This is a genomic window from Psychrobacter sp. 5A.1, assembly GCF_030407455.1.
Taxonomy (GTDB): domain Bacteria; phylum Pseudomonadota; class Gammaproteobacteria; order Pseudomonadales; family Moraxellaceae; genus Psychrobacter.
In genome coordinates this window covers 1-57671 of the sequence record NZ_JASDDJ010000014.1, presented here as the reverse complement: position 1 = coordinate 57671, position 57671 = coordinate 1, and the positions used below count along the sequence as shown (strand labels likewise).

Annotated in this window: 46 protein-coding genes (1 of these 46 running past the window's edge); 32 read left to right on the top strand and 14 right to left on the bottom strand. The window is 42.1% G+C overall.

The window, feature by feature from the left end; translation table 11 throughout:
* The 4 genes from clpB to QL982_RS05000 all read left to right on the top strand — a co-directional run.
* Positions 1-2203 carry the 3' portion of an ATP-dependent chaperone ClpB gene (gene clpB, locus QL982_RS05015; protein WP_290163274.1) on the top strand. 395 nt of this gene lie to the left of the window's left edge, so 2203 of the gene's 2598 nt are visible here — the last part of the coding sequence; its start codon lies off the left edge, out of view; its stop codon occupies positions 2201-2203.
* Positions 2204-2384: 181 nt separating this feature from the next.
* The gene (locus tag QL982_RS05010) at positions 2385-3638 is read left to right on the top strand and encodes a PQQ-dependent sugar dehydrogenase (RefSeq protein WP_290163276.1); all 1254 of its coding nucleotides are present in this window, start codon (positions 2385-2387) and stop codon (positions 3636-3638) included.
* Positions 3639-3921: 283 nt separating this feature from the next.
* Complete coding sequence (locus QL982_RS05005) at positions 3922-5565, top strand: BCCT family transporter (RefSeq protein ID WP_290163277.1); 1644 nt, start codon at positions 3922-3924, stop codon at positions 5563-5565.
* Between the two features lie 244 nt (positions 5566-5809).
* Positions 5810-7462, top strand: a complete 1653-nt coding sequence (locus tag QL982_RS05000; RefSeq protein WP_290163278.1) for a BCCT family transporter — start codon at positions 5810-5812, stop codon at positions 7460-7462.
* Between the two features lie 289 nt (positions 7463-7751).
* Here the strand turns inward: QL982_RS05000 and QL982_RS04995 are convergent, their stop codons facing one another.
* The 8 genes from QL982_RS04995 to dnaQ form a co-directional block, all read right to left on the bottom strand.
* Complete coding sequence (locus QL982_RS04995; RefSeq protein WP_290163279.1) at positions 7752-8123, bottom strand: DUF3144 domain-containing protein; 372 nt, start codon at positions 8121-8123, stop codon at positions 7752-7754.
* A 76-nt stretch (positions 8124-8199) separates the two neighbouring features.
* Positions 8200-9366 carry a methionine adenosyltransferase gene (gene metK, locus QL982_RS04990; RefSeq protein ID WP_290163281.1) on the bottom strand — a complete coding sequence of 389 codons (1167 nt, stop codon included), beginning with the start codon at positions 9364-9366 and terminating at the stop codon, positions 8200-8202.
* 211 nt (positions 9367-9577) lie between these two features.
* A complete protein-coding gene (locus QL982_RS04985; protein WP_290163283.1) occupies positions 9578-9901 on the bottom strand; it encodes a protein tyrosine phosphatase in 324 nt (107 codons plus the stop codon).
* 24 nt (positions 9902-9925) lie between these two features.
* Positions 9926-10621 carry an endonuclease III gene (nth, locus tag QL982_RS04980; RefSeq protein ID WP_290163285.1) on the bottom strand — a complete coding sequence of 232 codons (696 nt, stop codon included), beginning with the start codon at positions 10619-10621 and terminating at the stop codon, positions 9926-9928.
* Positions 10622-10712: 91 nt separating this feature from the next.
* Entirely contained in the window at positions 10713-11558 is an 846-nt protein-coding gene (locus QL982_RS04975; RefSeq protein WP_290163325.1) for an RnfABCDGE type electron transport complex subunit B, read from the bottom strand.
* Positions 11559-11790: 232 nt separating this feature from the next.
* Entirely contained in the window at positions 11791-12741 is a 951-nt protein-coding gene (gene nudC / locus QL982_RS04970) for an NAD(+) diphosphatase (protein ID WP_290163287.1), read from the bottom strand.
* Positions 12742-12882: 141 nt separating this feature from the next.
* On the bottom strand, positions 12883-14565 hold the full coding sequence (locus tag QL982_RS04965; RefSeq protein ID WP_290163289.1) for a hypothetical protein: 1683 nt from the start codon (positions 14563-14565) through the stop codon (positions 12883-12885).
* A gap of 148 nt (positions 14566-14713) precedes the next feature.
* Positions 14714-16339 carry a DNA polymerase III subunit epsilon gene (dnaQ, locus tag QL982_RS04960; RefSeq protein ID WP_290190190.1) on the bottom strand — a complete coding sequence of 542 codons (1626 nt, stop codon included), beginning with the start codon at positions 16337-16339 and terminating at the stop codon, positions 14714-14716.
* A 569-nt stretch (positions 16340-16908) separates the two neighbouring features.
* Between dnaQ and QL982_RS04955 the strand changes: the two genes are divergently transcribed.
* Both QL982_RS04955 and QL982_RS04950 read left to right on the top strand, forming a co-directional pair.
* Complete coding sequence (locus QL982_RS04955) at positions 16909-17457, top strand: hypothetical protein (protein WP_290163293.1); 549 nt, start codon at positions 16909-16911, stop codon at positions 17455-17457.
* Positions 17458-17548: 91 nt separating this feature from the next.
* The gene (locus QL982_RS04950) at positions 17549-17854 is read left to right on the top strand and encodes a hypothetical protein (RefSeq protein WP_290163295.1); all 306 of its coding nucleotides are present in this window, start codon (positions 17549-17551) and stop codon (positions 17852-17854) included.
* 266 nt (positions 17855-18120) lie between these two features.
* Here the strand turns inward: QL982_RS04950 and QL982_RS04945 are convergent, their stop codons facing one another.
* Positions 18121-18531 carry a YkvA family protein gene (locus QL982_RS04945; protein ID WP_290163297.1) on the bottom strand — a complete coding sequence of 137 codons (411 nt, stop codon included), beginning with the start codon at positions 18529-18531 and terminating at the stop codon, positions 18121-18123.
* 259 nt (positions 18532-18790) lie between these two features.
* On the opposite strand from QL982_RS04945, the gene QL982_RS04940 reads away from it, so the two are divergent.
* Positions 18791-20071 carry an LD-carboxypeptidase gene (locus QL982_RS04940; RefSeq protein ID WP_290163300.1) on the top strand — a complete coding sequence of 427 codons (1281 nt, stop codon included), beginning with the start codon at positions 18791-18793 and terminating at the stop codon, positions 20069-20071.
* Between the two features lie 43 nt (positions 20072-20114).
* Here the strand turns inward: QL982_RS04940 and QL982_RS04935 are convergent, their stop codons facing one another.
* Positions 20115-21137: a helix-turn-helix domain-containing protein gene (locus QL982_RS04935; RefSeq protein WP_290163302.1), complete on the bottom strand. Its 1023-nt coding sequence runs from the start codon at positions 21135-21137 to the stop codon at positions 20115-20117.
* A 182-nt stretch (positions 21138-21319) separates the two neighbouring features.
* On the opposite strand from QL982_RS04935, the gene QL982_RS04930 reads away from it, so the two are divergent.
* The 6 genes from QL982_RS04930 (at position 21320) to arfB (ending at position 27498) form a co-directional block, all read left to right on the top strand.
* Positions 21320-23125 (top strand): acyl-CoA dehydrogenase, encoded by a 1806-nt coding sequence (locus QL982_RS04930; protein ID WP_290163304.1) that lies wholly within the window; start codon positions 21320-21322, stop codon positions 23123-23125.
* A gap of 22 nt (positions 23126-23147) precedes the next feature.
* Positions 23148-24155, top strand: a complete 1008-nt coding sequence (locus tag QL982_RS04925; RefSeq protein ID WP_290163307.1) for an NADP-dependent oxidoreductase — start codon at positions 23148-23150, stop codon at positions 24153-24155.
* A gap of 3 nt (positions 24156-24158) precedes the next feature.
* Entirely contained in the window at positions 24159-24941 is a 783-nt protein-coding gene (locus tag QL982_RS04920) for an SDR family NAD(P)-dependent oxidoreductase (protein WP_290163309.1), read from the top strand.
* Positions 24942-25102: 161 nt separating this feature from the next.
* Positions 25103-25867: an SDR family oxidoreductase gene (locus tag QL982_RS04915; RefSeq protein WP_290163311.1), complete on the top strand. Its 765-nt coding sequence runs from the start codon at positions 25103-25105 to the stop codon at positions 25865-25867.
* 207 nt (positions 25868-26074) lie between these two features.
* Positions 26075-26917: a CoA ester lyase gene (locus QL982_RS04910; RefSeq protein WP_290163313.1), complete on the top strand. Its 843-nt coding sequence runs from the start codon at positions 26075-26077 to the stop codon at positions 26915-26917.
* Between the two features lie 167 nt (positions 26918-27084).
* Positions 27085-27498 carry an alternative ribosome rescue aminoacyl-tRNA hydrolase ArfB gene (gene arfB / locus QL982_RS04905; RefSeq protein ID WP_290163315.1) on the top strand — a complete coding sequence of 138 codons (414 nt, stop codon included), beginning with the start codon at positions 27085-27087 and terminating at the stop codon, positions 27496-27498.
* Between the two features lie 78 nt (positions 27499-27576).
* Here arfB and QL982_RS04900 read toward each other — a convergent pair whose 3' ends face one another.
* The 4 genes from QL982_RS04900 to QL982_RS04885 form a co-directional block, all read right to left on the bottom strand.
* On the bottom strand, positions 27577-28854 hold the full coding sequence (locus tag QL982_RS04900; RefSeq protein ID WP_290163317.1) for a YbfB/YjiJ family MFS transporter: 1278 nt from the start codon (positions 28852-28854) through the stop codon (positions 27577-27579).
* Positions 28855-29190: 336 nt separating this feature from the next.
* Positions 29191-30390, bottom strand: a complete 1200-nt coding sequence (locus tag QL982_RS04895; protein ID WP_290163319.1) for a sugar transporter — start codon at positions 30388-30390, stop codon at positions 29191-29193.
* 223 nt (positions 30391-30613) lie between these two features.
* Positions 30614-33277: a DUF2357 domain-containing protein gene (locus QL982_RS04890; protein WP_290163320.1), complete on the bottom strand. Its 2664-nt coding sequence runs from the start codon at positions 33275-33277 to the stop codon at positions 30614-30616.
* A 31-nt stretch (positions 33278-33308) separates the two neighbouring features.
* Positions 33309-35246 carry a DUF3578 domain-containing protein gene (locus QL982_RS04885; protein ID WP_290190189.1) on the bottom strand — a complete coding sequence of 646 codons (1938 nt, stop codon included), beginning with the start codon at positions 35244-35246 and terminating at the stop codon, positions 33309-33311.
* 354 nt (positions 35247-35600) lie between these two features.
* Here QL982_RS04885 and QL982_RS04880 point away from each other — a divergent pair, with 354 nt between their 5' ends.
* The 19 genes from QL982_RS04880 to QL982_RS04790 form a co-directional block, all read left to right on the top strand.
* Entirely contained in the window at positions 35601-36203 is a 603-nt protein-coding gene (locus QL982_RS04880; protein WP_290164736.1) for a hypothetical protein, read from the top strand.
* Between the two features lie 548 nt (positions 36204-36751).
* Positions 36752-37666: a hypothetical protein gene (locus QL982_RS04875; protein ID WP_290164735.1), complete on the top strand. Its 915-nt coding sequence runs from the start codon at positions 36752-36754 to the stop codon at positions 37664-37666.
* 179 nt (positions 37667-37845) lie between these two features.
* On the top strand, positions 37846-38430 hold the full coding sequence (locus QL982_RS04870) for a YqiA/YcfP family alpha/beta fold hydrolase (protein ID WP_290164734.1): 585 nt from the start codon (positions 37846-37848) through the stop codon (positions 38428-38430).
* 488 nt (positions 38431-38918) lie between these two features.
* On the top strand, positions 38919-39554 hold the full coding sequence (locus tag QL982_RS04865) for a hypothetical protein (RefSeq protein WP_290164733.1): 636 nt from the start codon (positions 38919-38921) through the stop codon (positions 39552-39554).
* A 205-nt stretch (positions 39555-39759) separates the two neighbouring features.
* Positions 39760-40464 carry a hypothetical protein gene (locus tag QL982_RS04860; protein WP_290164732.1) on the top strand — a complete coding sequence of 235 codons (705 nt, stop codon included), beginning with the start codon at positions 39760-39762 and terminating at the stop codon, positions 40462-40464.
* A gap of 931 nt (positions 40465-41395) precedes the next feature.
* Complete coding sequence (locus QL982_RS04855; protein WP_290164730.1) at positions 41396-42502, top strand: polysaccharide biosynthesis/export family protein; 1107 nt, start codon at positions 41396-41398, stop codon at positions 42500-42502.
* Between the two features lie 24 nt (positions 42503-42526).
* On the top strand, positions 42527-42958 hold the full coding sequence (locus tag QL982_RS04850; RefSeq protein ID WP_290164729.1) for a low molecular weight protein-tyrosine-phosphatase: 432 nt from the start codon (positions 42527-42529) through the stop codon (positions 42956-42958).
* Between the two features lie 74 nt (positions 42959-43032).
* Complete coding sequence (locus QL982_RS04845) at positions 43033-45336, top strand: polysaccharide biosynthesis tyrosine autokinase (RefSeq protein ID WP_290164728.1); 2304 nt, start codon at positions 43033-43035, stop codon at positions 45334-45336.
* An 86-nt stretch (positions 45337-45422) separates the two neighbouring features.
* Complete coding sequence (locus QL982_RS04840; RefSeq protein ID WP_290164727.1) at positions 45423-47411, top strand: nucleoside-diphosphate sugar epimerase/dehydratase; 1989 nt, start codon at positions 45423-45425, stop codon at positions 47409-47411.
* Positions 47412-47420: 9 nt separating this feature from the next.
* Entirely contained in the window at positions 47421-48551 is a 1131-nt protein-coding gene (gene wecB / locus QL982_RS04835; protein WP_290164726.1) for a UDP-N-acetylglucosamine 2-epimerase (non-hydrolyzing), read from the top strand.
* Positions 48552-48564: 13 nt separating this feature from the next.
* On the top strand, positions 48565-49821 hold the full coding sequence (gene wecC / locus QL982_RS04830; RefSeq protein WP_290164725.1) for a UDP-N-acetyl-D-mannosamine dehydrogenase: 1257 nt from the start codon (positions 48565-48567) through the stop codon (positions 49819-49821).
* Positions 49822-49962: 141 nt separating this feature from the next.
* Positions 49963-51144, top strand: coding sequence for a UDP-N-acetylglucosamine 4,6-dehydratase (locus tag QL982_RS04825; RefSeq protein ID WP_290190188.1), 1182 nt, complete (start codon positions 49963-49965; stop codon positions 51142-51144).
* 7 nt (positions 51145-51151) lie between these two features.
* Positions 51152-52297, top strand: coding sequence for a LegC family aminotransferase (locus tag QL982_RS04820; protein WP_290165515.1), 1146 nt, complete (start codon positions 51152-51154; stop codon positions 52295-52297).
* Between the two features lies 1 nt (position 52298).
* Entirely contained in the window at positions 52299-53447 is a 1149-nt protein-coding gene (neuC, locus tag QL982_RS04815) for a UDP-N-acetylglucosamine 2-epimerase (protein WP_290165517.1), read from the top strand.
* A 3-nt stretch (positions 53448-53450) separates the two neighbouring features.
* Positions 53451-54524, top strand: a complete 1074-nt coding sequence (gene neuB / locus QL982_RS04810) for an N-acetylneuraminate synthase (RefSeq protein ID WP_290165519.1) — start codon at positions 53451-53453, stop codon at positions 54522-54524.
* Positions 54517-55164, top strand: coding sequence for an acetyltransferase (locus QL982_RS04805; protein WP_290165521.1), 648 nt, complete (start codon positions 54517-54519; stop codon positions 55162-55164). The genes neuB and QL982_RS04805 overlap by 8 nt, the downstream gene beginning before the upstream one ends.
* Before the next feature lie 2 nt (positions 55165-55166).
* Positions 55167-56219: a nucleotidyltransferase family protein gene (locus QL982_RS04800; protein ID WP_290165523.1), complete on the top strand. Its 1053-nt coding sequence runs from the start codon at positions 55167-55169 to the stop codon at positions 56217-56219.
* Positions 56216-56917: a pseudaminic acid cytidylyltransferase gene (pseF, locus tag QL982_RS04795; RefSeq protein ID WP_290165525.1), complete on the top strand. Its 702-nt coding sequence runs from the start codon at positions 56216-56218 to the stop codon at positions 56915-56917. The genes QL982_RS04800 and pseF overlap by 4 nt, the downstream gene beginning before the upstream one ends.
* 111 nt (positions 56918-57028) lie before the next feature.
* On the top strand, positions 57029-57671 hold a 643-nt coding region (locus tag QL982_RS04790; protein WP_290190187.1), incomplete at its 3' end, for a hypothetical protein.

Sequence of the window (57671 nt, the reverse complement as noted above, 5' to 3'; positions counted from 1 at the left end):
GTTAAAAGCGGTGATTGAGCAGCTGCGCGGTGATGATACGGTGAATAACCAAAATGCAGAAGATCAGCGTGATGCACTCAATAAATATACGATCAATCTGACTGAGCAAGCAGAGCTTGGCAAGCTGGATCCAGTGATTGGTCGTGACGAAGAGATTCGCCGTACCATCCAGGTGCTGTCACGTCGTACCAAAAATAACCCTGTGCTTATTGGTGAGCCGGGCGTTGGTAAAACCGCTATTATTGAAGGCTTGGCACAAAAAATCATCAATGGTGAAGTACCAGAGGGTATGCGTCACAAAGAAGTGCTGTCATTGGATTTGGGCTCGCTTATTGCTGGTGCAAAGTTCCGCGGTGAGTTTGAGGAGCGCCTCAAAAGCGTATTGAGCGACTTGGCTAAGCAAGAAGGCAATGTCATTCTGTTTATCGATGAGCTGCATACCTTAGTCGGTGCGGGTAAAGCCGATGGCGCAATGGATGCCAGCAACATGCTAAAGCCTGCACTGGCTCGCGGTGAGCTGCATTGTGTTGGGGCAACAACGCTTGATGAGTACCGCAAGTATATTGAAAAAGATGCCGCCCTTGAGCGTCGCTTCCAAAAAGTACTGGTTGATGAGCCGACCGTTGAAGATACCATTGCGATACTACGTGGTCTAAAAGAGCGTTACGAGCTGCATCATGCGGTCAGTATTCAAGACAGCGCGATTATTGCCGCCGCGCGCATGAGTCATCGCTATATTACCGATCGCAAACTGCCTGATAAAGCGATTGATCTGATTGATGAAGCGGCCAGTCGTCTGCGAATGGAAATGGACAGTAAGCCTGAAGCGTTAGGCAAGCTCGATAGTCGCTTAATTCAGCTAAAAATGGAGCGTGAAGCACTCAAAGGTGAAGAGGATGCTGGCGCTAAAGCTGAAACTAAATTACTCGATACACAAATAGAAGAAATAGAGAGAGAGCTTGCTGATTTAAATGAGATTTGGCAGGCAGAAAAAGCATTGGTTGAAGGCAGTAAAAAACATAAAGAGGACTTGGATAAAGCACGTATCCAGCTAGAAAAAGTGACTCGAGAAGGTGATGTGGCTGAGATGTCACGATTAAAATATGGCATTATTCCTGAGCTCGAAAAGCAAATTGCTAATCTCGATTTAGCCGAGCAAAAAGAGCAGAACGGTGAGCCTATTGAGATTAAGCTACTACGTAACAAAGTCACCGACAACGAAATCGCGGAAGTGGTTGCGGCTGCGACGGGTATTCCAGTCAGTAAAATGATGCAAGGCGAGCGTGATAAAATGCTGGCAATGGAAGAAAATCTCCATGAGCGTGTCATCGGTCAGAACGAAGCGGTCGAAGCGGTAGCAAATGCAGTACGCCGTAGCCGAGCGGGCTTGTCTGATCCAAATCGTCCTTCTGGTTCGTTCTTATTCCTTGGACCTACAGGGGTCGGTAAAACTGAGCTGACCAAATCATTAGCGAATTTCTTGTTTGATAGTGAAGATTCGATCGTACGTATCGACATGAGTGAGTACATGGAAAAACACAGTGTCAGTCGATTGGTTGGTGCGCCTCCAGGTTATGTTGGCTACGAAGAAGGCGGTGCGTTGACTGAGGCTGTTCGCCGTAAGCCTTATAGCGTGATTTTGTTTGATGAAGTCGAAAAAGCGCATCCTGATGTATTCAATATCTTGCTACAAGTTTTGGACGATGGGCGTTTGACGGACTCGCAAGGTCGTGTCGTTGATTTCAAGAATACGGTGATTATTATGACCAGTAACTTAGGTTCGCATAAAATTCAAGAAATGGTCGGCGAAAGTTACGAGGATATCAAAGCTGAGGTGATGGATTCTGTTGGCCAACATTTCCGTCCAGAGTTTGTCAACCGTATCGATGAGATTGTGGTTTTTCATCCGCTTGGTATGTCGCAAATGGCAGGAATTGCCGCCATCCAATTGGATCGTTTGCGTCAACGCTTGCATGATCGTGAGATGGATATCGAGCTATCAGCTGACGCGATGAACAAGTTGGTCGCGGTCGGTTATGATCCTGTGTATGGTGCGCGCCCACTCAAACGTGCCATTCAGCAAGAGATTGAAAACCCATTGTCATTGAAGCTATTAGCGGGTGATTTTGTAGCGGGAGATATCATCAAAGTCGATGTCGGTGCTGATGATAAGCTGAGCTTTAATAAACTTAGAATGAGCTAATATCTAAGCCAACAGGACTGTTTCTTCATAAAACCAACCCCTTACTTGCCTATATTTTACATGGGTAAGTAAGGGGTTTTTACGTTGTGGGCTATTATTATTTACCGTTTGCATGCTTTTACTATGCTATAAATAATCTAAGGAATCATAAGACGAATGTAAAATAACTGGAGATAACAACATGGCGATAATCAATAAAAAATATCTAAGTACGCCGTTAACTTTACCGATTATAGTCGCGACATTGCTGATTAGCACGTCGGCGTGTTCCAATCAATCGGCAGTTAATACCAATGAAGATTTGGCAGAATACAAAGAAGCCAAAACCTCAGATGCTAATTCGTCCATGAGCGCAGATAAACCTGACTTCACTACCAAAGCGATTGCAAAATTTGATGAACCTTGGGCGATGACCGTGTTACCTAAAGTGGATAATGCACCACAAAGAATCTTGGTGACACAAAAAACTGGTGAACTGTTTATCGTAGATACAGCGAAGGGTAATAAGACGAAAATTGAAGGCGTACCAAAAGTCGCTTATGGCGGGCAAGGGGGACTTGGTGATGTGATTATTGCACCAGATTTTGTGACATCTAACAACATATATCTGAGCTACGTTGAAGCAGGTAAAGGTGCTGATAGCAATAAATTCGGAGCTAAAGTCATCAAAGCGACGCTCTCAGGACTAGAAACGACGGTGCCAAGTTTGCAAGCCATTACGCCAATCTGGGAGCAATCTCCAAAAGTAAAAGGGCAAGGTCATTACAGTCATCGTTTGCTGTTTTCACCTGATGGGCAGTATTTATTCATCAGTTCAGGCGAGCGCCAAGAAAAAACCCCAGCCCAAGATATGAAGGTCAATTTGGGTAAGATAATACGGCTAAATCCTGATGGCAGCGCCCCAACAGACAATCCATTTAGCGATACTGGCAATGATATAGCTAAGCAGTTTTGGACAGTAGGCCATCGTAATGTGCTTGGTATGGCATTTGATGATAATGGGCGACTTTGGGCGCATGAGATGGGGCCAAGAGGCGGTGATGAGTTTAATTTGATTGAAAAAGGCAATAACTATGGCTGGCCGATCGTGTCTAACGGCCGTAATTATTCAGGTATTGATATCCCTGATCATAATACTCGGCCTGAGTTCGAAGCACCCAAAATCACATGGACACCAGTTATATCACCATCTTCTATGAGCATTTACACCGCTGGTAATCACAATGACTTTCCTAGCTGGCAAGGTAATGCTTTGATCAGTGGTTTGTCTTCCAAGGCGCTTATTATAGTGAGTTTTGATAAGGATAATCGCGCTGCTGAACATGACCGCTACGATATGGGCGAGCGCATTCGGAGTGTACTGGCAGTAGATGGGCAAGTATGGGTACTCGAAGATGGTAATGATGGCCGATTACTCAGACTAATGCCTAAATAGCATCATGCTAGCGCTTTAGAAAGGTATAGTCAAAGAACGACTAAATGACTACGGCGTTATCCTCCCTAGATGTACGACTTGTACAATCTGCAGTCGGCTGCCTTGTACCATTTTAGACCTTTTTGACTATAGTTTTGGTGGCTTTGTTTGTTTAGTTATTTTAAAAAAAACTAAAAAATCTTTTAGAGTAAATTAACAGTTTTATCAAGCTTTATTTTGTAATAGATTGATAGTTAAGCTCTATTTTGTTAAGGTGATGTTCCTTAGATTTTGAGAATTGTACATGGAAGAAATAAAAGTAGGCAGATTAGGACCTTTTCCACGGGTGAATAAGCCTGTGTTTATTACATCGTCACTGTTGATTGTCGGATTCATCATTTTTGGTGCATTTTTCACCGAAACAGCAGGGGCACTTTTTAGTTTTTTACAAAATTTCATTACTGATAAGTTTGGTTGGCTATTTATTATCTTAGTAAATAGCGCGCTTGCACTTTGTATTTACTTGGCAATGAGTCGCTATGGCGACATTCGGCTTGGTAACCAAACAGAGCGACCGCAGTACAATCTATTTTCTTGGATTGGCATGTTGTTTTCTGCAGGTATCGGTATTGGCCTAGTTTATTGGGGTACAGCGGAGCCGTTATATCATTTTATGGCACCACCAATGGGCGATGCCGAAACGGTTGCTGCGGCAAAACAAGCGATGAATATCTCATTCATGCATTGGGGTCTACACGCTTGGGGAATTTATACGATCGTGGCGCTGTCTTTAGCGTACTTTCATTTCCGTCGTGGCCTACCTTTATCGATTCGATCCACTTTGTATCCATTGCTCGGCAAAAGAATCTACGGAAAATGGGGTCATACGGTCGATATCTTGGCAGTATTTGGCACGATGTTTGGTGTCGTCACTTCACTTGGGCTTGGGGTACTGCAGATCAACTCTGGACTCGAAAAATTGTTTGGTACGCCCAACAGTCTTGCCGTACAGTTTGGTTTGATCGCTTTCATCACGGCATTGGCCGCGGCCTCAGTCTTGATGGGCTTAGACAAAGGTATCAAGCGCCTTAGTGATATCAATATTGGATTCACAGTCGTCTTATTGGCGTTTATGGTCATCTTAGGGCCAACCTTATTTATCTTTGATAGCTTTATCGAAAACATCGGTAACTACTTGACCGTGATTGTGTCTTTGGGTACATGGGGCGAGTCTTATAGCGGGACTGATTGGCAGAGTGGTTGGACGATATTTTATTGGGCATGGTGGGTGAGCTGGGCACCATTCGTTGGTATCTTTATTGCTCGTATCTCTCGCGGTCGTACCATTCGTGAGTTCACGCTTGGCGTACTATTGATCCCAATGCTGATTTTGTTTTTCTGGTTCACTACCTTCGGCGGCGTTGCTGTTCACATGGAACTTGCTTCTGTTGTGTCAGGTATCAGCCCAGGATTGGTGGAAGCAGTACAAGCGGATACGGGTAGTGCCATCTTTAAGCTGGTTGAGTATTATCCATTTGCGAAACCAATCACGCTAATGATTGTCGTCATGATCATGCTATGGTTTGTGACGTCATCAGATTCTGCCAGTTTTGTCATTGATATGTTGACGGCTGGTGGCGATACCAATCCACCAAAAATCCAGCGTTTGTTTTGGGCAACGACAGAAGGTGTTATCGCGGCTATATTGCTGGCGGCTGGTGGACTATCTGCCTTACAAGCGGCGGCTATTGTAGCTGGACTACCGTTTGCCTTAGTGATTTTTGTCATGATGTATGCGTTGTTACGCGGTTTGAGCCGTGATCGACTGATTCTATATAGAGCACAGCAAGGCTTTATTACGGATGAATCAGCAGACCATAATTCAGCGAATGAATTCGTTGATGAGCATTTGCTAAAAGGGCCACCTAAGATCGTTAAAGGTGACTAAAAAATAAGTAAAACCCAAGCTCGCTACTTGAGCTTTTAGTATAAGAAGCCTCAATTTATTCGTAAATTGGGGCTTTTTTATGGTACCGAATCATTCAGGTTTATTTTGACTTGATGTGGTTTGGTTAAAATAACTACCAAGGTGTTACTACCATTTCTATACATTAGACAGTGTTTACAAGGTGTTATATTTGATAATTCGTTCATACCTTGGTATGGTTACGCACTTTTTTGGGGATATACCTATGGATCATGTAAAAGTTGGCCGATTAGGCCCTTTTCCGCGGGTAAGTAAACCTGTATTTTTGACGTCAGCGATTTTGATACTGGCATTCATTATTTTTGGGGCATTGTTTAACGAACAAGCAGAAGTGGTATTCAACCATGCAAAAGCCTTTGTTTCTTTACGCTTTGGTTGGTTCTTTATCGTCGTGGTCAATTTAACATTGGTCATGAGTATTTATATGATATTTAGCCGCTATGGCGATATCAGGCTCGGTCATCAGAATGAGCGGCCAGAGTACAATCTAGTCTCTTGGATTGGTATGCTGTTTTCAGCAGGTATCGGTATTGGACTGCTCTATTGGGGCACCGCTGAGCCGTTATATCACTTCATGGCACCACCATTAGGTGAGGCTGAGACAGTCGCCGCTGCTAAGCAAGCGATGAACATCTCGTTCCTGCATTATGGCCTACATGTATGGGCGCTATATGGCATGGTTGCGCTATCGCTCGCATATTTTCATTATCGAGTAGGGTTGCCATTGGCCATACGCTCGACACTGTATCCAATCTTGGGCAAAAAGATTTATGGGGGCTGGGGTCATACGGTGGATACGCTCGCCGTATTTGGTACGATGTTTGGGGTAGTGACCACGTTAGGTCTTGGCGTCTTACAGATTAACTCAGGCCTTGAGACGTTATTTGGTGTGCCCAATAATATTACGGTGCAGATTATTTTGATCGGCCTTATCACTATGCTAGCAGGGTTATCTCTGTTTATGGGATTGGATAAAGGTATTAAGCGTCTGAGTGATACCAATATATTGTTCACTGTGATATTGCTAAGTTTTGTGATTATCTTTGGGCCTACGCAGTTTATTTTTAATAGCTTTATAGAAAACATCGGCAACTATTTGCATGAGATTGTGCCATTAGGTCTGTGGACAGAGTCGTATAGAGGCGAAGAAAATTGGCAAGCTTCTTGGACGATATTTTATTGGGCATGGTGGATCAGTTGGTCACCATTCGTTGGGGTATTCGTTGCCCGTATCTCTCGAGGTCGTACCATCCGTGAGTTTATATTAGGGGTGTTATTGATTCCTATCACGATTTTATTCTTGTGGTTTACCGCTTTCGGTGGTTCTGCGGTAAATATGGAGCTGGCAGCAGCGGCAGATCCTAATATTATCAGTCCTGGTCTTATCGAAGCGGTCAAAGCAGATACCGGTAGTGCTATTTTTAAGCTCATGGAATCTTATCCACTGACAGATGCGGTTAATTTGCTTATCGTGGTGATGATCGTTCTGTGGTTTGTTACCTCATCAGATTCAGCCAGTTTTGTCATTGATATGTTGACGTCAGGTGGTGATACCAATCCACCAAAGATTCAGCGATTATTTTGGGCGGGCGCTGAAGGCGTTATCGCGGCTGTATTATTGGCAGCAGGTGGCTTGAGTGCATTGCAAGCGGCATCTATTGTTTCAGGTTTCCCTTTTGCCATTGTGATTGTCGTGATGATGTATTCTCTATTGCGTGGTCTCAGTCGAGATCGTTTGATACTGTATCGTAATCAGCAATGGTTCACCACCGAAGAGTCAGCAGAGCACAATTCTGCCAATGAATTCCGTGATGAAGAGTTACTTAAAGGCCCACCAGCACTGAAAAAAGATGTCTAAATTACACGCCCTAGACTGATTTGCTATCACAGCAAGATTTGTCTTGATGGTTATAAAAATACCCAGCTTATGAAAAGCTGGGTATTTTTTTGGCGGCTCAAACATATTTTTTGGCATAAAGCTGGCGGCCTTGTCTCCGTTTTAGACTTCTTTGACTATATATCAACTCAATCATCACCCACAAAAAACCCCAAGCATAATTGAGCTCGGGGTTTTTATTTGCTGCCATTAAATACTGATTTTACGGTAGCATGTCTGAGTTAAAGACATTTAGACTGACAAAGTCCGATTATTTGGCTGGTTTGTCGTCTTGGTTTAGCTGTACGTATTTATCGAAATTTTGTGCATAATCGGTCAAGTTATCGCTCAGCATTTGACGATATTGCTTCACATAGAACTCGACGATATCGTCTTTTTCTTTGGCAAAATCATCGCCTTTGACGAATCCGATAGAGGCAACTGAGGCACTATAGCGTGCGGCGGCATACAATAAAGAAGCGCCGACTTGTCCTGAATGCGCTTCAGGGCCCAACTGACTGTTGGCGATACCGATGATAGCGTCAGCACGTTGATAAAATGCCTGCATTTCAGGGGTGATTTCAATGTTAGCGTCAACATTGTTGTCTTGAGTGTTGCTGTCTTGAATATTGTCTTGAGACATAAGCTACTCCTAATAATAAGTGTCGGTAGTTTTTAGTATATAAAAATGGTGTGTAAACGTTTTAAAGTAGTGACTCTTATAAACCAGCGTCTGCTTTTAAGATGTCAGCTTTGTCTGTTTTTTCCCAAGTAAAGGCAGTCTCTGAACCTGGACGACCAAAATGTCCAAAGGTAGCCGTCTGCTGATACATTGGCTGTAATAAGTTCAACATACGGGTAATACCGTAAGGACGTAGGTCAAAATGCGTACGAATCAGACGAATGATTTCATCGTTACTGATTTTGCTGGTACCAAAGGTATTGACAGAGATAGAGGTCGGTTCAGCGACACCTATTGCATAGCTGACTTGTACTTCACAGCGATCAGCGAGACCTGCTGCGACGATGTTTTTTGCCACATAACGTACCGCATAGGCAGCACTACGATCTACTTTTGAAGGATCTTTACCACTGAATGCGCCGCCACCATGACGTGCCATGCCGCCGTAAGTATCAACGATAATTTTTCGACCAGTCAAGCCTGCATCACCAACAGGACCGCCAATCACAAACTTACCAGTTGGGTTGATGTGATAGCGTGTGCCAGCGTGCAATAAGTCAGCTGGTAGCACTTGCTTGATGATAGATTCCATCACGGCTTCTTGTAAATCAGACTGCGAGATGCTTGGATCATGCTGGGTTGATAAGACAACCGCATCAATGGCGACAGGGCGATTGCCATCATATTTTAAGGTTACTTGCGCTTTGGCATCTGGACGTAACCATGGTAGCTCTCCTGCGCGGCGCAGCTCAGACTGACGCTCCATCAAACGATGGGCATACTCGATAGGCGCTGGCATGAGTACTTCGGTTTCATTGCTGGCATAGCCGAACATCAGACCTTGGTCGCCTGCACCTTGCTCTTCAGGGTCGCTACGATCGACACCTTGAGCAATTTCGGGAGACTGCTTGCCTAGCATGTTGATGACGGCACAGGTCTCGCCATCAAAGCCTAAGTCTGAATGGTGATAGCCAATACCGTTTACGGTGTCACGTACAATACGCTCAACATCGATGTTTGCTGTCGTGGTCACTTCACCTGCGAGTATCACCGCACCCGTTTTAACTAAGGTTTCGCATGCCACACGTGCATGTAAGTCTTCACGCAAGATAGCATCAAGGATAGCGTCTGAGATTTGGTCAGCCATTTTATCTGGATGGCCTTCGCTCACAGATTCTGAGGTAAATAAGTTGTATTCACGCATAAAAGGGTCGCTTAATTGCAGGGACTGTAGTCTACGAACTCAGTCATTATTAAATATATCTAAATGAAAAGACGAAAAGGAATCAAAAAATTATCGTATTTTACCGTGTATCGAGGCAAAATTCTAGCAATGGATGGTGTTATGAGGTAACCAGATATTGATTAAGCACAGTAAAGGCATGTATCTGGCTTACTCAATGCATAAATGAGTTTTATAAAGATAAATGGGCGTCTATCGCATCCTGTAACCATGATACTAACGCTTTATCCATATAGTGATAATCATCAGGAATGTCTAAAACAATAATGTTCTTGCTATTAAGTTGATGCCGAAACTGCTCGTTGATATAACGCTTATGCTTGTTTTCCATCACAAAGATAATATCTGCCCAATGTATATCTTTTATATTAATGCGCTTGCGAGCAGACTGACTGATACCCGCAGAGCGGACAGCCAAATCAGGGTGGTTTGAGTAGATGTTTTCAGCAGTCGGACTACGCCATTTATTTTTCGTGCAAACAAAAAGTAGATTCATAAAACCTCTGACGATAAAGCATGATTATAGTTCTAAAAATTCTGCTTTATCTTTAAACATACATTCTTCATAGACAGGGCAAGCGCCGCATTTGGGTGTGCGTGCTTGACAGGTATAGCGTCCATGCAAAATAAGATAATGATGCGCGTCTACGATGAAGTCGTCTGGAATACGTTCGACCAGCTTTTTTTCGACGATGAGGACGGTTTTTCCAGTGGCCAGCCCAGTACGATTCCCTACGCGGAAAATATGCGTATCAACGGCCATGGTAGGCTGACCAAAAGCAGTATTCAACACCACATTGGCTGTTTTTCGGCCAACGCCTGCCAATGACTCTAAGTCTTTGCGATTGTCAGGAACGGTACTATCAAACTTTTCAATCAAATCTCGGCAAGTTTTGATGACATTTTTTGCTTTGGCATTATATAAGCCAATGTTTTTGATATAAGCTTTTAGACCGTCTTCACCTAATGCCAGTATTGCTTCAGGTGTATTGGCCACCGGATATAATTGCTGGGTGGCAATATTGACGCTCACATCCGTTGCTTGCGCGGATAGAATCACCGCGATAAGCAGCTCAAAATTGCTGTCATAATTGAGCTCAGTGACGGGCTCGTCAATGGTCGCTGCCAACTTTTCAAAGAATGGACGCACATCACGATTGGGCATTCGTCTTGATGGCGGTGTATCGGCTGTTTTGTGTTTGACGGTTTTACTCATGGCATTTTGACTATTATTTTGGTGAGTGGTAGTGCCAAATTATATACTAGCGATAGCACGTATGTTATCCATTAAGGTATCAATCACACAATCACAGCGCCACTTGCAATGACTCAAGCTCAGCTTGTAAGGATTCAAGATCGGCTTGCTTTTGATCATTCGCACGAACGCTTAATTGCTTTTCTAGCTTTTTAATCTTGCTACGTAGCTTGGCTGCTGCAATGGTATTCTTTGCTTGTGCTTCACTGATATCTAAAGACTGACTGGCTGCATTGTTTAGCTTTGCTTCGACCATACTGACCACAGGTCTACTGTTACTACTATCAGCGAGCTGTTCGGTGACGCGTCTTAGATGAGTATGGTAGCGCTGTCTCAAGTCCTCTTGCTCGGCTATTCGCTCAGGCTCAGAGATGTCACGTTCAACAGTGACTAAGTCAATGCAATCAACAGGGCAGGGCGCGATACACAGCTCGCATCCAGTGCACAAATCTGTAAAAATCGTATGCATATGCTTACCAGTACCGACGATAGCATCCACTGGGCAGGCAGGAATACATTTGGTGCAGCCGATACAGTCATCTTCACGGATGACCGCACGAACCTCTGTCGGACGTTCAGAGGTGGCATCTATTGGCCATTGTGAAGGCATAGCCGTCAGCGTAGTGTCCTGCGTGTTGATATCCAGAGTCTGAGCAATCGCGTCAGTAACTGGCTGACCACCAGGCACACATTTATTGTACGGCTCGCCATCTAATACAATAGCAGCGGCATATGGTAGGCAACCATCTGGATGCTCGCAAAGTCCACATTGTGTTTGTGGTAGACAGGCATCAATATGCGAGATTTGTGCTTGTATATCCGCAGGTAGTGTTTCTAAGCTCAATGTATCGAACAATATAGGTAAGTTGACTAAGCGGATAGTGGTGCTACTTTGCATTGAATTAATGACCTTGCTATCAGTGATAAGTGCAGACATTATACCAAACCCAAAAATCACAATCAGCTATATCAAACTCGTCTGGTCTACAATGCAAAATGCATGTACCTGCACTCGTTTTCTTTGCTAATGTGAGTTTTGTGGAGAGTATTAGAATAAATACAGTCAAAGCACTTGTAAATGGTTGCGGTGTAAAAGGCTTCGACTATAGTCAGCGTTAAAGAGTAAAAAGTTAAAGTGGCATACCTTGTTCGCGCATAACTTGCGCAATGAGCTCATGAGCGATACTACCCTTCGGTGGAATCTTGGGTAGATTTGAGAGATCAAAGAAATCAGCATGTGCCAGCTCATCTTCTTGAATGATAATATCGCCACTGGCATAAGATGCGTGAAAACCAAGCATTAGATTAGAGGGAAATGGCCATGGCTGACTGCTCACATAGCGGATATCTGATACGCTGATATGGACCTCTTCTGCGACTTCACGTACGACGGCATGCTCAAGGCTTTCTCCAACCTCCACAAAACCTGCAATCAAACCATACATAGGCGACATAGTTGGCTGACCATGACGATGATGATGCGCGAGCAAAATTTGCATTTCACCTGTCATTGGGTTTGGTCGAGTAATGGCAGTAATGACACAGGGTTGCACACGAGGATACTGGCGCAATCGACACACTGGACAAACCATAGCACGTTCACCTTGGTTGGCATGTACGGTCGGGCTAGCACAGCGACTACAAAACTGTGTATCTGCTTGCCAACTTAATAGCTGTATCGCTTGGCTAATCTGATCTGATAAGGCGACTGGCAGATGAGTCATCAGCTGTCGATAAGGAACAAAAGCGTTACTACCACTCTCGGTGATGACAGGCAGTGTCACGTTATGAGTGACTGCATGATCATAAGTCATGGCGCTCGTAGCTTGCGCAGTGAACGTGTTGAAAGCCTCAGTATCTGTATGAACCAAACCATCAGGGGTGTTGTCAGTGTTGCCATTATCATTGGGTAGCCAATGACTTGGTGCCAGACTCTCGTGTAGCGTTACATGACCAACTTGATAGGCTTGTTCATTTAAGTCATTACTATCGGGCGATAGTTGAACTTGCAAAGGCCACCAACCATCTGGCATTTGACGGCATAAAACGGTGTCATCACTCAATACAAAAGTGTGGGTCATATATAGAATTCCAAACAGTCCGAGACAAGTACGTATCAATGTAGATACAGACTGGTTTACAGTGGGAGAGATAAATGAGGGTTTGTGGCAGCAAAGATGCTACCACAAAGATATCGATTTGATGTTTGAGATATTTAACATCTACGCCGCAAGTAAATGGCTCAAGCTTTGCTGACCAACATCAAGTGCTTGCTTGCTGACAGGACGATTGTTCTCAAAACCATCCAAATGATGATCGACGGCCATAATGACATCGGCAATGCAGGCGAGCGTATTGTCTTCAATGCGTTGTTTGCCTTCGATACGTTGCTCGATATAGTTAGACAATTGGCTCAGCATACTGGCAGGTGTTGGCAGTTGTAAAAAGCGCACTGCGCCTGCTACTTGGCGCATCATTCCAGGTATATTCTGAATATTGAGCATATCGCGCTCAGGCTCAGCCAGATAATCAGTGATGGCTTGCTCGACACTAGCAATAGCGGTACGACTTTCTTGTATTAAAGTATCGTTGGCCGTATTAAGCTGGTGTAATGAGATATGTGGATTGCTCAGCGGTAAATAGATCGCTCCTGGCGTATGCATCTCTGCCATTGCGATCGTGGCGTTTTCAGCATGCATCAATGCCAGTAGTAAATGATCAAATTCTTCAGGTGACGGTGCTTGCCAGCGGCTGACCGCCTCCGCTGCTGTACTAAGGCTGTTGGCAGCATTTGATAGACCCAGCAAGCGTAGTGCTGAAGCCAATGCTGTCAGTTCTTCGATAATCTGCGCTGTCTGTGTATCGGCAGGATTGATTGAATCACCGCGTGCGTAGCTGTCCACGTTTTCTTTAATGGCATTGATTTGGGTTTGAATGATGATGTTCAGCCTATCTGTAAGCGCACGATTAGGGCCAAATAAGAACCGCTTCATTTGCTCAAGTTGAGCGCCATCTAATCGATTGTTGGCATACTGCTCACGCAGTTTTTGCGCTTCCTCATTGTCACGCTGGCCTGCAAAACTCACCAAATCCGCAAAACGTTTATCCATCACTGGTAAGTAGCTTTGAAATTGTTGCTCTAAATAGATAAGCGTGTGCTTTTGATTGAGGTTCAGCGGCAAGATGGTCGCAATATCAGTGACCGCTGCCGTGGCCGCTTGCCAAAAGAGGCTGTTAGTATTTGCAGCTATCAATGCGCAGGCTGCACTCATGGCATCAAGTTTTTGTTGGTCACCTGCATCGATACTGCCATCTTGGTTGAGTAGTGCAATACCAAGTCCACTACGGTAAGCATACGTTAATAATTCAGTATCTAGATTAAGCTCATTAAGCGGTTGAAAGTTCTGCTCAGGATTGGCAATAATGACACTACTGCTACCAAAAGCTGCAAAATAGTCTGCTGTAATAGGGCTGTTTTGTCCGTGAGCATTAAGCTTGTTAATCACAGGTATGAGTAAAATAGGCTCTATAGACTCTGTCAACAGTACAAATTCGATATAGCGATCCAAAGTCATGATGGCTTCTGACAGATCCATGATCAAACCAGTATCGTTGTTATCACCATTATCATAAAGGTGCTGTAAACCATTGGCGATGGCTGTGTTCAACGCTTCTGCACCGACCAAAGAAATCAGTTTAAAAATACAAGACAGCTGCTTTAATACTTCAATAGAATCTAATAATAAAGGTGCCTGATCACTATCATCATTGAACTCGCTTAAATGAATTTCAGTATCTTTAAGGGTGGCTATAATCTCATCATGCAATAGATGAAGTGATGGTAGGTTAAAATCAGTAACACTAAGCGTTGGGGCGGTTAACTTCATTTGCGCAGATTGGTCCATAAGTATTTTTCCATAATGTACTGATGAGGATAGCAATAGTGTAAATGTGATTCAAAAAACATTTGTTAGTGATGTTTTAACGTTTTCTTTGATAATAATCAAGATTATATTATACAAATGTCGATGTAGCAGACTTTTTAAACAATGACTACATATTGGTTTTGAGCGCAGGGTAGTCTTCTGCAAGAGAGGCATACCAGCTTTGATTGGTCGTCTCATCCGCAGTCGATGCCAGCAATAAATCCGCTAAATTGGCAAAACTTGCATGAGCGGTTTGCCCACCATCTGCTTGTGTGTCGTCTTCGATGGCGAGCGTAACCTGCCCACCAGTCATGGCCAAATAAACTTCGGCTAAAATCTCTGAATCAAGTAAAGCCCCGTGAAAAGTACGGTCTTGCTTGCCGACATTTAAGCGACGCACCAAAGCATCTAGTGTGTTTTTTTGCCCAGGATATTGCTGCTTTGCCATCACTAGCGAGTCAGTCACTTGCACCCGATCCGCAAAGTCGTTCAGGCCAACTTTGGCAAATTCCATATTCAAGAAATTCATATCGAATGAAGCATTGTGAGCGATAATCTCAGCGCCATCCATAAAATCATATAAGAATTGAGCGACTTGATCAAAGGTGGGTTTGTCGGTCAAAAACGCCTCAGAGATACCATGAATACGAATGACCTCGTCATCCATACCGCGCTGAGGGTTGATATAAACGTGTAGTTTTTCGCCCGTAAACTTACGCCCGATCATCTCCACAATACCAACTTCGATGATGCGATCGCCTTTTAGCGGATCAAGCCCCGTGGTCTCAGTATCCATAATGAGCTGACGATCTGCCTCATGGCGATGTATCGGCTTTGGCAGCAGCGGCTTGAAATATGGATTGGCACGGCTGGTATCACCATCGAACTTAGGCGCATCAGACGCTATATTTGGCATATCACCATTTACGACGGTATCATTTATGGGTGCTTGAACGTCTGGCATGTCATTGGTACTCGTCGGATTATGGGTATGGTCTTGATGGTTATTGGCCTCTACTAGGATGCCGCCATTCATTATATGCTCGTCAGGATTATGTTGACTATTCTCTATGAGCGGCTCAGTTTCTGAGAACTCTTCATCAAACTCTTCATCGAGCATATCAAGCCCCAATGGATCAAAACTTAGCCAGTCATCGCTCGACGGTTTTTGCAAAGAATCAGTGTCAATATCAGTCGTCATGGTGACTTTTTTTTTAGCTATGTCTGATTCATTCATTACCGAATGGCCACTGTTCGATGTAACGCCTAAGTTTGCCAGATCATCTGCTTTTTCATTGCCGGCATGTCCAGCGTGACCTTTGACCCAATGCCAGCTAACATCGCGCTGTTGGCACAGATTATCCAATTGTTGCCACAAATCTTGGTTGGCGACTGGTTTTTTACTGGCAGTTTTCCAGCCTTTTTTCTTCCAGCCCTCAATCCATTCGGTGATGCCTTTTTTAACATAGCTTGAGTCAGTCCAAATCTCGAGATGTTGCTCATGCGGGCTATGTGTTAGGGCTTGTATCGCACCCATTAGCTCCATACGATTATTGGTGGTTTCTGTATCACTGCCGTATAAGTCTTGCGTGCGGCCATCACTAAATATGAGGTGTGCTCCCCATCCACCAGCGCCAGGGTTACCTTTGCAGGCACCGTCAGTATACGCCACAGTCGTATTTGCTTTAGCAGCCAACGGATCAATCGCGTTGTCTTTATTGGGGTACGGCATTGAATTACGGTTGTCTGACATAAAAACGTATTGACCTGATAAATGGTAAACATAGGGTAGGACTAAAGCATCTCGCTCACGTTATTCAAGCGATAATGGTGCCGTTGTGAGTATAACAAATCTATCGTAAATATGGGCGATCGTGACGCACAAAATCGCAAAACCCCTTTCGTTAACGCATAACACAATAGTAACGTTCTGGTTTTCTGTTAAAATAGCGAAGCTCGCTAAAAGGCTTTAGGGCATGTCTTCAACTCACTCGATGGTCCTCTAAATGGGCTAAAAATGGCTAAATCTTGCCAAACATCGTCAAGTAGCTGGTTAATATCCCGATATTATCTGCGCTATTTTTCTGGTTTGACGGCAGTTTATCTCATTTTTATCACCATTTTTTAAAATGAAGACACGCCCTAGTTCTTAGCGAAAGGACTGTCTTTTAGTAAAACGCATATCAGTAAAACCAACACCAGTGTACTGTCTTTGCCACAAGTATGCCCACGAAAACTTTTCGTATACCGCTATTTGGTGGTACTTTGACAGTAGTACGTTTAATAAAAGTTTTTAACGCATGACTGCAGGATAACCCCATTATGTCCTTACACTCAAATATTTTTTATAAGAGACTGACGTATCTAATGCTCAGTGTGACTGCCAGCAGCGCGATTCTTTTGAGTGCGTGCAATGATAGTAGTACTCAAGCGGATACCGAGGTCGTATCGGCAGACTTGTCTGTTTTTGCAGGTTGCTACACGGTGAGTCAAGATGAGCCTGCACAGATAAAAGTCAGCCAACAAGATGGCACTTGGGTGATGCAGATGAAGGAGCCAGCAACCGCCAAGCGTGTTTGGGATGATTCTGAGCCGTTAGAAGTGATTGAGAATAGCGATATACCGCAGTTTTTCTCCATTGATCCTGACAATGTCGATGCGGTCATTGGTCGTCCTGATCGAGTGTTGGTGCTCGCCCATGTTAAACCTGTCTACGCAAATATTGATCCACTTTTAGACAGTGAGTACCTGTCTTATATTTACCGAGGCGCCAATACCATTTACCGTGTGGAGTGTGATGATGTCAATACCGATATCTTAGCCAATCCACATGGCAATATTATTATTGATAATGTGAATGATAGTATTTAGATAAACACTGCCCATAAATACTATTTTGGTCGATAGTGTTTTAATAGACAGTGTTTTGTTATAAACAGTTATACCATTAGAGTTAAGCAATATGAATTTTTTTAGTTATGTGGTGTTAGGCGGGTTTTCTTATGCAGCTGGTTGGGCGATAAGAGCATATATACTCGATAAAAAGCCTGAACCTGAGCAGCCTTATAATCTCAAGCATCCTACAATTTTGGCATACTTGGGCGGGTTTCTTATCATTATGTTGATTGTCTCATGGCTGATTGGTCGCTATGCATTGGGACATGCTGCCATAGATTTCCCTTTTATTATTATCAATAGTTTGGTTGCCACCTTTGTTTGTTCGTTCGGTCTCAATCCTGAAAAAGCCAATTATGAAGTGCCAGACTAGGGCGTGTCCTCAATTCAAACGAGTGTCCTCTAAATGGGCTAAAAACAGCTAAATTTTGCCAAACATCGTCAAATAGTTGGTCAATATCTCGATATTGACCAACTATTTTCCTCGTTTGACGGCAATTTGTCTCATTTTTATCACCATTTTTAAAATGAGGACACGGCCTAATGAGATAGCATAAATGACTGACAGTAAAAAGCCACGACTGACGTATTGATTATCAGTCGTGGCTTTTTACTGTTTACGATGTTTGATGTAGGGCGTTAAGCTTGCTTCTTTACTTCCGTTTTTTTAGTGGTGGCTGACTGGCTGTTTTTCCAAATCTGATATTTTTTTAGGTCTTTTTCGATCAGCTTTAAGCAAAAGCCCAGCACTAACGCATCATCGATATGACCGATGAAAGGTATGAAGTCTGGAATGATATCAATGGGGTTGAGAGTGTAAAGTAAACCGACAACCGCCGCTGATAGGGTTTTGTAGGGAATGGCGCGATAGTTGCCTTTGTAGTAGTCTTTGATGAGATTCATAAGCAGCATCAAGTCTTTGCTGAAGCGCTCAAGGTAGCTGCTGTCTTTTAATTTTTCTTTGAGCTTCTCCTCCTTACTAATGAGATATTTCATATCATAGTCGAGTATGTCATCTTTATTTTGTTTGTCAGTTGTTTTAGAAAACATCGTTAGTATCCTTATTTCATAGCCATTGCTGCTTTCATACTATAACAAAGTCGAGGTGTGTGCCAATATTGAATAGTAGTGGCGAGTTAAATGTTTAGCTAATACGGTAGCGAAAAAGTAAATATGGGCAAGGGTTGGGCAACTATCATCGCCAAAAAAACGTCTACAATATGCTGCTGTGTGGTTTGAGCAAGTAGACTGCAAAATAAAGATGATGCAAAAGTATATTAAAATAAAAACGATAAGGTAGCAGCGAGATATGGGTGCCAAGAGTCAGTCATTAAAAAATAATAACCATAACCACGCAACGATTGAAACAGCCTCTGGGCTAAACCGCCGTCAGTTTTTACGTCGAATAGGTGTTGGTGCAGGCACTGCGGCACTAGCGACTCACAGTATCACTCAGGCATTTGCCGCCAGCCCTATCGACCCTAATAATAGTCCGCAGCTCACCAAGGATGATCTGCCAACTGCGCTGATGGATGATGGTTCACTATCGCAAACGCCACAGGTGTCATTAACGCAGACCAGCTGTATTGCGCCTACGATTGAGACACGACTTTTTGCCAGCTCTAATGTTGGTGGTAGTGACGACCGCACTCAATTGGCATTAGATCGTGTGGCGTGTGCAGGTTTTAAAGTAAATAATCCTGCGATTACCAATCGGCAGTATTTGCGCTTTGCTGGTACAGACTCGCAGCGAGCGAGTGACCTGCAAAACATCGCTACGGGTGCTATCGCAGCGCCCAAGTTATTGCTGGGTGTACGTGGTGGCTATGGCGCTATGCGTTTGTTACCAATGGTCGATTGGTCGACGCTAGGACGTATTATGAAGGAGCGCGGTACGATACTCGCAGGTTTCAGTGATGTGACCGCTATTCAGTGCGCATTGCTGGCAAAGGGTGATATGAGTTCACTTGCCGCACCGATGCTCTATAGTGAATTTGGCAAGACCAAACCTGACGAGGTCAGCTGTCGACAATTTGCTGAAGCGCTCACCAATCCCAATCTGGTTATTGATATATCAGACGCTACCTTAACCAGTCAGCAGCTACCTGCCATACTGACAAAGGGTGAGCCAAAAACCATCACTGGCACGATTTGGGGTGGCAATCTAAGCGTAGTATCGGCGCTGGCAGGTAGTGAGTATTTACCGCGTATCGATGGCGGTATTGTATTTTTGGAAGATGTGGGTGAGCAGGCTTATCGTATTGAGCGCATGTTATATGATTTATATCTCGCAGGTGTGTTCAAAGGGCAGCAGGCGATAGTATTTGGGGCATTGTCTGGTGCAGGTGAGGACAGCTATGACAAGCGTTATGATGTCGCCACAGTCATTCGTCAGCTGCATGAGTTAACAGGGTTACCCATTTATAGTGGCATGCGTTTTGGTCATATCGGCAAAAAATACAGTTTTCCATTGGGAGCGACTTGCCAGCTGAGTCCTAATGTAAATGGTGGCTATCAGTTGGCATTTACCAATTATCCAACCATCAGGTCTGAAACCATCCATGCTGAAGGGTTGTGGCAAGCAGTTTAGCCATTCGTAAAACCTCAGAAAAAATAGCCATTAAAGAACCGTGCTAAATCGCTAACCGTGAAAATTTATCCTGATATTCTTTCGGTGTTAGCTCTGTCGCACGTTTGAACAAACGCGTGAATGAAGAGATATCATCATAGCCGACTTGTTCAGCAAGCGATTTTATCGTTACATCTCCCAATTCAAGCAGGCGCTTTGCCTGCTCAATCCTGACGGCTTGAATACACTCAATCGGGCGCATGGCTACAGAGGACTGAAAACGCCTATTTAAAGTCCGTGGCGTGATATTGACCATGGCAGCCAATCCGCTCACCTGAATAGTCTGATAAAAATTTTCCTCAATGAATTCTTGTACTTGTTTGACCAATTGGTCTGAATGCGGTTTGTGCAACGTTACGTTGGTATAGCTGTTTTGATTGCCTCGTTTACTATCGATGATTTGGGTTTTGGCTACTTGAGTAGAAATCTCACGTCCGCAATAGCGCTCTATTAATAACAACCCCAAATCATAAAATGCACTACCGCCCGCCGCACAAAATATATTACCTGACTGACTGTCTGATTTACTCTTTGAATGAGTAACAAACTGGTTTTCTTGTAAGTCAACGAGTGGAAAGTCTGCCTTAAACTTACTAGCGTAACCCCAGTGCGTAGTGGCGATTTTATGATCTAGCAGTCCTGCTTTTGCCAAAAAGAAAGCGCCGCTACAGTTACTGGCTATATCTGACTTGGTATCTGCCAACCGTTTTAAATGTGGTATTAATTCTGCATTTCGGCTCAGGACTTTATCGATTGAATCACCAATAGTCGGAATTAATAGCAAGTCGCATTCCGCCACTTCCTGAATATCGCAATGCGCTTGCATGATTAAGCGGTTGCTACATCTGATATCCACGCCACCAACGCTTGCTATCTGCACATTAAATCGTGGCTCTACTGGCTCATCTAAAAATCGTTGCCAACTGACACCAGTAAATGAGAATAAATCTAATGCACCTGTCAATGCGCTGCCGAGCACACCATCGAATCCAATAACAATGACTTTAAACGGTTTGAAATAGGGCATAGGTGTCTATTTTCCTTTTACTTCGTTGACTAAAAATATCAATTTTCTATCTGAATTTTCTAAATATAAGTACTATTTATGTCGTATTTGACCATAATTATGTCATAAATGACAATACGGTAAGGCGTTAAATTAGATTAATATCGATTGATAACCAAATTTAATCAGTTAACGAGAATACTATGGCAGCAGATACGCTTATCAATGACTTTGAATTACCGTTCCAATTATATGATGTATTGGGTACTGAAAATTTAACCGAGCATGCTAAGTTTGCAGAGCATAGCCGCGAAACGTTTGATGCCGTATTAGACACGGCCAATAAAATTGCGACCCAGCTGTTTTTGCCGCATAACCACATAGCAGACAAGAATGAGCCACAGTTTGATGGCAAAAAGGTCAGCATGATAAGTGATGTAAAAGTCGCTTTTGATGCATTCCGTGAGTCAGGGTTTATCGCAGGTCGTTATAGTTTTGAAGACGGCGGCATGCAGCTGCCTGAAACAGTGATGACAGCTGTCGCAGGCTACTTTATGGCTGCCAATCCATCAACCACTGCTTATCCATTTTTGACCACAGCGGCCATTAATGTCATCTCACATTTTGCTAGCGATGAGATTAAAGCTGCCTTTATGCCGCGCATGCTGACAGGTGAATTCACTGGAACCATGGCATTGACCGAGCCACATGCAGGTTCGTCACTTGCTGATATCAAAACCACTGCGGTAAAACAAGACGATGGCTCATACCGCGTCAAAGGCAGCAAGATTTATATCTCGGGCGGTGATCACGAACTGTCTGACAATATCGTACATCTCGTATTGGCCAAAGTGCCAGGTGGTCCAGGTGGTGTGAAAGGCATCTCTTTATTTGCCGTGCCCAAGTATCGCTTAAACGAGGATGCATCGGTCGGCGAGCGCAACGATGTACATCTAACAGGACTCATTCATAAGCTAGGTTATAGAGGCACGACGTCGACGGCACTGAGCTTTGGTGACGAAGGTGAGTGTTATGGTTATCTAATCGGTGAAGAGCATTTCGGCCTGCGCTATATGTTCAAAATGATGAATGAAGCGCGTATCGCTGTCGGTTTTGGCGCGTCGATGGTGGGTTATCGCGGTTATCAGTACTCACTCGATTATGCCAAAGACAGAACGCAAGGCAGAATCGCCCCGAATAATAAACCTGAAGATGCGGCAACCGCTATTATCAATCATGGTGACGTAAAGCGCATGCTACTGGCGCAAAAAGCTTACTCTGAAGGCGGCATCTCATTGTGCTTATATGGCTCAAACCTAATTGACCGTATAAATACTTGTGAAGACGAAATATTAAAAAACGAGCTAACCGAACTATTAGATTTGCTAACCCCAGTGCTAAAAGCATGGCCATCTGAGTATGGCCCAAAAGCCAATGACTTAGGTATTCAGGTATTGGGCGGCGCAGGCTATACGCGTGAATATCAAGCTGAGCAGTTTTGGCGTGACAATCGTCTAAATCCTATCCATGAAGGCACAAATGGTGTGCAGGCGCTAGATTTGTCATTCCGCAAGTTATGGCAAAAAGGTGGGTTAGGCATTCAAATCCTAAAACGTGAAATCACAAAAGATTTAGAAAGTATCACTACGCCTGAGAGCGCGCAACTTGCAGGCAAGCTGATGCCTTATATGGGTCAGTTGCATGAAGTGCTCGTGCATTTGGGCAAAGTGTTGCAGACAGAAGAAGCGCTAACCCTTACTGGTAATGCTCAAGCATTAATGAATATTTTTGCCTCAATTGTACTGAGTTGGATTTGGATTCGTCAAGCCAGTAAAGCCGAGCAGCTACTAAGTACGACGCAAGATGTCGAGCAGCAGAACTTCTACAAAGGCAAGATACAAGCGGCCAAATACTTCATTGATTGGGAACTACCATTAGTTAAACGCGACATCGAATTATTAACCAACACCAACTCGGTTTGCACTGATATGCAAGCGGACTGGTTCTAAGGACTACTCTAAGGAAAGAGACATGACAACGATAAACAAACAATGGCGCCTAAAAGCAAGACCAGTAGGCGAGCCAAGCGCTGAAACTTGGGATTATACCGAGACAGAAATACCGACTATCACCGATGGTCAGCTACTGATTAAGGTTGAATACATCTCTATCGATCCGGCGATGCGTGGTTGGTTGAACGATGCCAAATCTTATATTGCACCAGTACAAATTGGTGAAGTTATGCGCGCCGGTACTGTGGGTGAAGTGATTGAAAGTAAACATGAGAAATTTGCAGTAGGTGACTATGTCGCAGGTCACGACGGCGTACAGTCATATGCGGTCAGCGATGGTACAGGCCTGCATAAAGTTGATCCAAGTCTAGCGCCGCTGTCTTACTACTTAGGCGTACTCGGTATGCCGGGGATGACAGGATATTTTGGGTTGCTAAAAACAGGTCAACCAAAAGCGGGTGAGACCGTGGTCGTCTCTGGCGCTGCTGGTGCCGTTGGTAGCTTGGTCGGTCAAATTGCCAAAATTAAAGGTTGCCGAGTCGTTGGTATTGCAGGCGGTGCTGAGAAATGCAAGTTCTTGGTCGATGAGCTTGGGTTTGATGCGACGATTGATTACAAAAACGAAGATGTGAAAAAAGCACTAAAGAAAACCTGCCCAGACGGCGTCGATGTGTACTTTGACAACGTAGGCGGTGATATCTTAAATGACGTGCTTACTCAGATTAATCTACATGCGCGTATCGTTATTTGCGGGGCTATCAGCCAATATAACAACACCACAGCAGTAAAAGGCCCATCGAACTATCTATCACTATTGGTCAATCGTGCTCGCATGGAAGGCATCGTAGTATTCGATAATATCAAAGAATATCCAATCGCAATGAAGGATATTGCTGGCTGGATTCAGTCAGGTGATATGAAAGTGAAAGACCATATCGTTGAAGGTATCGAGACGTTCCCAGATACTTTGATGATGCTCTTTAACGGTGAAAATTTTGGCAAACTGGTACTTAAGGTAGAGGAATAGGACATGACACTGAATACAAATGGAATTGCATCAGATGTAGCTGGCAAACGAATTTTGATCACGGGCGGTGCGTCAGGTATCGGTGCAGCAAGTGCGTTATTGCTAGCCAGTCGCGGCGCAAAAGTCGTCATTGGTGATATGGCAGAAGAGATGGGCGAAGCAGTTGCCAAACAAGGTCAAGATGCTGGCAACAGTATCGTCTTCAAAAAAGTAGACGTGACCAGTGGTGATGAAGTGCGTGCGTTGTTTGATTTTGCAGTAGAAACACTTGGCGGCTTAGATGTGGTGGTAAACAATGCTGGTATCGACCATAAGCCTTCGCCAATGCATGAGCTGAGTGATGATGATTTTGATCGTAATATTGCAGTGAATTTAAAAGGTGTTTGGCATTGTATGCGTGCTGCGGTCAATTGTATGATACCTAATGGTGGTGGTCACGTCATTAACATGGCGTCTATTGCTGGTCTGCGTTCAGCACCGATGCTATCAGCCTATAGCGCTGCTAAACATGGGGTTATGGGTCTGACCAAATCTGCTGCCCATGAGTATGCTCGCGCCAATATTCGTTTTAACGCTGTATGCCCAAGTTTCATTGACACGCCGATGGTACGCAATACCATGGCAACGATGGATGAGCGTACGCAGCAAGCAACGATTAAGGCCAGTCCACTGCGTCGTCTAGGAGATGTGAATGAAATCTCTAGTGCGATTGCATGGCTAGCCAGCGATGAGAGCACCTTTATGAACGGTCATGCCTTTACACTCGATGGTGGCATGCTAGCGTAACCGCGACAATTGGGTGCTCATTATTAACTCGTTAGTGCTCGATAATCGCTGTTAGATATGACAGCGATTATCTGCGTTTAGTTATCCAGTTTTAGATACATGAATTCAGTGTTTAAGAATGATTGTTAGAGAATATAAAGTTTATAAAAATATAAGGAATAATGATGAAAGACTTATTTGATTTAACCGGTAAAGTTGCTTTGGTTACTGGCGCTAGCCGCGGTATTGGCGAATCTATTGCTCGTTTATTGGCATCGCGAGGCGCACATGTTATCGTCTCTAGCCGTAAGATTGATGCTTGCCAAGCAGTCGCTGATAGCATCGTCGCTGATGGTTATAAAGCTAGCGCCTTTGCTTGTCACGTGGGCGAGATGGCGCAGATTGATGCAATTTTTGAGCATATCAAAAGTGAATTTGGTCAAATTGATATCTTAGTCAATAATGCCGCAGCCAACCCGTACTATGGTCACATCTTAGATACAGATTTAGCGGCTTTTGATAAGACCGTTGAAGTCAATATCCGCGGCTACTTCTTTATGTCGACGGCAGCTGGCAAGATGATGAAAGAGCAAGGTGGCGGCGTCATCTTGAATACCGCATCGGTCAATGGCTTAGTAGCCGGTGATAAGCAAGGTATCTACTCAATCACTAAAGCGGCGGTCATTAGCATGACGAAAGCTTTTGCAAAAGAATGTGGCCCACTCAATATCCGCGTCAATGCGCTACTGCCAGGTTTGACGGATACTAAGTTTGCCTCTGCTTTGACGACCAATGATAAAGTCTTAAAAATGGCGCTACATGCTATTCCACTAGGTCGCGTCGCGAACCCTGATGAAATGGCTGGGACGGTATTATATTTGGTGTCTGATGCCTCAAGTTATACCACAGGCGCAACGATCGTTGTTGATGGTGGTATGCTGGCTTAATTAGCCTATCAGAAAACTTGGAATATAAATTCAAGAAAAGTTACTTAAGAACCGCATGAGATTTATTTTCATGCGGTTTTTTTGATTGAATATCTAAGTAGCCTTAGTTTTGTGCTATAGAATGAATGGTTAATTTTGAATGGGGATCAGCGATATAGTGGCATAATAAAGCTGCTAATCGCTACTTGAATAATATAGGAATTAAGCATGAATTCAGTGACCAATCATAAAATAAATACGATTTCTCAAAATATAACATGGCTGTTTGTGCCAGCGACTCGCATCGATAGAGTAGCGAAAGCCTTTGCTAGTGGTGCAGATGCAGTTATTGTCGATTTAGAGGATGCCGTTGCGCCAGAAGATAAAGCATCCGCACGTGAAGCATTGCAGCAATATCATGACAGTGCAGGTTATCAGCCGATTTGGGTACGTATTAATAAAGCAGGCAGCGAGGAGTTTTTTAAGGACATAGTTCTCTGTCAGAAGATGTCACATTTAGCGGGAGTATTATTGGCCAAAGCTGAGCAAGTCGTTGATATAGAGAGCGTACATCAGCTTACCAATTTACCCGTGATTGCATTGATTGAGAGTGCGATAGGATTGTATCAAATCGATAGTATGGCAAAAGCAGTCGGGCTAGCCGCGTTTAGTTATGGGTTTCTAGATCTGTGCAATGATTTGCACGTGCAAGTAGGAACGCCTGCCGCAGACATCATCGCCAATCAAATACGCTATCAATTAATTCTGACGTCAAAAGTACATCAGTTGTCGCCACCGATTGATACGGTCTACCCTGACTTCAATGATGAGATAGGATTAGGCGCGCGAGTAAATTTATGGTCACAGATGGGCATGTCAGGAATGCTGTGTATTCATCCCAAGCAAGTGGCAGTTGTCCAACAAACATTGCAACCAACAGATGAGGCCCTGTTATTCGCACAGCGTGTGGTCGAAGAGTATGAGCGCAGTGGACAGGCAGTATTTAAGATAGATGGTGAGATGGTCGATGCGCCAGTGATTGAGCGCAGTCGTCAACTGTTGGCAAAGTAGCAGACCAATCTGTAGTTGGTTCAACATAATTTGGATCCCAAAAAGCCGAGTGGAAGTATTACAAGCAGTATACTAAGTGAGACTGACACCGTACCTAATTTATAGAGGATTGACTATATAATGCTTTATCATGAACCATATCTATTCACATTCGATAAAAGCAAACTATGATTTTCATTAATAATAATATCAGCCTCAATGATAATGAGGTAGAGATCAGCGCCATACGAGCGCAAGGCGCCGGTGGGCAGAATGTCAACAAAGTATCTTCTGCCATTCACCTGCGTTTTGATATTAACAACTCAAGTCTGAGTGACGAATACAAGCAGCGACTGCTAAATAGCAAAGATAGCCGAATAACCAAAGAAGGCGTGCTGATCATCAAAGCGCAGCAGTTTCGCACGCAAGAGCGCAATAAAATAGATGCACTTGAACGTCTGCAAAGCTTTATCACAAAAGCCACTTACGTCAATAAAACCAGAAAGCCCACCAAACCAAGCAGAAATGCCAAACGTAAACGGGTGGATAAAAAAACTCAGCGTGGCAAAACAAAGGCTCTGCGCGGTAAAGTAGATTTTTAGTCAGTTAGCTATTCAGTCAGCTCAGCCATGTTAAGCCGATTTAAAACATAATGCTCAGATTGAGGGCGCGCCCTAGCATTAAGCTGATTTTTGTGGACGTAATAATAAGGACAGTCCAAGCGCGACAAAAGCGGCGATGCCAGATACCATATAGCTGATACTAAAGTCTCCAGTGATTTCTGCAAGATAGCCTGCTGCCACTGGCCCGAGAGCCTGTCCACCTGAAAAGGCAAAAGTCAGCGCCGCGAGTGCACTTGCTGCTGCTGCAGGCCCGAAATAATCGCCCGCCGAGGCAGCCATAATGACAGGCACACTCCAGACCACTAAGCCAAACAAGATAATGGACAAATACAGTCCTGAATGCCAATCCGTTAACCCGACCAAGAGATAAGCGCTGGCTAGAAAGAAAAAGGCCAATGCAAGCCCAAGGCGTCTGCCAATGTGGTCAGAAATCCAGCCAAACAACATACCTGAGAAGACGCTAAGCAGTCCAATCCATGCCCAAATACCACCCGCAGTCGCCTCACTCAGTTGATATGAGCCAACCATACTGGTGACAATAAAGGTGACGTAAACCATATAAGTAGCACCATAAATGGCGAAGATGATACCTAAATGCACGAGCAGCTTAATGTTGCTGCGTTCTAGCTTTCTCTGGTTTTTGACAGGCAGAGTAGGTGCGCGCCCAAAAGGGTTTTGTCTGACATCATCTGGATGATTGCGAATCAACGTAAAAGTAAGACAAGCCACCACAATGTTGATAACGGCAAAAATTAGCCAACCTGTCTGCCAAGACAGTAGAGTGGAAATGGGTAAAAGTTTGGGTACGACAAAGCCCGATAGAATGATGCCAAACCCAGGCCCCGCCATGACCAGTCCTAAAGCAAGTCCACGGTGCGAAGGGAAAAACCAATGCGACATGACACTCATCATCGGTAACACCACGCCGCCGCTACCAATACCCGTCAGCACATAGAGTGCGCAGAGTATGGGAAAACTGGTGGTACAAGCCATGCCGAGCATCGAGACAGCAATTAAGAGAAGACTGCCCGTCGCCGTAGCTCGAGTACCAAACCGAGGGAGAATGAACGGACTTAGAAGCACCGCAACGAGATAACCTATCAGGTTAGTGAATCCTAATATGCCGCTTTGAGTATAATTTAATCCCAAAGAAGCTGACATAGACGGCAGTAGCATACCAAATGCGAATCTTCCCAACCCAAGTCCACAGAACATTGCCACAGAACCTGTCGCAGCGACTATCCAAGCATAATCCAACTTGCCAAGCTTGAGAGGCGCGGTGCTATCTTGACTTTCTCGGCCTTTATTGTCTTGTTGAATCATTCCATCAGCCATCACGAACCTCCAACAAGTCTAAAATTCTTGATAGCCATCGTAGCTATATTTAGACCGAAGGCGACGACTTCCTTGTTTTGAATATTATCCATTTCACACGCATCCTTTTGTGCTTAATCCCTGTCAGTATTTTATCGACTATGTTTATGGCCTAACCATATTGATAGTCTAAGCATACTTATGTCCAATGAAAATTAGTATAGCCTTACCTGAACGTTCGTTCAATGGGTGTTTAAGCAAATAGCTAAAATGATTTTGTAGACAATATTAAAGAAAATGCCAGCTCACTTATGTGGCTGGCATTTTGACTGCTATTTTTTGACATCGTCTGCTTAGCTAGCCGAGTCTTTTACTCAGTTCAGGGAAGCGCTTGATCATAAATAGCATCAATAGCAGCGCCACAACGGCGATAGCTGCACCGACGTATCCGACACTTGATAGTGAAATATGAGTCACAGCGTAACCACCGAATAGCGCACCCGTACCAATGCCTAAGTTGATAATGCCGGAAAACATCGACATCAACATGTCTTGCGCATTGACATCGACCATGATGACTTTGGCTTGCATCGAGATAATAAGCAGCATAAGTGCCGCGCCCCAAAATAAGGCAATAAAGCTGAGCGCCCATACGGATGTCACCGCTAGCAATAGGGCAAGCATAGACACGAGCATCAGTATCGTCGATATCAGCATCAATCTGGTATTGAATCTATCACCCCAGCGACTAAATATCACGCTGCCGACAATCCCTGCTATACCAAATAGCAGTAATACAAGCGTTGCGGAGTTTTCACTGATTGAGCCAACGTGGCGCATGAAGGGTTCGATATACGAATAAGCCGTATAGTGCGCGGTGAAAACAAGCAATATGAGCAAGTATAAGCAAACCAATAAGGGATTTTTGAGCAGCTCTGGAATCTTTCTAAAAGACCCTTCAAACATGCTAGGCAGCGTCGGTAAGAGTCTCGCTTGTAGTACAAATACAATAAAAGCAATCACGCCAATACCGCCAAATGTTGCTCGCCAGCCAAACCATTGACCGACCAAGCGTCCCAGTGGTACACCCAATACCATTGCTAACGACGTACCAGTCGCCAGCACGCTAAGCGCTAGGGCTTTTTTGCCTTCAGGTGCCACGCGTATCGCGATTGCAGCTGTGATCGACCAAAATATCGCATGAGATAAAGCAATCCCGACTCGGCTGATGAGAAGAACATCAAAACTCCATGCAAATACGGAAAGCACATGACTGGCAATGAACACCGCAAAAAGCCCCAAGAGCAAACGTTTACGCTCAAAACGACTGGTCAGCAGCATCAGTGGTAATGACATGGCCGCGACAATCCAAGCATAGAGTGTCAGCATCCAGCCAGTCTCTGCTGTAGTGATAGAGAAGTCTTGGGCAATATCGCTCAGCAAGGCGACAGGGACGAATTCGGTGGTATTCATAATAAAGGCACTGACGCCCATCAAAAATACTTGAAAATACTGAGTACGGCGAGTGTTTGAATTCGCCTCAAGGTTGTGTTTCATAAGATCCAATATAAAGCAGATGTTGGTACGATGTGTGATAGGTCAAAGTGGGGGCAGACGTTCTTAGAATAAAAGGGTCGCGGGGCAAGATAGCAAGTCACAGTCATTAGATAAAGTGCTTTTTTGATAAGGATTGTTAATTAGCTGTTCATTCGAAGGGTTTGAAGCACATGATATGAATCTTTATATTCCGTCTGTAAGTAAGACTTGAGTCTATGGCTGGTTAGATTAATGCTTGCTGATAGACGGTCTGAAGCTCACTAAAATTGGCTGCTTGTTGTAAGTGCTCTAGGGTAGTGAGCTTCATTGAGTTTTTGAAATCACGCAAGGGTACATTATCAATCTTATCTCTTATGGTTAGGGGCTTGCCTAGCTTAAATAAGTAGTATAATTTCGTATCATTAGCGCTCTTACCAGATTGTTCAGCAGTTATCAAACTTCTAGGGACAAGAATAACACTCTCAATTGGCCATAATTTGCTTATTTGTTTACTCGTTGGCTGAGCATCATTGGTCGTAGCAATGGCTAAATAGCGTATTTCATTGACGATATGTTGTTTGTATTTATCTAAAAATGTAGTTTGAGGTAAATGATACCACTGAGCGGTACTGTGTTCAAAACCATCAATATACTCTTTATGACGTCCTGCTTTTGGCGCTAGCGAAATGGTCAAGGTCAAATCTGGATAGAGTATTTGCTCCATACCTGAATATGGTATACGTGCAGCTTCTTGCAAATACAAACGTTCTTCGAGCTGATGATTATGCTTAGTAACTTTATCAACCTGATAGTTATTAGCTTGATAAGCGACAGCCTTGCTGTTCACCTCGTTCTTTCTTAACTTATTATTTATCAACTCGATAGTGGTTGATTGGGTATTATTAGATTGAGTGCTGATGCCTGTACCAATCTGTTGGCGAAGAAAATCTAATAGCCAATAATGTCCATTGCTGATTTTTGAGTCCAGCTGTAGGGGGCTTGGTAATAGAGCAAATGCACCGATACTGACTTCGTCAATGGAGTTGAGATAAGGGTTATTGGTATTTACTTGATCAAAATAACCTGGGTATAGCGCAAATGCACCAAATATTGGACGGCTTTTTTGCGTTCTAGCTGTTTCTTTATTGGTGGTTTCTTCATTAAGAGCGTTTTTATCTCGTTCAATACGAATCAGCGCATCACGATAACGGTGCATTTGATTAATCGCATCATCCGGCACAAAATCCATAGTATCAATATTTTGTTCAGGGTCATCATAGCGACTTTTAAGTGTCTTAATACGGTATTTGGCATCGAATAACCAAATAAAGCGTTTGTTGTTTGGCAGAATAATTTCTAAGACAATATCAGGCTTTTGGCTAACCGAGTAAGTCCGAATGTCTTTGGTGGTTTTATTAAATGGTGGTTCGTGTGCTAGCCTTGCTGTAATACCATCATTACGTTCAAACTCAAATGCTCCAGCGAAGCCATCTTGGAGCTGATATTCAAAAAAGTCTTTAAGCTTTAACGTTTGCTTACTGGTAGCTACTTCTTTAAAGCCCAACTCCTCTATCAAGATATTTCTGAGGGTCAAAAAGCACCAAACTTCATAGATTTCTGCGACAGACTTCATAGAGATGCTAGATTGGTTGTCAAAGACATCTAGATAAAATTTTAACTCTTGCCAAATGCGATATACAGAGCTGTAGCCGACTTTCTGCTGCAATACCAATGATTCACGGCTGCGACCATTATAATCACCCACATCGGTCATGAAGCTTTGTTTCAACGTTTTTTGTAGCGGTTGTTGCCACTGATGTAGCTCATCTAAGAATGTATCAGATAGCCGCTGCTTATCTGGTGCTGCATTGCTTTGCCTAAGTTTATATTCAAAGTCAGCCAGTCGTTTCTTAGCGGTAGAGACCACCATTTTAATAAAGCGGTTCTCTGGAGTATCGACACTTAGCTGCTTTTTGGTGACCTGATAACGCTGTTCATGTAGACCATTTGCAAAGTCCTCTTTTATTTTTGCACCCAGTCGCGCAGGGATCTTACCTTTTAGCCGTGTTGCTTTGTTATAAGAGGTATGAGCCTGCAATCGGCTATGCGGTGTTTGATTGATGACTTTTAGCGCATGGGTCAGTTGGTTGCGTAAATGACTAAAGTTAGCGAGCCAAAGTAGGGGAAACTGATGGCGTTGTTTGGTTTGAGCACTGTCCTGTTCAGTTTTTTCGACTAGACTAAAGCGCCATAGCGGAAATACGGTATCAATCGCTTGATACATCGCTGGCAAGTCATCGTGTAGACTCATCTTGGTGGGCAGTACTTCAAAGGCGATGTTGCTTTTATAGGTTTGGTTTGATTTGACGTAATTCAGGGGCAGGCGCAACCAACCGACATCGTTTGCGGTATTGATAGTGCCTGTCAGATGTGCAGGCATTCGAGAGCGAGACTGGCTAAACTGGAAGTTTTCATTAATTAAATGGCTACGATGGGTTAGATAAGCTTGCTCAACGTCACTAATATTATTGATACTGTCCGTAGCTTGGCTTCCAATTGCTTGATTAGACTCATCTACGCCAGTTTCATTAAGGCGCTTATTATTCAAAAAAATCCATTCAAAGTGGTATTGGATATTTTCAAAGAAAATAGAATCACCCAACTCAAGCGCTTCTACCCATCCAGAATGAGTGACGATGCCTTTTATCTCTATGGGCTGATCCATAAAGGTAGCTTCAGTAATAGCCAAGGGCGGAGAGAAACGTATCATAGGCTGCCCAGCGCTGTGATGGCTGATGGCCTGACGCTTAGCCAAGGTCGCCTGATAAGTCGCTTGGCGTTTGCTGACATCGTTACACCAAATCGACAGCTCAAAATCAGCGGTTTGTATCCTTAACAGTTCTGGCATTACCACTCCATTCGTTCAGCTATGTCTATTTTTAAGGCCAAAAACTGGTGAAGCCTGAGCGCTCTAGACGCTGTTGCATCCAAGCCAATTTAGCCTTGCTACGACAAGCAATATTCAACGCATTACCCTCTTTATTTTTACGATATAAGTCAGGGCGAAGTTCATTCGTACCATTCGTGGTAGACCAAATATCAGATAGCGCTTGCTGTAAGATAACGGCTAATTCTGTGAGTAATGATTGCTCATTGCTGCTAGTGGCTTTATTAATAATTACTAATTTATCGTAATCACCCTCGATACGGGGCAATACCTTGCACATTAAGAAATCATCCCAAACGGCTTGTAGCTGTCGTTTATCTGTAGGTTGGGCGCTAATAACAGCTAGTAGTAGCTCGTTGAGCGCTCTAAAAGCCAGTTTAAATGGTGTGTTATCTAATACTTTATTAATAGACTTTAGAAAATTAATGCTTTTCCGACCGTCACTATCTATATTTATTGCTGATAAGTTCTCAATAGTGGCTTGAGAGTAAGTAGGGTAGCTCAAGGCGTTATGAGTGACCTCTGGACTAAAGAAATGATCAAAGTCATTGGGGAAAAAATCTCCAAAGTCAAAACTCAAAGCTCGGTCAATGACCTTACGTGAGAATCCATGGGTGGTTTCATCCATATTAACCGTACCAGCAACGATTAAATTAAAAGGCAGGCTTAGGCCATGCTTGCAGAATAACTCCCACTCTCTGTCGTATTTACCATTTGCAAAACCTAACGCATTACGCAGTTCGTTTTTATTTTTGTCTTTTAGCTGGTCAATAGTCGCTGACTTCAAAAGCGGATCACAGCAATAAATAAATTGTTCATCGTCCCATTGCCACCCACGAGTTTCTAAAACGGAAAGATAGTCGGCAAAGTATTGTTCGACAGGGGCTAAGTTCATTTCATCCAAACATAGCCAATAAGGTCGCACTTTATTAAGCGCGTCTTTATTTCCCGTTACGGTGAGGCGACAGTCGTCATCAACTGTTAGCTCAAGCTTTGCATCGATAATTGTTCGCCAGGCTTTGGCAATAAATTGCAGCACATCAGTGGTGATGTATTCGGCGTCACCATCTCCACCCAAGCGTGATATATAACCAAGTATGTCACTAGGTTCGTGCCAGTCAGGACGTACGGAGGTGAGGCAGTAGGTATCGTTAAGGCTACCTGTGGCTTTGGCTTGCTCACGGACAAAACGAGTTTTACCAGTACCAGAGATACCAGCTAACAGTAGGAAAGGTTTTGATAGGGGAGTTATATCATCAGGAAGAGATTTTTTCATAACAGCGCTGGCATTAAGTGGCGTGTGTGATTTTAGTTGTGAGTCAAAATCGATTTTTTTGATTTCTTTATAAATTGGTTGTATTTGCTTATAAATATTTAAAAGTTCTAAAAAGTCATTTTTAAGTTGAGTGCTATTTAGGTCTGTACTTATATCATAATATTTTGCAACTATATTATATGTTTCATACGACTTACCTAAGGCTGTGTCCGCATATAAATCTATTTTTTTCTGCCCCCAAACATTAAGCTTTGGCAACTGAGTAAGGAGATATTGTTTAATCGACTCAGCTCTACGTTCTGCTTTGGCTTTTCCTAACTCTTTGGTAGGTATTGTTGTTCCTTGATTTAATGACAAATAAAAACCTGAACCATCTGCTCTAAATAAATAAACTGGATAGATACCATCTTGGGTGCTGGTTGTGATTTCAGGATTAAGTATTGATATCCAAGGAATATTTGCCCAGTTCCCAGCTCCAGCGCTGGCATTTATCCCATAAGTTTTATCAAAATTTTTAACAATAGTTGCTATTTCTTCTTTTAAGTCGTTTCTCAAAAAATTGGCGGTAGGGTGACTTGTAAAAGGCTCTTTAGTTGCTTGAACCCAATTAGAAGTAAATTCTATTAATTTTTCTGCGAGGTTCATATCAGTCATTAACTCATTCATCCAAAATTCAACAAATTATTAGCTCAAGTTTATGCGCCAGTCTACACAATACGTATGGATTAGGCTAGATGAGGGAAGAGAAGGTATATTATAAAGAGAAGCGTAAAAACAACTACTATAAGCGACATTAACTGTCGTATTATATCAACATCCATCTATACAGATAGTATCACCCTTGCTACTATATAAGCACATCGTGGGTTTAACGCTACTTCCAGCACGATGAAAAACAACCACTGGTAAAACGCACAACACCTTATTACTCTGCAACTTTTAGCAAAGTAACTGCGCTTTTACCTTTATAAGTACAGTTAAATTAGCCAGAGTATAAGGACACCTCTCATGACTCATTCTAGTCAATATACAAACACATTGCAGGCTTTAATCCTACAGCGTATTGAGAAAAAAAACCTATCATATGCCCAAATTGTCCAGTCTATGGGCTATCAGAAGGTGGTTAAAACCCAAACTCAAGCTATAAAGCGTCTAGAGCATACCTTATCGTCGACAGAGTTAGGGCTAACCAAAACCGATTATGATTTTAGATACTCATCCACTGAGTTTGTTTACGGGCTCTGCCACGTATTGGATATTGAGAAAAGTGACTATTTGGCACACGTACAACAGTTGGAGCGGTACGCTCACAAGGTGCTCAGTGCTACTACGCCCGTCGTCTATGCGGATGTGATTTTTAGTGATGATTTCCACCCTTCGTTTATGAGTATGATGGCGGTTTCTAAGTTTACGAGAATAGGGTTGGACGATAAGGTGCGCCTACTGGATAGGTGCCAACAGCGACAATTGATCGATCAGTTGATTAGAGCGCATTATATGACTATGACAGGAAACATCCCATTTGATGGGATTATCAATGGCTATCGAGTGTCGTTTAACAATGATGATGGTCAGCAGGAATACCTTTATATTCCCGCTGATTTTGCTTAGTAGCTCTCACGGTAGACAAGTATAAGCTCGGAGCATAGTGAATAACTGTTAAGCGAAGCTGGGCGACATCAGTTGTCGCAAACGATAGTAAAATCCTTTATTTTTAGATAGGTTTATATTATAGTTATTGAGTCAGGCAAAAATAACAGGGCAAACAGTTAATCCTCGGAGCGCAACGCTTCACTTCTTAACTGAGCTGTCTTTAACACACTATTTTAGTTATGTTATTTTCGTTAAATTCTATGCTTCTTCGCCTGTACAAACTCGCAAACCAATACTTGTTAATACACAGAAAACCGAACCGTAACAATGCTCGTTGATATGCTAATGCTATTGGCAATACGACAATGAAAAACTGTGGCTAAAAACCAATTAAAACTAAAAACCACTGCCCAACCAAGTCGATTAATTTACTTAACTTTATAGATAATGACGTCATCTAGACAATGGCGAATAGACTCGGCTGGCTTAAAATTGGCATTCAGAATGTAGTAAACAAGAAAATAATGCGCCAAGCAAACCAAAATCAAAACAATAAGGACATGACAATGACCAAGTTAACGTATCAATTTGAACAAAAACGTATAGATAATTTTAAGTGGTCGGATGGCTCAAAGCTATCTGGTATAACGGCGCTGGCAAGTGATGAGAAAGATCGAGTGCGAAAAATGCCATTGTTTTATCTTGAAACGGTTTCTATAGACAGTTATGAAGATGATGTTTATTTTGTTAACAATACCGATGAGACGCTCAGATGGGTAGCGCCGTTTAAACCGTATCGAAACATAGAGGAAGCAAGGGCCACGTTGGGTGATGTCAGTGATGAAAATTTGAATAAAGTAAAGCTTTATAGTGATGACATGGATCGTTTATACACGAACGTACTGCCCAATCAGGGGGTGCGGATTGGTAGTACGCATATCATGTATGACAGTGATGCGATGATGCAGTGGTGGATACATTTGCCTTATAAAGGGCTAGACACGCATTATGCCATTTGGCGTTTTAATGTGGTAGAAAAGGGTGTGATTAGCGGGACTTACCCATTGCTATGGGAAGGTTTTAGTAAGCCTTCACACATGGTCAGTGCTGATTGTATGTTTGAGCGAGCCGATATGCCGATAGAGGTCAGCGTTTATGAGGAACGTTGTGAGGTGCTTGAGAGTCTTATTGGCTTATATGGTGTGTCAAATGCCATATTCGTATTGGCCATTAATGATGTGCTGTATCGTTATTGTGTGGGCTGGAGCGCGCCCTATAGCGAGTCGGATATACAGGCAAAAGAGATTGCGATAAAGTTAGAAGCATTGAAGCCAAAAGACACTGAAGCAGTGAAAAATATTATCCAAGCCGTTTATGACTTTTGGTTTGGCAAAGGCTTTGCAAAAAATGTCTCAATGCAGGCTTGTGATGAGATTTTGAGTTTGCATCAAGCGCAGACTGCCAATCAAAGTACGCTCTGACTGAGTCGATATAGCCAATTACCAATAACTGTTGCGTATTTATATGCCTATATTGCTGGTATAAATTTTTCTCGCTTGCTGTGCCGGTGCAGACAGAGGCTTCAAAAAACTTATCCCAGCACCTATGCTCGTACTGCTGTAAAGTTTTTAAAGCATAATAAATAAAAAAGGAGAACCTTATGATGTTTCCTATCGAAAACAACGACACGTTTTTACTGTTTTTTCATGGCCTTGATTCAAGCAATGAGACCAGTAAATATACCTGTATCACGCGTGAGCCAAAATACTGTCAAACGGTCAATTATCGAGACAATTTTGCAGAAATATTTGAGATCTACGATGCCTTAATACGTGAAAAAATGACACAGTATCCTCGAGTGGTATTGGCAGGGCATTCGCTTGGTGGTTGGTTTGCCAATCATTTTTCCCATAAATATCACTTGCGGGCGCTATTGATTGCGCCTTGTATCTATCCTAGTGAAGTGTTGGCCGATCGTGTTCCAGTAGTGGCTGATATGAAGCTGTCGTTTCCCACATCTAACACTGAGATGGTGCGGGTCATGGTAGAAGTTGATGATGAAAGTCTCGATGTGGCAGTTGCTAGACGAACTTTAGTGGATTTACCTGAGAGCTGGGAAGTCGATTATTTCGAAGGAGGCCATCATCGTATCGCCCGTAGCAGTGATATCTGGTATCACTTAACTCGTTTGTGCGAAGATCCCATCGTTTGGATGGATGAGGCGACGTATCATGGTGAAGAGTAGAAAGGGGTTTTCCCTAAAAAAGCCGGTGCTTAAGATTGAAAAGTAAGTAGGGCATGTCCTCAATTCAAACGAGTGTCCTCTAAATGGGCTAAAAATGGCTAAATTTTGCCAAACATCGTCAAATGGCTGGTCGATATCTCGATATTATCGACGCTATTTTTCTCGTTTAACGGCAATTTATCTCATTTTTATCTCCACTTGTGAAATGAGGACACACCCTAAACATAACAGTATTTATTTTTTGTTATCTGATGTGCTATCATCGTTGAACGATCTATCGTGGGTTTAACAGTTTTGTTATCGCCAGCCATGACCACAGTCTGATGGCGGCGTGACAAACCTTGCAACTTCCAGCACGATATAAAATAATTCTGGTAAAGCGCATGAGCCTGTACTCCGACAACCTCATTTGTGCCTGATTTTTTGCCTATTTGGGCGTATATCATACTTTTTCGTCGGAGTTACAGGAGTCTAAGGTGTTCAATATCATGAGCCATATTTCTAATCAATCCAAATATACCCGTCGTTATCATCCTCGTCATTCTCTCGCGCAATATATGATCAATCAAATAGAGTCGCTTGAGTTGCGCCCGCAAGATATCGTCAAGCAAATGGGCTATCCCCTCAAGCACACCATACCTGCCTATGACCGTCTGCGCCACGTGCTGTCGAATAAGTATCTAGGGCTTGATGGTAGCTATATGGATAAATATTTTACGTCTGACGAGTTTTTGGCCACGCTATTTTCCATACTTGAGATACCGTATCAGCTATTTGCAGAGGATATCGCTCAGATTAAAGATGACTTAGCGAATTATCCAAACACCTTACCCAAATATAGCTTACGAGCCGATGTGGATTTTACCTTTACGAGTGGTGCGAATTGGATGTCTCGTAGCGCAGCTTCACGTTTTGTGGAAGTACATTTGCCTAACGACTTTTCCACATTAGATGAGTCTGCGCGTGAGTCTGTGATTCAAGACAGCATCTGCGAGCATTATCAGCAGTATGAGGGCGGTGCGTCCTACGACGCTGTCATCAAAAGCTATCGATTGACTATTGAACAAAATAACCATGTGATTGATTCTGCCGAGTATGGGCTACCAAAATCCAGCAGTATCTGAGAGACTGTGACTGTCTGAGCAGGGTGACAAGTGAATCGTGTCTGGCTCTATAACCGTATATCTAAAATTGTCTGAATAAGAGACAATACGCTCATAGACTCTGAGGCACTATGACATCGAAAAACAGCAGTGTGCTTAGGGATTCTTAGCGATTGGAAATCATAGATATTTAACAAATTTAACTCAAGTAAAAAGGCAGTGCCGAATGACCCAACATAACCCGTATAATTTTTTACCTTTGCAGTCTACCGGTAGAAACGAGACTGATACTGCTAATACCTATGCTCCTGAAGACATGATTAAAATATACGAGCAGCAGTTCCTCATTCCTGTGCCTGAAGAAAAGCTGACCGAGTTTTTGCCAGCGCTAAAAGCATTCTATGACATTGATAATAATACCTTAGACATCAGTGCCATTATTTATGATGCCATTGCTGATTCTTGTATTATTTACAATCACAAAGTCAAAGTCGGTGACTATCAAATACTAGGTGAATTGATCGAAGAAGCGATTGAATACGATGAAGATAATAAAGACGATGCCGGCATTGAAGATAAAGAAATGCAAGCCTATACATTAGAATGTCAGCGTACTTTTTTTATTAATGACGTCGAAATGATTTATCATTTTAATTTATTTATTTATGGCGATGGTTATTCTACTTTAACCAAAAAAGAAACTATTTTAGAAAAAATGTATTGGTTCGTTAGGGGAAGATTCGAAGAAGATTTGTTAGATGCCTCTGAAGATAATGACAGTTTAGATTCCATCAATGAGCAGCTAGATGGCGTAGGTATTCACGCAATGGATCTGACGACCATAGATGAGATAGTCAGCTATGTAGAAGGCAGCATCATAGATGATGCAATGGTGGACGAGCTGAATCAGTTATTGGATGATGCTGAATAGCCTGTAAGATAAGCTAGGGCATGTCATTGTTTGATCACCATTTAAATGACGATTGATTGAATGGATGGCATGGCTTAGCAGAGTGAGCAATCACTAAAAGAATCGACTCGAAAAAACCTTTATCTGTCTTAAAAATATGTTAAAAGCCTCACTACTCTTATTATGAGTAGTGAGGCTTTTAACATATTTGGCGTGGGAACAGAGACTAGTGAACACAGTGAAGGGCAATCAGAGAAAGGTAAAGAAGCCGTTGCTTTTTATGCCAAAGACGTTGATGATATGGAAAATATAGCCATCGTTAAGCCAAAATAAAAATAGTAGATAGGGGCAATAATGTTCTATTGGTATAGGCGATTCTCTATAAATTGGGTACGGCGTCAGTCTCGCTTAGCCTACTATTTGTCGTACTTTCACGCGGATTTCTTATATCCAAATTATATTGAACCGACGATATCAATTCTTGGTAGATGCTGTCGGTACAGGTACAGCAAGAACAGTCTATACCAGTCACGCAGCCATAGCGTGGTGCATCTATTCTATTCAGCACGTAGGCTGGGTGTCGATATTATCGTTGCTAGAGCGTGTCCTCAATTAAGCCAAATACGACCTACTGTAATAGCAATAATATCGAGTCGTCTGTCTAAGAAATCGATTATTTTATTCCCCAGCCAAGCGCAATTAAACAGGCAATAATAAAAGATATTATAAGGGCTTGATTAAAGTGTTAAAACCATAACTCTAATTGTAAATAGAGTATAGGATACGTATAATTGTGCTAGAATAGGTTTTTTTTCGATACATGCGCTTCTTTTTGCATAAAACTTTTGTATAAAGCTTTATGCAAAATGGAGTCGTTTTTTTTGTATAACGATTATTTTTTGATAGCGACTGTTTATCGCGATATGTTGTTATGATTTGAAAGGTTTATATTATGCGACAGTCTTTTAAATTGTTGAGTGCATCAAGTTTACTACTTATGATGTTGTGGTCTACTGGGTGTGCCACGACGACCATTAACTCTGGTCTACAGGCTGGAGATTTGCCTCCAGTCGGGGATTTTACGGCAGCAAACGGGCTGCAGTTTAATATTCAGCCGCTCAGTTTAGCCACCTTACCAGTACCTCAGGTGACTCGTCCTAATAAAGATATTTATCAGCTCATTGCCAGCTCAAAAAAGACGGAATATCGAATTTCTCAAGGCGATATCCTTAGTATCAATTTAGTTGGCTATCCTGATATGACACCTACTACTGCCTCAAATAGTAGTAACCCTTATGCGTCAGGCTATCCAGTAGATCAGCAAGGCTTTGTACAGTTTCCTCTAGTAGGCAGAGTGAAGGCATCGGGTTTGAGTGTGCCTCAATTTACAGCATCCCTACAGAGCAAACTACAACGCTATCTGAAATACTCAGATCCACAAGTCAAAATTATTAATTATCGTGGTAATAAGTTTTTTATTGACGGTGACGTTAAACAACCGGGTGAGTTCGCGATTGATGATGCGCCAGTATCGCTATATAGCGCCATTTCAAGAGCTGGCGGCGCTACAGAAACTGGTGACTCAAATAGTATCGTTTTGAATCGTAATGGTCGTAATTATAATATTGGCTTACAAATGCTACGTCAGATAGGCTCATCGGGAAACCAGCTCTATATCCAAGATGGCGACTCCATTCATGTCAATAGCCAAAGCCGCAATACGGTCTATGTGTTAGGCGAGTTTGGACAAATCGAACCTGTGCCTATCTTAGAGCAAGGTCTGAGCCTAGCACAAGTACTGGGCAGTTCTAAAGGTTTGAATTCGGCCACTGCTAATGCAGCGAAAGTATATGTCGTGCGTGACAACCCAAGTTATCAGCATACCAATATTTATTATGTCGATATGCAAACTATTACCAATTTAGCACTCGCTAACCGTTTTGAGATGCAACCCAATGACATTCTTTATGTCGATCCAACAGGGTTAACGCGCTGGAATCGTGTTATCAGCTCGATATTACCGTCAACTTCTGCCATCAGATCTATCGCAACGTTATAGCGATAAATACAGGTATTTAGCATTATGGCTTTTGATAATATTTTGGTGGTCTGCGTAGGCAATATTTGTCGTAGTCCTATCGCTGCCGCGCTATTAAAGCAGCAATATCCGCAAAAACACATTGACTCTGCTGGACTTTCAGCTGTTGTTGGTAATCCAGTCGATCCCAATTCGCAAGAAATCATGGATCCATATGATATAAGCATGTCGGATCATATTGCGAAGCAAATTACTGAAGAATTAACAGCGAGTGCAGACATCATATTGACGATGTCGGCCAATCAGAGTAAATGGATAGAAGAGCGTTGGCCACATTGTCGTGGTAAGACATTTCGGATTGGTCACTGGATCGATAAAGATATTGCCGATCCTTACAAGCATGAAAAATCAGCATTTGAGACCGCGCGGCAAGACATTGTTTCTAGCCTTGAGCAATGGACTGATAAAATTAGCTAAGCGTTTGTTATTGAGAGCTCGGTATCGAGCTGCTAAATAGTGAGCCATTACCTTAATATAATGAATAAACCGTTATGACTATAGATTCACAAAACACTTCCAAAAAGACTATTGAAAAAGACGATGATGAAATCGACCTAATGGCACTGCTTTGGGTGCTGTTACGTGGCTGGAAGGTCGTGGTGTTCTTTGCATTGCTAGGGTTAATCATTGGTATTTTGTATAGCCGATATGTCAATCCTACCTTTAAGTCAGACGCGATGATACAAATCGAAGAAAACAGTCAAGGTATTGCCGCATTGGGTGAGAGTATCTCGGATTTGGTTGGTTCTGAGGTGAGCAAAGCGCAGACAGAAGCTGAACTCATCAGATCGCGGATGATCTTGGAGCCAGTTGTCAAGCTACTGCATTTGCGCATTGAGTTGGGCAATCCCAATATTGATGCGATCGACAGAATAAAAGCCAATCACATCGATACTCAAATGAATACTCCAAAAGGGGTGTCCTTAAAAAGTGAGGAAGGACGTGTACAAGTCAGTCAATTTGAAGTCTCACGTGCTTATCTGAACCGTACGTTTACTTTGACCAAAACCAAGACAGGCTTTGTACTAACAGATGGCTTTGATGACTTTGAGGGTCAAATTGGTCAGGCGCATAAGTTCCGTGGTACTGATGGTCAGGTATATATCACGGTGAATGAGCTACCGAGCGAGAACTATCCGATCACTATCACTAAGCAATCATTAAAAGCAACCATAGATGATGTCAATAGCGCGCTGTCAGTCGTTGAACAAGGCAAGCAGACGGGCATTATTAAGCTGTCTATGACGGGCAGCAGTCAGGAACAAGTCACTAGCGTACTCAACCAAATCGTTCTCTCTTATATCGATCAGAACCAATCGCGTGGCTCAGAAGAGACCACCAGAACGCTCACGTTTATGCAAACTCAGATACCAGCGCTAAAAGATAAGCTAGAGAACTCTGAGTCGATTTTTAACGAGTTTCGTAAAAAGTATGGCACTATCGATGTGGCCAAAGAAGCAGAGCTGCTGTTGACTGAAAATTCGCAAATCGATACGCAGCTCAATGAGCTGAAACTCAAAAAAGCAGATCTGACCACTTACTATACTAATGAGCATCCGCTAGTCGTACAAATCAATGAGCAGCTAACAGTGCTGAACAGCCGAAAGCGAGAGATTGATAATACGATCGCTGACTTACCTGAGATTCAAAGAGAGTTTTTGAAATTGTCAGAAGACACAGCGATCAATAGAGAGATTTACCTCACACTACTCAAAAATTATGAGCAGCTTAAAATAGTCAAGGCTGGCCAAATCGGTTTTGCACGTATTATCGATTTGCCAATTAATACCTATAAAGCCATCGCACCCAAAAAACTACAAATCATCGTTTTGGCATTATTATTGGGCGGTATGCTGGGTACGATGCTAGTACTGTTAAAGAATCTACTTAGAAATGTGGTCAAAGACCCTGAAAGTATAGAAGGTAAAACCGGCGTACCAGTGGTTGCCACGATACCGCGCTCTCCCTTACTATCGAGAATTGGCAAGAACAAGCAAGCTGGCAAACGCTTATTGGCTCACTTAGATCATAACAGCTTGAGCTATGAAGCGATAAAGAGCCTTAGAACGAGTCTGATGTTCTCTATGCCAAAACAAGCCAATACGCTGACGGCATTTGAAAAAACGAACGATAGTAATGAGCTCCAAGTCGGTCAGCAAGCGAGAGTTATCTTAATCACGGGTGAGAGTCCAGGTGTTGGTAAATCATTTATTAGTGCTAATTTATCAGAGGTTTTTGCCCAGTTAAATAAGAAGGTATTGGTTATAGATGCGGATATGCGCTTAGGCGAGCTGCATAAACTCTTCAATTTGAGTCAAGACCAAGGCTTAGCTGATTATCTGACTGAAGGTAGCAGCCGTTTGGCCAAAACTGATGACGCATCTCCAGCACTCACCTCTAGCGAGTTAAATGTCGAGAGCTTTATTCATTCGACGGGTATGGATGGTATTGACTTTATGCCACGTGGCCGACACCCTCATAATCCTGTGTCGCTACTGATGAGTGATAGGTTCGCTCAGTTGATGACAGCCCTAAAAACGCATTACGATTATATCGTTATTGATTCACCACCTATACTCGCTGCCTCAGATGCCATCATCTTAGCGCAGAATGCAGATAAAGTGTTGATGGTTACTCGCTACGATAAATCGATAGAAGGCCAAGTTGTTTATGCGGTCAAGCAGATGCATAAAGCCAATATACAAGTAGACGGTATTATTCTTAACGATGTTCAACAAGGTCCGATGGACAAGTACAGTTATCATTATAGTTATGCTTATGGCGATACTCAGTAACCCATAGGCAATGATGAATAAGAAGTAAGCAAGCATTTAAAGACGCTTTATCTTTGGTTTCGGTAACAGTTAAATAGTTGAAAGTTATGTCGATACAGTCAAACGAGAATGATAGCTATCGTTCTTCACACAGCAATCAACATCAACAAGCTAAGGCCAAAAAATCTTGGCTATATGGACGTGCGCAGCAGTTACTATCGCTGCCACGTATGGTCAAGCGCATTATATTGATGAGTGCTGACTTGCTAATGTCAATGCTGTGTTTATATCTGGCATTGGCATTGCGATATGGTTATATGGCCAATCATATCAGTCCTGCGGCGCTGTTCTTTTACGCGATCATTCCTGTCATTGGCTTATTTGCTATTGGCTTCTATAAAGGGGTATCACGAGTCTTTTTTGATGCGGTAATGCGTCAGGTGTTGCAGTTATTTGTGTTACTCATTTTAGCCTATCAGCTGATTATCTTTTTGGACTGGTTACCGACAATACCGCGCTCAACGCCGATTATTTATCTGTTCTTATTGTTTATTTGGTTATGGAACAGTCGTTTAACCATCAAAGAGTTACTGGCACGTTGGCAGGGTAAGCCTCACAGTCGTAGTAAACGCTATGGGCAATACGAGAATATCATTATTTATGGTGCAGGGGCAGCAGGTAAAGAGCTGTTTGAGGCACTACACTATTCTCACAAGTATCATATTGTCGGTTTTATTGATGATAATACTCAGCTTAGCGGCGCTCATTTTGCGGGTAAGAAAATATACCATGCCAGTGAATTGCTCGAAGTGGTCAAGCACTTAAAAGTGGCGCAGGTGTTTTTGGCCCTGCCATCTGTTAGTCTCACTCATCGGCGGCAGATTATTGATAAATTGGCTGATGTATCGGTGAAGATTAAGCAACTGCCAAGCTTACAAGAGATTGCTGATGAAAAAGTGACTGTTAGCACGATGCGTCAGGTGAATATCCTTGATGTACTAAACAGACAGACGGTCGAGCCTGAACAGCATTTGTTACAACAGAATATCACAGGTAAGTGTGTGCTAGTCACTGGTGCTGGTGGCTCTATCGGTAGCGAGTTATGTCGCCAGATCATCAAAAATCAGCCGCACTGCCTAGTATTGTACGAACTATCAGAGTATGCGCTATATAGTATCCATCAAGAGCTAATCGCCACAGTTGCGAGCAAAGAATGCTATGCAGGTATTGAGGTGATTGCTGTTATTGGTAATGTGACCAATGAAGCCAATCTGACACGGGTACTCAACGACTATAGTATTCAAACAGTCTATCATGCAGCCGCTTATAAGCATGTGCCTATTGTTGAGCACAATCCGTTTGAGGGTGTCATCAATAATACCAAAGGCACGTATCACTGTGCTCGAGCAGCGATAGCGGCCAACGTCGAAACTTTTGTATTGATCTCTACTGACAAAGCAGTCAGACCGACCAATGTAATGGGTGCATCCAAACGCTTAGCGGAGCTGGTCTGTCAAGGTTTAAGCCAAGAGCTTAGCCAAACATCAGACCGTCAAACACGTATCAGCATGGTGCGATTCGGTAATGTGCTGGGTTCATCAGGCTCGGTTGTGCCATTATTTACCAAGCAGATAGAGCAGGGTAAGCCTATCACAGTGACCCATCCAGATGTCACTCGCTACTTTATGACGATACCAGAAGCGGCAAATTTGGTGATTCAAGCAGGGGCGATGGCGAGGGGTGGCGAGGTCTTTGTTCTGGATATGGGCGCTCCAGTGAAGATCGTTGATTTGGCTCGGCGCATGATACATTTGAGTGGCTATGAGACAAAAGACGGCGATCATCCAAATGGCGATATAGAGATTGTGTTTACGGGTCTGAGACCGGGTGAGAAACTATATGAAGAGCTAATCATCGGTGAGGATAATGTACAGAAAACGTCTCATCCGCTCATCATGCAAGCGATGGAGCATTGTTTTCCACTGATGGATATTGAAGAAACGCTATCTCAGCTTGTTGACAAGGCTGAAGATCATGATGTGACATGGCTTAAGCAGCAGTTCAAGGTCTATGTTGAGGGTTATAAATCAAACTAAGGAGTTACTATGCAAAAAATACTTTTAGTATTTGGTACGCGTCCTGAAGCTATTAAAATGGCGCCTTTGGCACTATCGCTAAAAAAATCAAGTGCAGACTTTGAAACAAAGGTATGTGTGACAGGTCAGCATAGAGAAATGCTTGATCAAGTTCTAAATCTATTTGAGTTAGAGCCAGACTTTGACTTAAATTTAATGAAACCAGGCCAAACATTAGCCGATATTACTTCTGGTGTACTACAAGGGCTGAATAAGGTTTTTGACGATTGGACGCCTGATATTATATTGGTGCATGGTGATACTGCGACTACTTTTGCTGCTTCATTAGCAGGATATTATCATAAAATTAAAATTGGTCACATTGAAGCTGGGCTACGTACAGGTAATATATACTCTCCATGGCCTGAGGAAGCTAACCGTAAGTTGACAAGCGTGCTAACGACCTATCATTTTGCTCCGACGCAAACATCGTATGATAATTTGATCAAAGAAAATATTGATCCTATTAATATTGTCATTACAGGCAATACAGTGATTGATGCTTTATTAAGTGTCAAGAAGAAAGTTGAAACAGATCAAAATATTACAACACTGTTTAAACAGCAGTTTGATTTTTTAGATGATAATAAAAAATTAATCTTGGTCACTGGTCATCGTCGAGAGAACTTTGGTCAAGGATTTGAGAATATTTGCCTAGCACTGGCTAATATTGCGCAAAAAAATCCAGAAGTGCAAATCGTTTATCCTGTGCACTTAAACCCTAATGTGCAGCAGCCCGTTAATGAATTGCTAACTGGAATTGATAATATAAAATTGATTGAGCCCCAAGACTATCTACCATTTGTATATCTTATGAATAAAAGTTATCTGATTTTGACAGATTCAGGTGGTATACAAGAAGAAGCCCCTTCTTTAGGTAAACCTGTATTGGTAATGCGTGATACTACTGAACGACCAGAGGCTGTGTCAGCAGGTACTGTAAAATTGGTAGGCACTGATCCTACTGTGATTGAAAATTCAGTTATTGAGTTGATAGAAAACAAAGATTTATATAAGAAAATGACAGAAGCGTATAACCCTTATGGTGACGGTACTGCGTGTGATCAAATTATTCGCTTTTTAACAACTAAAACGGTTTAGGTAATAACTATAAATGCAAAATACTAAATTTAATACTATCTGTGTGATTGGACTAGGTTATATAGGCTTGCCTACAGCTGCTACCTTTGCTGCTCATGGGGTTACAGTCACGGGTGTCGATGTTAATGAATATGCAGTTGATATGATCAATCAAGGTAAAGTGCATATTGTTGAACCTGACCTAGATACTTTGGTGCGAGACGTAGTGGCAGAAGGCAAGTTGTTCGCACAGACTACTCCAGTGGCAGCAGATGCTTATATCGTCGCCGTACCTACTCCATTTCAAGGCAATCATGATCCAGATTTAAAATATATTGAGGCTGCCTCCAAAGCATTAGCTCCTTTCTTAACTGCAGGCAATCTAGTAATTTTAGAGTCAACCTCTCCAGTAGGCGCTACTGAGCAAATGGCCGAATGGCTAAGCGAAGTCAGACCAGATCTAAGCTTTCCTCAGCAAGCGGGCGAACAAGCAGATGTTATGATAGCGCATTGTCCTGAACGTGTCTTGCCAGGCAAAATACTACAAGAGTTGATCAGTAATGATCGTATCGTAGGAGGAATGACAAAAAAATGCTCTCAAGCGGCTTGTGATTTATATAACATATTTGTAGAAGGCAGCTGCGTGACGACGAATGCTCGTAGCGCTGAAATGTGTAAGCTGACTGAAAACTCCTTCCGTGATGTTAATATTGCCTTTGCCAATGAGCTGTCTATTATTTGTGACAAACTGGATATAGATGTATGGGAGCTCATTAGATTAGCCAATCGTCACCCTAGAGTAGATATCTTACAACCAGGGCCTGGTGTTGGTGGGCATTGTATCGCTGTAGATCCTTGGTTTATCGTATCTAAAACACCAGATGAAGCTAGGCTTATTCGCACTGCACGTGAAGTGAATGAAAGCAAGCCTGAATGGGTGGTTGCAAAAGTTAATGAAAAGGTAATTGAGTTCTTGGCTGATAACCCTACTAAGACTATTAAGGATGTCACAGTGGCTTGTTACGGTTTAGCGTTTAAGCCAAATATTGATGATTTACGTGAAAGTCCTGCTTTGAGTATTGCAATAAATCTTGCCGAGCAGGGTCTAAATGTTTTGGCAGTGGAGCCTAATATTTTTAAACTGCCTGAAGAACTAAAAAGTAAACTTACCTTAACTGAGTACGATAATGTGGTAGTTGATGCAGATATATCATTATTATTGGTTTCTCACAATGAATTTAGTAGATTAAACAAAGGAAATAGTACTTGGATAAATTTTATTCAATCTTAGAAGTATGCAATATACATAACACCTATTTATTATGTTTTGTCATTATTAAGACTATAAATGATTGAATAATAAATGTATGGTCTACTGGCAATAGAATTTTTAGTCGGAAACATACTAAAATGCTCTTGTAAAGGAACAAACATGCTTAATCTTATCGGCAGAAATCAACCATTATTTTTATTTGATATTAGTAATAAAGAACAGGAATTAAGGAAAGTTGTCTCTAATTCACGCTTTTTAGTACTGGGTGGCGCAGGTTCAATTGGCCAGGCAGTTACTAAAGAAATCTTTAAGCGTAATCCTCAAAAGCTGCACGTTGTCGACATCAGTGAAAATAATTTAGCTGAGTTGGTTCGAGATGTTCGTAGTTCATTTGGCTATATCGACGGTGACTTCCAAACTTTCGCACTGGATATAGGTTCAGTTGAATATGATGTCTTTATTAAAGCAGATGGTCAGTTTGACTATGTATTAAACCTATCCGCATTAAAACATGTTCGCAGTGAAAAAGATCCTTATACCTTAATGCGTATGATTGATGTCAATATTTTTAATACTGATAAAACACTACAACAATCGATAGATGCTGGGGTGAACAAATACTTTTGTGTGTCCACAGATAAAGCAGCTAACCCTGTAAATATGATGGGCGCTTCAAAACGTATTATGGAAATGTTTCTAATGCGTCGTAGTCTAGAAATTGATATCTCTACGGCTCGCTTTGCCAATGTAGCATTCTCTGATGGATCCTTATTACATAGCTTTAATCAGCGTATTGAAAAACGCCAACCCATTGTTGCACCTAATGACATTAAAGGATATTTCGTGACCCCTCAGGAGTCTGGTGAGTTGTGTTTGATGTCTTGTATTTTTGGTGAAAATAGAGACATTTTCTTTCCCAAGTTAAGCGAAAACCTACATCTTATTTCTTTTGCAGATATTGCTATCAAGTACTTAGAACAAAAAGGCTATGAAGCAGTGTTATGTAGTAATGAAGATGAGGCACGCGAGCTTGCTAGAACGCTTCCCGAACAAGGTAAATGGCCCTGTTTATTCACAGGTAGCGATACTACTGGCGAAAAAGACTTCGAAGAGTTCTTTACCGAGAATGAAGTGTTGGATATGCAGCTATTTAATAATCTTGGTGTCATTAAGAATGAAGCGATCTTTGATTCTGGCTTACTTACAGAGTTTGAAACCAACATTCAAAATATGAGAGACAAACGTGCTTGGGACAAACAGTCTATTGTTGATCTTTTTTTTAAAATGATTCCAGATTTTGGCCATAAAGAAACTGGAAAATACCTTGATGGTAAAATGTGAGAATAATATGCAAACGGAACTTATAAAATTAGTCCGAAACATTTACTCGACTAATGAATTCATACCCTTACATGCGCCTAGTTTTTCGGGTAACGAACAGAAGTATGTCACAGAAACCATAACCAGTACCTTCGTTTCAAGTATTGGAAAGTTTGTGGATGAGTTTGAACAAAAAATTCAACAAGTAACTGGGTCGGCAAAAGCTATAGCGACTGTCAATGGTACTGCTGCACTTCACTCAGCATTATATTTAGCAGATGTAAGAGCGGGCGACCTAGTGATCACGCAAGCATTGACTTTTATTGCCACTTGCAATGCCTTATATCATATGGGTGCCAAGCCTATCTTTATCGATATAGAACGTAAAGCATTTGGCCTATGCCCTGTAGCTACAGAGCAATGGCTCTCTGAAAATGCTTTTATAGACGAACAAGGTCAGTGTCGACACAAAGATAGCCAAGCTACTATCAAAGCAGTCATGCCAATGCATACCTTTGGTCATCCTGCGCAAATTGACGAATTATTAGCAGTCTGCCAAAATTGGAACCTAACTTTAATTGAAGATGCAGCTGAGAGCTTAGGCTCGTATTACAAAGGCAAGCATACAGGTACCTTAGGACGTTTCGGCGCCTTGAGTTTTAATGGCAATAAAGTCATTACTACGGGTGGTGGTGGTATGATTCTATGCCAGAATCAAGAAGATGGTTTTAGAGCAAAACATATCACTACTACAGCAAAAGTTCCTCATCCTTATGAATTTTATCATGATGAGGCAGGATTTAACTACCGTATGCCTAATCTGAATGCAGCATTAGGTTGTGCACAAATCGAACTGTTAGAAGCAAAGCTTGCTAGCAAACGTCTTATAGCAGAGCAGTATTTACAGTTCTTTGAAAACACTGATTACTGTTTTGTAGTGGAGCCTGAATATGCTCATTCTAACTATTGGCTAAATGCTGTCGTTTGTCCTGATGCAAGCGCGCGCGACTCTTTGTTAGAGACTACTAATAAGCAAGGTGTTATGACTCGCCCCGTCTGGCAATTAATGCATCGCTTACCTATGTTTTCTAATGAGTTAAAAGGTGATTTAATCAACTCTGAATGGGCAGAGGCTCGACTAGTCAATTTACCTAGTTCTCCTATTGGTATCTAATATGAAAAAAATTGCTGTATTTACAGGTACTCGTGCAGAATACGGGCTCTTATATTGGTTATTAAAAGATATTCAGGCTCACCCATCTTTAGAATTACAATTACTCGTATCAGCGATGCATTTATCACCCGAATTCGGGATGACTTATAAGCAAATTGAGTCTGACGGATTTGAAATTACTGAAAAAGTAGAAATGCTGCTCTCTTCAGACTCTGCTGTTGGTACTGTAAAAAGCATGGGACTAGGAGTCATAGGCTTCGCAGATGCGTTGGAGCGTATGAAACCTGACTTAATGATTATCTTAGGAGATAGATTTGAAGCTCTAGCTGCCGCTCAATCTGCCATGATTTTGCGTGTGCCTATTGCTCACATTCATGGTGGTGAAATTACTGAAGGCGCTTATGATGATGCTATTCGTCATGCCATAACCAAGCTTAGCTTACTTCATTTTACATCTACAGATACTCATCGCAATCGAGTTATTCAGTTAGGTGAACATCCTAATCGTGTCTTCAATGTCGGCGCCGTAGGTCTTGATCACTTACTGCGTACTGAACTCATGTCAATTAAAGAGTTATCTGCTTCTCTAGACTTTAATTTAGATAAACCTTATTTTTTAGTCACTTATCATCCAGTAACCGCTGCATCTGAGCCAGTGAAAGAGTCCTTTTTAAACTTACTACAAGCACTGGATCAGTTCCCAAACCATCAAGTCATATTAACTTATCCAAATGCCGACGAAGGTGGTCGAGAAATAATCCCTTTACTTGAAAGCTATGCTGCAAAACAGCTAGAAAGAGTCTTAGCAATTACATCTTTGGGACAGAAGCGTTATTTGAGTGCTGTAAAGCATGCCCAAGCAGTGGTTGGTAATTCCTCTAGCGGTATCATAGAAGTTCCTTCCTTTAATATACCCACTATCAATATAGGTGAGCGCCAACGGGGGCGTATGGCAGCTGACAGTGTTATATCATGCCCTCCTACCACTCAAGCTATTTTTAAAGCACTAAATTTAGGCCTAAAAAACGATTTTTCCAAGGTAACTAATCCTTACGGCAAAGGACAAGCCTGTGAAGCCATATTAAGGGAAATCCTTAAAGCAGACTTATTTACTATAAAAAGCTTTTATGACCTACAAAAGGAGTTATAGATTATGGTTAAAATTATTGCAGAAGCTGGTGTTAACCATAATGGCAGCAAAGATTTAGCTTTTCAACTCGTCGATGCAGCTCATGCTGCAGGGGTAGATATTGTTAAATTCCAAACTTTCAAAGCAAAAAACTTAGTCACTAAAAGTGCTCAGCAGGCAGAGTATCAGGTTCAAAACACTGGTGTTACTGAGTCACAGTTTGATATGCTAAGCCGTTTAGAGCTTGATTATGACACTCATAAATCTCTAGTAGCACACTGTAAGAATCTAGGTATTGAATTTTTATCAACGGCCTTTGATAAAGAGAGTCTAGACTTCTTAGTCAATGATCTCAGTCTTAAAACCCTAAAAATTCCTTCTGGTGAGTTAACGAATGCACCTTTCGTGTTGGAGCACGCTCGTACTGGATGCGACTTAATTGTCTCTACAGGTATGGCAAATTTAGCGGAAATTGAAGCTGCTTTAGCAGTTATTGCTTTTGGATTAGTAGCTAATGATAGTCAGAATCCTAGCCAACAGGCTTTTGAAGAAGTCTATAATAGCGACATAGGACAGAAAGCTCTCAAACAAAAAGTCACAATTTTACACTGCACAACTGAGTATCCAGCACCTGTTAATGAAATCAATCTAAATGCTATGTCTACGTTAAGAAACACCTTTCATTTAGCAACAGGTTATTCTGATCATAGTGCCGGTATTACTATCCCTATAGCAGCTATAGCTTTGGGTGCCCAGCTTATTGAGAAACACTTTACTTTAGATAAATCAATGCCTGGTCCAGATCACAAGGCATCATTAGAGCCTGATGAACTAAAAGATATGGTCCAAGCGATTCGTGATGTTGAAATGGCCTTAGGCAATGGTATTAAAGGCCCTCAACCCTCTGAGATTAAAAATAAATCTGTAGCAAGAAAAAGCTTAGTTGCTGCTCAGTATATAAAGGCAGGTGATACTTATACAGAAAAAAATCTCACTATTAAACGTCCAGGTAATGGGATATCCCCGAATCTTTATTGGTCCCTATTAGGTAAAACAGCTAATCGAGACTATTTAGAGGGAGATTTGATTTATGTCTAAACCTTTAGTAGTTATTGGTTCGGGGGGGCATGCCTCTGTGATTGCTGATATTTTATTAAGTGAAGGTAGAACAGTAGTGGCGGCTGTATCTCCTGATGAAATAAAGGATAATAATCCATTAAAAGGTATAAAACGTTTAATGACTGATGTAAGCCTCCTAGATACCTACTCACCTGAAGAAGTTGATCTAGTGAACGGTCTCGGTTCTTTGCCTGACAATACATTAAGAACTAACCTGTTTGACTACTTTTCTAATTATGGCTATAAATTTCAGTCTGTCATAGCTCCATCTGCCATTATTGCAGGAGGGGTTAGACTGGAAGGTGGCGTACAAGTCATGCATGGTGCAATCATTCAAACAAATGCTAGTATAGGTAAAAACTGTATAATTAATAGCGGTTCAGTTGTTGAGCATGATTGTATAATTGGTGCGCACAATCATATAGCACCGAATGCCACTTTAAGTGGAGGTGTCGTTACAGGCGACCAAGTACATATAGGTACAGGAGCTAATATTATACAAGGCATCACAATTGGTCAAAGAGCTGTTATTGGTGCAGGATGTACAATAATAAAAGATGTAAAAGAGGGACAGGTAATTGTTCCAGCCCGTAACAGAATTATTCGAGAGGAGTGGTAAAAATGACTGATTGGCAAGATGTAGTACTAACACCTGCATCGAATATACGTGATGCTATGCGTACTCTCGATGAAACAGCGCTTCGAATTGCAATAGTTTGTGATGAAAATAAGAAGCTGTTAGGTACAGTGACTGACGGTGATATTCGTCGGGGACTACTAAAGAACTGTAACATGCAAGACTCTGTCAGTGCGGTAATGTATCAGAGTCCAAGAACTGTTACCCGCTCTCATACTCGTCAACAGCGCATAGAGATTATGGATCAATATGACCTTCTTGCACTTCCGATTGTTGATGATAAAAACCATTTAGTTGGCTTAGAAACTCTACATCAAGTTTTAAAGCCTAAAAAATGTGACAACCCTATTTTTATTATGGCAGGTGGCTTCGGTACTCGCCTTCGCCCTCTTACTGATAACTGTCCAAAACCAATGCTGCGCGTTGGTGATAAGCCAATGCTTGAGCACTTAATTAATCAATTTAGAGCATTGGGTTTTTACGACTTTTATATCTCTACTCATTATATGCCAGAAATTATCCATACACACTTTGGTGATGGCAGTGAATGGAATGTTAATATAACTTACATTCATGAGAGTACACCATTAGGTACTGGCGGTGCACTAGGTCTACTTCCTAAAAATCTACCAAAACTACCATTGATTATGATGAATGGTGACGTATTAACCAAAATTAATTTTACTGAGTTATTGAGTCATCATGAGTCAAATAACCTAGATGCCACTATGTGTGTTCGAGAAATGGAATACAAAATTTCTTATGGTGTCGTTGAAAGTGAGGATGGTCTGATTACTAATATGGTAGAGAAACCGACTTATCGTTATCATATTAATACGGGTATATATGTACTTAGTCCTGAATATGTTTCTTCTGTCAAACCAAACACTCAAATTGATTTACCGACTTTACTGGAGCAAAGAATAGATAAAGATAAAAAGGTCGGCATCTATACTACTCATGAGTATTGGTTAGATATTGGACAAATGACTGATTATCAGAAAGCTCAACAAGATATAAAAGGCTTTTACCAATGAAAATAGCTATCATTCCTGCTAGAGGAGGGAGTAAACGTCTACCAGGTAAAAATATAAAATTATTAGGTGGTAAGCCTTTGATAGCTTGGACGATTGAAGCCGCTATTAAAAGTAATGTTTTTGATCATGTTTTTGTTAGTACTGATAGTGAAGAAATTGCAAGAGTCTCTAGAGATTACGGTGCAAAAGTTCCTTACTTGAGGCCTGCGGAGTTAGCTAGTGACACAGCAACGACTAATGATGTGATTACACATTTAGTTGACTGGCTGGGAAAAAAAAATCTGATGCCTGTGTCTATAATATGCGTACTACAGCCAACTTCACCTTTTAGGAATGCTAGTCATATCATCGAAGCATTTGAAGAAAATAAGCAAAAATCTGCGAAAGCGATTGTTTCTGTATGTGAGCTTGAGCATCCTCTACAGTTATGCAATCAATTAGGATCTGATGGTTCGATGGTGAGTTTCATTCAGTATAAAGATATAAAAAGAACGCAGGATTATAAACCTACATATAGGTTGAATGGGGCGTTATATATTTTTGATAGAGAGTATGTAGGTAGGATGAGTGAATTATATAGTATGGGAACTTTTGCTTATATCATGGATTCTAAATCTTCTATCGATATTGATACTCTAGAGGATTTTGAATATGCTGAGTTTTTATTATCAAGATTTCACCATCTAATCGATATCTAACAGCTAATTAGTAGAAGGTTAAGCACGAAATTATTGTCAGATTAAGACACTTTATTTTCCAATATATTCGTAGCTGGCAATAAATAAATTTGTACCATATAGGCATATTAAATGAATCTGTTAATCGTGGAATCCCCTTTACAACTGCTTTGTGCATACGAAGCTATTAAATCAAATCCTGAAATGCCGTATAGATTGCTCTTACGCAACAATGGCAGAGGGTCAAACGATATCCACTTATACAACTGTGCAGATTCATTGCAATTAAATTATCAAACATTCTTACTAAGACCTGATTATTTTAAATATGACTTGCTAAAAAAATTACCTTTGATGCTTGATATATGTAGAAAAGAATATAATCAAGTCTATTTAGGTAGTTATTACTCTTCTTTTCTCCATGCTCTTAAGAGAGGCTTGAGAAGAGAAGAAACTTACTATTTAGATGATGGAGCTGCTACGCTAAGAGCGCAATTGGAACAGATGAAAGAAGTAAACAAAAAAATAAATTGGTTTACTTTTTTTAACATACTACCACTTCAAGGCCAAAAAATAAAACGGCATAGCTTTGAGAGTTTGAAGAAGACTTGTATTAAAGAGAAAAAGGTTGGTTCATACTTTATAGGGCAGCCTGTAGAAATAATGTCTGGATATACTAAAAATCAGTATTATAATGGCGTAAGTACTATTGCCCATAGATTTACAGAAGAATCACCTTTGCTATATATACCACATCGAATAGAGGATATTGAAC

Coding starts and splice junctions, on each gene's coding strand:
- QL982_RS04840 (WP_290164727.1), top strand. CDS start 45,423: ATGTCGATACAGTCAAACGAGAATGATAGCTATCGTTCTTCACACAGC.
- QL982_RS04920 (WP_290163309.1), top strand. CDS start 24,159: ATGACACTGAATACAAATGGAATTGCATCAGATGTAGCTGGCAAACGA.
- nth (WP_290163285.1), bottom strand. CDS start 10,621: ATGAGTAAAACCGTCAAACACAAAACAGCCGATACACCGCCATCAAGA.
- QL982_RS05010 (WP_290163276.1), top strand. CDS start 2,385: ATGGCGATAATCAATAAAAAATATCTAAGTACGCCGTTAACTTTACCG.
- metK (WP_290163281.1), bottom strand. CDS start 9,366: ATGCGTGAATACAACTTATTTACCTCAGAATCTGTGAGCGAAGGCCAT.
- QL982_RS04825 (WP_290190188.1), top strand. CDS start 49,963: ATGCTTAATCTTATCGGCAGAAATCAACCATTATTTTTATTTGATATT.
- QL982_RS05000 (WP_290163278.1), top strand. CDS start 5,810: ATGGATCATGTAAAAGTTGGCCGATTAGGCCCTTTTCCGCGGGTAAGT.
- QL982_RS04880 (WP_290164736.1), top strand. CDS start 35,601: ATGACTCATTCTAGTCAATATACAAACACATTGCAGGCTTTAATCCTA.
- QL982_RS04885 (WP_290190189.1), bottom strand. CDS start 35,246: ATGACTGATATGAACCTCGCAGAAAAATTAATAGAATTTACTTCTAAT.
- wecC (WP_290164725.1), top strand. CDS start 48,565: ATGCAAAATACTAAATTTAATACTATCTGTGTGATTGGACTAGGTTAT.
- QL982_RS04820 (WP_290165515.1), top strand. CDS start 51,152: ATGCAAACGGAACTTATAAAATTAGTCCGAAACATTTACTCGACTAAT.
- wecB (WP_290164726.1), top strand. CDS start 47,421: ATGCAAAAAATACTTTTAGTATTTGGTACGCGTCCTGAAGCTATTAAA.
- QL982_RS05005 (WP_290163277.1), top strand. CDS start 3,922: ATGGAAGAAATAAAAGTAGGCAGATTAGGACCTTTTCCACGGGTGAAT.
- QL982_RS04865 (WP_290164733.1), top strand. CDS start 38,919: ATGAGCCATATTTCTAATCAATCCAAATATACCCGTCGTTATCATCCT.
- QL982_RS04855 (WP_290164730.1), top strand. CDS start 41,396: ATGCGACAGTCTTTTAAATTGTTGAGTGCATCAAGTTTACTACTTATG.
- pseF (WP_290165525.1), top strand. CDS start 56,216: ATGAAAATAGCTATCATTCCTGCTAGAGGAGGGAGTAAACGTCTACCA.
- QL982_RS04890 (WP_290163320.1), bottom strand. CDS start 33,277: ATGCCAGAACTGTTAAGGATACAAACCGCTGATTTTGAGCTGTCGATT.
- QL982_RS04860 (WP_290164732.1), top strand. CDS start 39,760: ATGACCCAACATAACCCGTATAATTTTTTACCTTTGCAGTCTACCGGT.
- QL982_RS04950 (WP_290163295.1), top strand. CDS start 17,549: ATGAATTTTTTTAGTTATGTGGTGTTAGGCGGGTTTTCTTATGCAGCT.
- QL982_RS04915 (WP_290163311.1), top strand. CDS start 25,103: ATGATGAAAGACTTATTTGATTTAACCGGTAAAGTTGCTTTGGTTACT.
- QL982_RS04850 (WP_290164729.1), top strand. CDS start 42,527: ATGGCTTTTGATAATATTTTGGTGGTCTGCGTAGGCAATATTTGTCGT.
- QL982_RS04940 (WP_290163300.1), top strand. CDS start 18,791: ATGGGTGCCAAGAGTCAGTCATTAAAAAATAATAACCATAACCACGCA.
- QL982_RS04870 (WP_290164734.1), top strand. CDS start 37,846: ATGATGTTTCCTATCGAAAACAACGACACGTTTTTACTGTTTTTTCAT.
- QL982_RS04805 (WP_290165521.1), top strand. CDS start 54,517: ATGTCTAAACCTTTAGTAGTTATTGGTTCGGGGGGGCATGCCTCTGTG.
- QL982_RS04900 (WP_290163317.1), bottom strand. CDS start 28,854: ATGGCTGATGGAATGATTCAACAAGACAATAAAGGCCGAGAAAGTCAA.
- QL982_RS04935 (WP_290163302.1), bottom strand. CDS start 21,137: ATGCCCTATTTCAAACCGTTTAAAGTCATTGTTATTGGATTCGATGGT.
- neuC (WP_290165517.1), top strand. CDS start 52,299: ATGAAAAAAATTGCTGTATTTACAGGTACTCGTGCAGAATACGGGCTC.
- QL982_RS04930 (WP_290163304.1), top strand. CDS start 21,320: ATGGCAGCAGATACGCTTATCAATGACTTTGAATTACCGTTCCAATTA.
- QL982_RS04975 (WP_290163325.1), bottom strand. CDS start 11,558: ATGCAAAGTAGCACCACTATCCGCTTAGTCAACTTACCTATATTGTTC.
- QL982_RS04965 (WP_290163289.1), bottom strand. CDS start 14,565: ATGGACCAATCTGCGCAAATGAAGTTAACCGCCCCAACGCTTAGTGTT.
- QL982_RS04895 (WP_290163319.1), bottom strand. CDS start 30,390: ATGAAACACAACCTTGAGGCGAATTCAAACACTCGCCGTACTCAGTAT.
- neuB (WP_290165519.1), top strand. CDS start 53,451: ATGGTTAAAATTATTGCAGAAGCTGGTGTTAACCATAATGGCAGCAAA.
- QL982_RS04910 (WP_290163313.1), top strand. CDS start 26,075: ATGAATTCAGTGACCAATCATAAAATAAATACGATTTCTCAAAATATA.
- QL982_RS04800 (WP_290165523.1), top strand. CDS start 55,167: ATGACTGATTGGCAAGATGTAGTACTAACACCTGCATCGAATATACGT.
- QL982_RS04845 (WP_290164728.1), top strand. CDS start 43,033: ATGACTATAGATTCACAAAACACTTCCAAAAAGACTATTGAAAAAGAC.
- QL982_RS04985 (WP_290163283.1), bottom strand. CDS start 9,901: ATGAATCTACTTTTTGTTTGCACGAAAAATAAATGGCGTAGTCCGACT.
- nudC (WP_290163287.1), bottom strand. CDS start 12,741: ATGACCCACACTTTTGTATTGAGTGATGACACCGTTTTATGCCGTCAA.
- QL982_RS04945 (WP_290163297.1), bottom strand. CDS start 18,531: ATGTTTTCTAAAACAACTGACAAACAAAATAAAGATGACATACTCGAC.
- QL982_RS04925 (WP_290163307.1), top strand. CDS start 23,148: ATGACAACGATAAACAAACAATGGCGCCTAAAAGCAAGACCAGTAGGC.
- arfB (WP_290163315.1), top strand. CDS start 27,085: ATGATTTTCATTAATAATAATATCAGCCTCAATGATAATGAGGTAGAG.
- QL982_RS04955 (WP_290163293.1), top strand. CDS start 16,909: ATGTCCTTACACTCAAATATTTTTTATAAGAGACTGACGTATCTAATG.
- dnaQ (WP_290190190.1), bottom strand. CDS start 16,339: ATGTCAGACAACCGTAATTCAATGCCGTACCCCAATAAAGACAACGCG.
- QL982_RS04875 (WP_290164735.1), top strand. CDS start 36,752: ATGACCAAGTTAACGTATCAATTTGAACAAAAACGTATAGATAATTTT.
- QL982_RS04995 (WP_290163279.1), bottom strand. CDS start 8,123: ATGTCTCAAGACAATATTCAAGACAGCAACACTCAAGACAACAATGTT.